This window comes from Paenibacillus sp. FSL H8-0175 (assembly GCF_045040615.1).
GTDB lineage: Bacteria > Bacillota > Bacilli > Paenibacillales > Paenibacillaceae > Paenibacillus_AQ > Paenibacillus_AQ odorifer.
In genome coordinates this window covers 6,976,025-7,033,695 of record NZ_CP150299.1, presented here as the reverse complement: position 1 = coordinate 7,033,695, position 57,671 = coordinate 6,976,025, and the positions used below count along the sequence as shown (strand labels likewise).

At 42.7% G+C, this 57,671-nt stretch carries 53 protein-coding genes and 1 riboswitch (2 of these 54 running past the window's edge); of the genes, 38 read left to right on the top strand and 15 right to left on the bottom strand.

All coding sequences use genetic code 11. The features are described 5' to 3' along the window. Positions 1-261 carry the 3' portion of an SMI1/KNR4 family protein gene (locus MHH46_RS31215; protein ID WP_076124209.1) on the top strand. Its footprint begins 621 nt before the window's first position, so only the last 261 of its 882 coding nucleotides appear in the window; its start codon lies beyond the left edge, outside the window; it ends in the stop codon at positions 259-261. 448 nt (positions 262-709) lie between these two features. Here MHH46_RS31215 and MHH46_RS31210 read toward each other — a convergent pair whose 3' ends face one another. Further along, a complete protein-coding gene (locus MHH46_RS31210; protein WP_076124207.1) occupies positions 710-1,147 on the bottom strand; it encodes a MarR family winged helix-turn-helix transcriptional regulator in 438 nt (145 codons plus the stop codon). A 121-nt stretch (positions 1,148-1,268) separates the two neighbouring features. Here MHH46_RS31210 and MHH46_RS31205 point away from each other — a divergent pair, with 121 nt between their 5' ends. Further along, positions 1,269-1,856, top strand: coding sequence for an NAD(P)H-dependent oxidoreductase (locus MHH46_RS31205; RefSeq protein WP_076124205.1), 588 nt, complete (start codon positions 1,269-1,271; stop codon positions 1,854-1,856). Here the strand turns inward: MHH46_RS31205 and MHH46_RS31200 are convergent. Next, entirely contained in the window at positions 1,853-2,155 is a 303-nt protein-coding gene (locus tag MHH46_RS31200) for a hypothetical protein (RefSeq protein WP_076124203.1), read from the bottom strand. The two genes, MHH46_RS31205 and MHH46_RS31200, sit on opposite strands and share 4 nt — an antisense overlap. Positions 2,156-2,385: 230 nt before the next feature. Here MHH46_RS31200 and MHH46_RS31195 point away from each other — a divergent pair, with 230 nt between their 5' ends. Further along, positions 2,386-3,798 (top strand): sodium:alanine symporter family protein, encoded by a 1,413-nt coding sequence (locus tag MHH46_RS31195; protein ID WP_036682317.1) that lies wholly within the window; start codon positions 2,386-2,388, stop codon positions 3,796-3,798. 67 nt (positions 3,799-3,865) lie between these two features. Here MHH46_RS31195 and MHH46_RS31190 read toward each other — a convergent pair whose 3' ends face one another. After that, positions 3,866-4,264 (bottom strand): hypothetical protein, encoded by a 399-nt coding sequence (locus MHH46_RS31190; RefSeq protein WP_076124201.1) that lies wholly within the window; start codon positions 4,262-4,264, stop codon positions 3,866-3,868. Between the two features lie 212 nt (positions 4,265-4,476). Here MHH46_RS31190 and MHH46_RS31185 point away from each other — a divergent pair, with 212 nt between their 5' ends. From MHH46_RS31185 to MHH46_RS31175, 3 genes are all read left to right on the top strand, one after another. Then, positions 4,477-5,043 (top strand): TetR/AcrR family transcriptional regulator, encoded by a 567-nt coding sequence (locus MHH46_RS31185; RefSeq protein WP_076124199.1) that lies wholly within the window; start codon positions 4,477-4,479, stop codon positions 5,041-5,043. Continuing rightward, on the top strand, positions 5,040-5,576 hold the full coding sequence (locus tag MHH46_RS31180; RefSeq protein ID WP_076124197.1) for a DUF2798 domain-containing protein: 537 nt from the start codon (positions 5,040-5,042) through the stop codon (positions 5,574-5,576). The genes MHH46_RS31185 and MHH46_RS31180 overlap by 4 nt, the downstream gene beginning before the upstream one ends. A 272-nt stretch (positions 5,577-5,848) precedes the next feature. Next, positions 5,849-7,030 carry a multidrug effflux MFS transporter gene (locus MHH46_RS31175; RefSeq protein WP_076124195.1) on the top strand — a complete coding sequence of 394 codons (1,182 nt, stop codon included), beginning with the start codon at positions 5,849-5,851 and terminating at the stop codon, positions 7,028-7,030. A gap of 103 nt (positions 7,031-7,133) precedes the next feature. Here the strand turns inward: MHH46_RS31175 and MHH46_RS31170 are convergent, their stop codons facing one another. From MHH46_RS31170 to MHH46_RS31160, 3 genes are all read right to left on the bottom strand, one after another. Continuing rightward, positions 7,134-8,024: a diacylglycerol kinase family protein gene (locus MHH46_RS31170; protein WP_076124193.1), complete on the bottom strand. Its 891-nt coding sequence runs from the start codon at positions 8,022-8,024 to the stop codon at positions 7,134-7,136. Positions 8,025-8,159: 135 nt separating this feature from the next. Next, on the bottom strand, positions 8,160-9,143 hold the full coding sequence (gene guaC / locus MHH46_RS31165) for a GMP reductase (RefSeq protein WP_036682307.1): 984 nt from the start codon (positions 9,141-9,143) through the stop codon (positions 8,160-8,162). A gap of 166 nt (positions 9,144-9,309) precedes the next feature. Continuing rightward, positions 9,310-9,918: a LysE/ArgO family amino acid transporter gene (locus tag MHH46_RS31160; protein ID WP_076124191.1), complete on the bottom strand. Its 609-nt coding sequence runs from the start codon at positions 9,916-9,918 to the stop codon at positions 9,310-9,312. Positions 9,919-10,199: 281 nt separating this feature from the next. Here MHH46_RS31160 and MHH46_RS31155 point away from each other — a divergent pair, with 281 nt between their 5' ends. The 6 genes from MHH46_RS31155 to MHH46_RS31130 all read left to right on the top strand — a co-directional run bounded on the left by MHH46_RS31155 (position 10,200) and on the right by MHH46_RS31130 (position 16,259). Beyond that, complete coding sequence (locus MHH46_RS31155; RefSeq protein WP_076191568.1) at positions 10,200-11,990, top strand: hybrid sensor histidine kinase/response regulator transcription factor; 1,791 nt, start codon at positions 10,200-10,202, stop codon at positions 11,988-11,990. A 182-nt stretch (positions 11,991-12,172) separates the two neighbouring features. Then, positions 12,173-12,769 carry a sensor domain-containing protein gene (locus MHH46_RS31150; protein ID WP_076124185.1) on the top strand — a complete coding sequence of 199 codons (597 nt, stop codon included), beginning with the start codon at positions 12,173-12,175 and terminating at the stop codon, positions 12,767-12,769. Positions 12,770-12,792: 23 nt separating this feature from the next. Continuing rightward, positions 12,793-13,398, top strand: coding sequence for a YkoP family protein (locus MHH46_RS31145; protein ID WP_254847726.1), 606 nt, complete (start codon positions 12,793-12,795; stop codon positions 13,396-13,398). Next, positions 13,398-14,162: a polysaccharide deacetylase family protein gene (locus MHH46_RS31140; protein WP_076132805.1), complete on the top strand. Its 765-nt coding sequence runs from the start codon at positions 13,398-13,400 to the stop codon at positions 14,160-14,162. The genes MHH46_RS31145 and MHH46_RS31140 overlap by 1 nt, the downstream gene beginning before the upstream one ends. Positions 14,163-14,266: 104 nt before the next feature. Continuing rightward, positions 14,267-15,505, top strand: a complete 1,239-nt coding sequence (locus tag MHH46_RS31135) for an amidohydrolase (protein WP_076191571.1) — start codon at positions 14,267-14,269, stop codon at positions 15,503-15,505. Between the two features lie 73 nt (positions 15,506-15,578). Then, complete coding sequence (locus tag MHH46_RS31130) at positions 15,579-16,259, top strand: uracil-DNA glycosylase family protein (RefSeq protein ID WP_256717190.1); 681 nt, start codon at positions 15,579-15,581, stop codon at positions 16,257-16,259. Positions 16,260-16,281: 22 nt separating this feature from the next. Here MHH46_RS31130 and MHH46_RS31125 read toward each other — a convergent pair whose 3' ends face one another. Further along, positions 16,282-17,196 (bottom strand): phosphatidate cytidylyltransferase, encoded by a 915-nt coding sequence (locus MHH46_RS31125; protein ID WP_076132799.1) that lies wholly within the window; start codon positions 17,194-17,196, stop codon positions 16,282-16,284. A 95-nt stretch (positions 17,197-17,291) separates the two neighbouring features. Here MHH46_RS31125 and MHH46_RS31120 point away from each other — a divergent pair, with 95 nt between their 5' ends. Both MHH46_RS31120 and MHH46_RS31115 read left to right on the top strand, forming a co-directional pair. Beyond that, a complete protein-coding gene (locus tag MHH46_RS31120) occupies positions 17,292-17,852 on the top strand; it encodes a hypothetical protein (protein ID WP_036682293.1) in 561 nt (186 codons plus the stop codon). Continuing rightward, positions 17,849-18,604, top strand: coding sequence for a class I SAM-dependent methyltransferase (locus MHH46_RS31115; RefSeq protein ID WP_076191575.1), 756 nt, complete (start codon positions 17,849-17,851; stop codon positions 18,602-18,604). Before MHH46_RS31120 ends, MHH46_RS31115 begins: the two co-directional genes overlap by 4 nt. A 60-nt stretch (positions 18,605-18,664) precedes the next feature. Here the strand turns inward: MHH46_RS31115 and MHH46_RS31110 are convergent, their stop codons facing one another. Both MHH46_RS31110 and MHH46_RS31105 read right to left on the bottom strand, forming a co-directional pair. Continuing rightward, complete coding sequence (locus MHH46_RS31110; RefSeq protein WP_076124170.1) at positions 18,665-19,939, bottom strand: cell wall metabolism sensor histidine kinase WalK; 1,275 nt, start codon at positions 19,937-19,939, stop codon at positions 18,665-18,667. Continuing rightward, positions 19,939-20,616, bottom strand: coding sequence for a response regulator transcription factor (locus MHH46_RS31105; protein WP_076099753.1), 678 nt, complete (start codon positions 20,614-20,616; stop codon positions 19,939-19,941). The genes MHH46_RS31110 and MHH46_RS31105 overlap by 1 nt, the downstream gene beginning before the upstream one ends. 76 nt (positions 20,617-20,692) lie before the next feature. Between MHH46_RS31105 and MHH46_RS31100 the strand changes: the two genes are divergently transcribed. From MHH46_RS31100 to MHH46_RS31085, 4 genes are all read left to right on the top strand, one after another. Next, the gene (locus MHH46_RS31100; RefSeq protein ID WP_256716462.1) at positions 20,693-20,815 is read left to right on the top strand and encodes a hypothetical protein; all 123 of its coding nucleotides are present in this window, start codon (positions 20,693-20,695) and stop codon (positions 20,813-20,815) included. A 108-nt stretch (positions 20,816-20,923) separates the two neighbouring features. Beyond that, positions 20,924-21,667, top strand: coding sequence for a polyphosphate polymerase domain-containing protein (locus MHH46_RS31095; protein WP_076105108.1), 744 nt, complete (start codon positions 20,924-20,926; stop codon positions 21,665-21,667). Continuing rightward, entirely contained in the window at positions 21,660-22,340 is a 681-nt protein-coding gene (locus MHH46_RS31090; protein WP_076124168.1) for a DUF4956 domain-containing protein, read from the top strand. The genes MHH46_RS31095 and MHH46_RS31090 overlap by 8 nt, the downstream gene beginning before the upstream one ends. 23 nt (positions 22,341-22,363) lie before the next feature. Next, the gene (locus tag MHH46_RS31085) at positions 22,364-24,457 is read left to right on the top strand and encodes a carbohydrate-binding domain-containing protein (RefSeq protein ID WP_076191577.1); all 2,094 of its coding nucleotides are present in this window, start codon (positions 22,364-22,366) and stop codon (positions 24,455-24,457) included. Between the two features lie 64 nt (positions 24,458-24,521). Here the strand turns inward: MHH46_RS31085 and MHH46_RS31080 are convergent, their stop codons facing one another. Continuing rightward, complete coding sequence (locus MHH46_RS31080) at positions 24,522-25,088, bottom strand: TetR/AcrR family transcriptional regulator (protein WP_063829811.1); 567 nt, start codon at positions 25,086-25,088, stop codon at positions 24,522-24,524. Positions 25,089-25,357: 269 nt separating this feature from the next. Here MHH46_RS31080 and MHH46_RS31075 point away from each other — a divergent pair, with 269 nt between their 5' ends. From MHH46_RS31075 to MHH46_RS31030, 10 genes are all read left to right on the top strand, one after another. Continuing rightward, entirely contained in the window at positions 25,358-26,119 is a 762-nt protein-coding gene (locus MHH46_RS31075) for an SDR family oxidoreductase (protein WP_076124164.1), read from the top strand. A 427-nt stretch (positions 26,120-26,546) separates the two neighbouring features. Further along, complete coding sequence (locus tag MHH46_RS31070) at positions 26,547-27,341, top strand: alpha/beta fold hydrolase (protein ID WP_076181841.1); 795 nt, start codon at positions 26,547-26,549, stop codon at positions 27,339-27,341. Between the two features lie 38 nt (positions 27,342-27,379). Then, a complete protein-coding gene (locus tag MHH46_RS31065) occupies positions 27,380-28,369 on the top strand; it encodes a sensor domain-containing diguanylate cyclase (RefSeq protein ID WP_076124160.1) in 990 nt (329 codons plus the stop codon). A 192-nt stretch (positions 28,370-28,561) separates the two neighbouring features. After that, positions 28,562-28,975, top strand: coding sequence for a Crp/Fnr family transcriptional regulator (locus MHH46_RS31060; RefSeq protein ID WP_076191580.1), 414 nt, complete (start codon positions 28,562-28,564; stop codon positions 28,973-28,975). A 190-nt stretch (positions 28,976-29,165) separates the two neighbouring features. Continuing rightward, positions 29,166-30,014: an EAL domain-containing protein gene (locus tag MHH46_RS31055; protein ID WP_305953541.1), complete on the top strand. Its 849-nt coding sequence runs from the start codon at positions 29,166-29,168 to the stop codon at positions 30,012-30,014. Positions 30,015-30,130: 116 nt separating this feature from the next. Then, positions 30,131-30,697, top strand: a complete 567-nt coding sequence (locus tag MHH46_RS31050; RefSeq protein ID WP_076191584.1) for a hypothetical protein — start codon at positions 30,131-30,133, stop codon at positions 30,695-30,697. A 157-nt stretch (positions 30,698-30,854) separates the two neighbouring features. Next, positions 30,855-30,941: riboswitch (cyclic di-GMP riboswitch) on the top strand. 258 nt (positions 30,942-31,199) lie between these two features. After that, positions 31,200-37,013, top strand: coding sequence for an NPCBM/NEW2 domain-containing protein (locus MHH46_RS31045; RefSeq protein WP_076191586.1), 5,814 nt, complete (start codon positions 31,200-31,202; stop codon positions 37,011-37,013). 244 nt (positions 37,014-37,257) lie between these two features. Next, positions 37,258-37,893, top strand: a complete 636-nt coding sequence (locus MHH46_RS31040) for a response regulator transcription factor (protein ID WP_076124152.1) — start codon at positions 37,258-37,260, stop codon at positions 37,891-37,893. Between the two features lie 84 nt (positions 37,894-37,977). Next, a complete protein-coding gene (locus MHH46_RS31035) occupies positions 37,978-43,059 on the top strand; it encodes an AAA family ATPase (RefSeq protein ID WP_076191588.1) in 5,082 nt (1,693 codons plus the stop codon). After that, positions 43,056-43,709, top strand: a complete 654-nt coding sequence (locus MHH46_RS31030) for a response regulator transcription factor (protein ID WP_076191591.1) — start codon at positions 43,056-43,058, stop codon at positions 43,707-43,709. Before MHH46_RS31035 ends, MHH46_RS31030 begins: the two co-directional genes overlap by 4 nt. Positions 43,710-43,721: 12 nt before the next feature. On the opposite strand, the gene MHH46_RS31025 is transcribed toward MHH46_RS31030, so the two are convergent. Next, positions 43,722-44,132 carry a DUF2752 domain-containing protein gene (locus MHH46_RS31025; protein ID WP_076124149.1) on the bottom strand — a complete coding sequence of 137 codons (411 nt, stop codon included), beginning with the start codon at positions 44,130-44,132 and terminating at the stop codon, positions 43,722-43,724. After that, the gene (locus tag MHH46_RS31020; RefSeq protein ID WP_051491231.1) at positions 44,113-44,451 is read right to left on the bottom strand and encodes a DUF4234 domain-containing protein; all 339 of its coding nucleotides are present in this window, start codon (positions 44,449-44,451) and stop codon (positions 44,113-44,115) included. Before MHH46_RS31020 ends, MHH46_RS31025 begins: the two co-directional genes overlap by 20 nt. 221 nt (positions 44,452-44,672) lie before the next feature. On the opposite strand from MHH46_RS31020, the gene MHH46_RS31015 reads away from it, so the two are divergent. Then, positions 44,673-45,014 carry a zinc ribbon domain-containing protein YjdM gene (locus MHH46_RS31015; RefSeq protein ID WP_036682263.1) on the top strand — a complete coding sequence of 114 codons (342 nt, stop codon included), beginning with the start codon at positions 44,673-44,675 and terminating at the stop codon, positions 45,012-45,014. Between the two features lie 55 nt (positions 45,015-45,069). On the opposite strand, the gene MHH46_RS31010 is transcribed toward MHH46_RS31015, so the two are convergent. Then, positions 45,070-46,734, bottom strand: coding sequence for a diguanylate cyclase (locus MHH46_RS31010; RefSeq protein ID WP_076191593.1), 1,665 nt, complete (start codon positions 46,732-46,734; stop codon positions 45,070-45,072). A gap of 284 nt (positions 46,735-47,018) precedes the next feature. Here MHH46_RS31010 and MHH46_RS31005 point away from each other — a divergent pair, with 284 nt between their 5' ends. The 9 genes from MHH46_RS31005 (at position 47,019) to hmpA (ending at position 55,536) form a co-directional block, all read left to right on the top strand. Next, positions 47,019-48,077 carry an LLM class flavin-dependent oxidoreductase gene (locus tag MHH46_RS31005; protein ID WP_076191595.1) on the top strand — a complete coding sequence of 353 codons (1,059 nt, stop codon included), beginning with the start codon at positions 47,019-47,021 and terminating at the stop codon, positions 48,075-48,077. 55 nt (positions 48,078-48,132) lie between these two features. Then, positions 48,133-48,597 (top strand): RidA family protein, encoded by a 465-nt coding sequence (locus MHH46_RS31000; protein ID WP_076191597.1) that lies wholly within the window; start codon positions 48,133-48,135, stop codon positions 48,595-48,597. A 177-nt stretch (positions 48,598-48,774) separates the two neighbouring features. Next, complete coding sequence (locus tag MHH46_RS30995; protein ID WP_076191599.1) at positions 48,775-49,809, top strand: stalk domain-containing protein; 1,035 nt, start codon at positions 48,775-48,777, stop codon at positions 49,807-49,809. Positions 49,810-49,950: 141 nt separating this feature from the next. Then, positions 49,951-50,958 (top strand): sigma-70 family RNA polymerase sigma factor, encoded by a 1,008-nt coding sequence (locus MHH46_RS30990; RefSeq protein ID WP_076191601.1) that lies wholly within the window; start codon positions 49,951-49,953, stop codon positions 50,956-50,958. Positions 50,959-51,070: 112 nt separating this feature from the next. Next, positions 51,071-51,766 carry a response regulator transcription factor gene (locus MHH46_RS30985; protein WP_076191603.1) on the top strand — a complete coding sequence of 232 codons (696 nt, stop codon included), beginning with the start codon at positions 51,071-51,073 and terminating at the stop codon, positions 51,764-51,766. 108 nt (positions 51,767-51,874) lie between these two features. Further along, entirely contained in the window at positions 51,875-52,726 is an 852-nt protein-coding gene (locus MHH46_RS30980; protein WP_076124134.1) for a D-alanyl-D-alanine carboxypeptidase family protein, read from the top strand. Further along, positions 52,726-53,247: a VanZ family protein gene (locus MHH46_RS30975; RefSeq protein ID WP_076191606.1), complete on the top strand. Its 522-nt coding sequence runs from the start codon at positions 52,726-52,728 to the stop codon at positions 53,245-53,247. The genes MHH46_RS30980 and MHH46_RS30975 overlap by 1 nt, the downstream gene beginning before the upstream one ends. Positions 53,248-53,285: 38 nt before the next feature. Next, entirely contained in the window at positions 53,286-54,122 is an 837-nt protein-coding gene (locus tag MHH46_RS30970) for a YitT family protein (protein WP_036682251.1), read from the top strand. A gap of 208 nt (positions 54,123-54,330) precedes the next feature. Then, complete coding sequence (hmpA, locus tag MHH46_RS30965) at positions 54,331-55,536, top strand: NO-inducible flavohemoprotein (RefSeq protein ID WP_076191609.1); 1,206 nt, start codon at positions 54,331-54,333, stop codon at positions 55,534-55,536. A gap of 63 nt (positions 55,537-55,599) precedes the next feature. Here hmpA and MHH46_RS30960 read toward each other — a convergent pair whose 3' ends face one another. Both MHH46_RS30960 and MHH46_RS30955 read right to left on the bottom strand, forming a co-directional pair. Then, positions 55,600-56,706 (bottom strand): PdaC/SigV domain-containing protein, encoded by a 1,107-nt coding sequence (locus MHH46_RS30960; RefSeq protein ID WP_076191612.1) that lies wholly within the window; start codon positions 56,704-56,706, stop codon positions 55,600-55,602. A gap of 185 nt (positions 56,707-56,891) precedes the next feature. Next, a protein-coding gene (locus MHH46_RS30955; RefSeq protein ID WP_076191614.1) for a metallophosphoesterase crosses the window boundary here: on the bottom strand, positions 56,892-57,671 show its 3' portion. Its footprint extends 69 nt past the window's final position; the window shows 780 of its 849 coding nt (coding positions 70-849); the start codon falls outside the window, past its right edge; its stop codon occupies positions 56,892-56,894.

Genomic DNA, 57,671 nt, shown 5'->3' with positions numbered 1-57,671 from the left:
ATCCTCGGAATTGGACGAGATAAGAATAAGTCGCTGTGTGGAGCTTCAGGAAGCCGGACTGTGATTGAAAATGGACGTTATCCTGAAGTTGGTGTGGTGATCTGTGATTGTCCTTCTGAGAATGAAGTGGTGATGCTGGATTACCGCGAGTTCGGGAATGATGGCGAACCTGAGGTTATTCATGTAGATCGGGATAACAAATACAAAATCACACGTTTGGCTGACAATTTTGAGACCTTTATCAGCGGACTGGTGAAATAGTCTATTTCGCTGGCTAAGAATACTTATAATCAAATCAAGGCATTCCTTAAGAGGAGTGCCTATTTCTATTAGGTGATTATTAGGGAAGCGTCTTTCGGACTCAGCTGACCTTAAATGTAGCTTTTTCGCATATTTGGAATGCCAACGGACCGCATAGCAGCTATTGGCATAAAAAACACCCAATATGAACTCGATTCATAGGAATAGCGTCGCTGGAGTCCGAAACTACGCACAAAAGGCTAAAAACATGCCAATAACGTCATCTGGGTCCGAAAGCCTCAGTGGACGAATACGATTCGGTGATTTAGCTGAAGGTGAGGCTGATTCGATTTCGTTAGGCTTTAACTAGCCAATAATCGGTCTTGAGTCAGCTAATCATCGACCCAAAACACAGAGCAGCGGTGCTCCCATTAATGGGGAACCGCTGCTCTGCTGTCTTTTTCTCGGATCATTGCTGGGTGTTAAACACCTTAGATTGCAGGATATCGAGGGCATGGTTAATCTCGGCTAATTCCTCTGGGGGAACCTCTTTAATCCGGTTCAGAAAACGTTCACCGATCCGTTCAAAAGCTTCGTTCATCATCGCTTGTCCAGCATCAGACAGCCGAATCATTTGCTTACGCCGGTCCTCGGCGACATCAAGCTTCTCACACAGGTTTTTTTCTGTTAATTTCTTCAGCTCACGGCTGGTATTCGGCATAGAGATATTCTTACAATCGCTGATTTGGCTGAGGGTAACAGGCTGGCTAACCGCAATATATTCCAGAATACTATATTGAACGGGCGTAATGCCTTCCGGTCTAACATCTTTGGTAAAGTCAAATGTTACTTCATGGACTGCTGTCGTAAAGGTAACAATTTTCTGAAAAAACGCTTGTTTGTCCATAAGGATCACCTCTTATTGTAAACCTTAACAAAATAATTATCATAATACAATTATCATTTGACAACTAAATAACGGTTGTGATACCATTTTGTTATCAAATGATAATTAAAGAGGTGGAGCAATGAACGTTTTAGTCATCTATACACATCCGAATCATAAAAGTTTAAGTTATGCTTTTTTCAATAAAGTCATTCAGGGAAGTAATGAGAATCAAAAGATCACGAAGATAGAGGTCCTTGATCTTTACGAAGAGCAATTTGATCCTGTGCTGGTCTTTAATGAGAATAAACGTAGAAGAGACATGCATATCGATCCCAAGCTCGAGAAGTATCGGGAGCAGATTCGTCAGGCCGATAAAATTGTGTTTGTGTATCCAATCTGGTGGGGACGTCCTCCCGCGATGTTGCTCGGTTATATTGACCAAATGTTTGCTTCTAATTTCGCTTACAGAGAAAAGGGTGGCCTCATCCCCGAAGGGCTGCTGAAAGGAAAGTCTGTGGTTTGCATTTCCAGCATGAAGGGGCCGACCCTTTATCCTTTATATTGGCTGAATAATTCCCATAAAGTGCTGATGAGAAAAGCATTATTTCAATTTTGTGGCATCAAGAAAGTGAAGTTTTTCGAGTTTGGGAATATGGAGAGTCCGAAAGGGAAACATGATAAGAAGTTAAATCAGGTTTACCAATATTTTAAAGCTGTGGCTAATTAATACCTCGAAAATATCTGCCTATGATTATTCGAGATAACCCGGGGAATGGATGTCTCAAGCGATCCCATAGTTGGATGGTCCAAAACAACGGTGGGATCCTTATCTATTTGACTAGCCAGAACGATTTTATTTTTGCTGGCTAGCTCATGATAGAGGACAGCCATTTCTTCAATATCTTTTGCGGCTAATAAGGGCACTAGTTGTGCTGCTGATGTTATAGCTTCGTTCCTCGTTCGTCCTGAAATCAAATCAAACCAAATGTTCTCCACGATATAAATACGCGCATACATTGTTGTCATACATTTCTTCCACCGGATGCTTTTTCATTTTTTTATAATACCTAGATTAATCTAAAGGAGCTTGTGAGCTCAGATGAAGATGGGCAAATAGCTATCACACCGGTGTAAGGTATGGTGTTGCTGGCTAATTTTTTTTGTTGGCTTTTGAAATAAGGGCTGTTATATTTGAAAATACTATGTAACTTAAGGTTCAGCAACTGGGTATCGACACAATGGAGAGGCGGATTTACATGCAACAAATGTTAGACAGTATGATTAGTGCAACAAATGACTTTCTTTGGTCGAAAATTTTGGTGGTTCTGCTTATTGTTTGTGGAATTTATTTCACCATTCGATCGAAGTTTGTTCAGTTTGGCATGTTTAAAGAAATGTTTAGGGTTCTTAAAGAGTCCAATGAAAGGTCAAAAGATTCCATTTCGTCATTTCAGGCTTTCTGTATCAGTATGGCAGCAAGGGTTGGGACAGGGAATATTACAGGGATCGCAATTGCTATCGCAATAGGTGGACCAGGGGCTGTTTTTTGGATGTGGGTCATAGCTATTATTGGATCAGCGTCCGGATTTATTGAAAGTACTCTGGCACAGGTGTATAAAGTGAAGGACAAGACTGGATTTCGTGGGGGTCCCGCCTATTATATGGAGCAAGGCCTGAAAAAACGTTGGATGGGCGCGGTATTTGCGGTTCTGATCACGTTATCCTTTGGTCTTGTATTTAATGCAGTTCAATCCAATACGATTACAGTGGCCTTTGAGAATTCATTTGGCACTAATCGGGTGATTCTTGGACTTGTAGTCGCTGCTGCTTTTGCGGCTGTTATCTTTGGTGGGGTTAAACGTATTGCTAGAATGTCCGAGTATATTGTTGTGGTTATGGCAGGGATCTATATTGGGGCTGCTGTTATTATTATGTTAATTAATATTACGGAAATACCGGCGATTCTGGCGCTTATTGTGAAAAGTGCTTTCGGATTTGAACAAATCGCGGGGGGATCTTTTGGGGCAGTTATTCTGCAAGGGGTGAAACGGGGACTATTCTCCAATGAAGCGGGAATGGGTAGTGCTCCGAATGCTGCGGCAACTGCAACAACTAGTCATCCGGTGAAACAAGGGCTGATGCAAGCGCTGGGTGTACTTACAGACACGTTACTTATTTGTTCGAGTACTGCTTTTATTATCTTGTTATCCGATGCGTATAAACAGCCAGGGCTGGATGGAATTAAGCTGACACAAGCGGCATTAAGCGAACATATTGGTTCGTGGGCTTCTGGATCCCTAGCGATCATGATTTTGTTGTTTGCTTTCAGTACGTTAATCGGAAATTATTATTATGGTGAGACCAATATAGAATTCTTGAACTCCAATAAAAAAGTATTACTATTCTATAGATACAGCGTCTTGGCGATGATTATTTTTGGCTCCGTAGCTAAGGTTCAATTGGTATGGGACTTGGCTGATTTATTTATGGGCTTCATGGTCATCGTGAATTTGATCGCTATCCTTTTGTTATCTAAAGTGGCCTTTGCCGCCTTGCAGGATTATAAGCGCCAGAAGCGGGCAGGGAAGGACCCTGTCTTTTATAAAGATAGCATAGAGGGTCTGGAAAACGTGGAGTGTTGGGACAATTCTTCAGACATAAAAACATAGTAGGGTAAGTATTTGCGGGCTCAGGAAACTGAGCCCTTTTTGCTGTAGGCACTTAAATATCTATGCATTATTTGTTGAGAATTTCTTCTATGATTTGTTTTGACTCTGTTTTAAACTGCTCAATATTTTCGCTTATAAGCAGCACTTTTTTATTGTCCAATAGGATATATGAAGGGTAAGTGTTGATCTTCAAATCCTCTTTTAAGCGGTCGCCCTCTTTCGAATCTTTTTTGATAACACCTGCTTTGCTGATACAAGTCATATTTTCCTTGTAAATATCCTCAAGCTCTTTAGTTTGCTCAAAAAAACGATCGTTCTCCGATAAAATTAGGATTGAAAAAGATTTATTTTCTTGAGTAAGGTATGGCGTCAAAAAGTCATCTTTTTTCTGATTACCATTACAAGCTGCGATAAAGATTAAAGTAATCAAGCTTATCAGCATAATTACTAAGGCGTTTTTTTTCATATATACACCCTATTCTTTTGTATTCATAACGACAATTATGTTTTGAACTCCACATTAACTTCTAGACTTACTAGATCATATCCTGTTTTCAGTTATAAATGAAAATAATGAAATATTTTTTGAAAAAAAGCAAAAAAAGACTTACATTAATCATTTTTATATTGCTATAATAACAAACAGACCGGTTGGTATGTTAGGGGGAGTACGTTACTGTGGATACAAAATCGCTAATGATTGAGACGGCGACACTTCTTTTTCAGCAAAAAGGATATAAAAATGTAGGCGTGAATGAAATTTTAAAAGCCTGTAATGTGACCAAAGGAGCGCTTTATCATCATTTTCCAAATGGAAAAGAAGAACTATTAATTGCTTGTTTAAAGGGCTTAAATGAAGCAATTACGATAGATATTGAGGATATTTTTAAAAAGCATCCATCGACGTTAGAAGCTATACAATCCATGATCGACAAGTTGATTCACAACTTAGAAACCGAGGGCACGATTACCGGATATACCTTTAGCAGTATTGTCAGTGAAATGGCTACGGTGAGTGAACCTGTTCGCCAGGCATGTAGCTTGCTCTATGAGAACATGGAACGAATTTACTGCGATAAGCTTGTAACTGAAGGTTATTCGCAGGAATCAGCCTCCGAGATGGCATTGTGGATGACGGCTTCGATCGAAGGCGCGATGATGTTGTGCCTAACGCAAAAATCTACAACTCCCTTAAAAACTATCGCCAAACTATTACCGACAATATTGAAAGGAAGAACATCATGAATCAAGAAGCAAGATTACCAAGAAACGCTAAGGAGGGGGCATTATATGGTGCAATCATTTCTACACTGACGGTACTGTTTATGTCCTCAATAAATATCATTTTAGGGGTTGGAGAATTTAATGGTGAGGTTGCCTTAACGATTCTTAAGGTGTTTCCGATCATTTGGGTAATTGTCATGATTATTGAGCCTGTTGTTATTGGCCGTATTGCCGAAAAGCTGACAGCTATATTCACACAACCTACAGATAGCTTCAACGCCAAAATCCTATTCCGTATCTTATTCACCGTACTAGGAATGTCATTTTGTATGACGTTTATTGGAGACATTATCGGAAACGGGTTGAGTTCTCAAACGTTTAATCACTTCTTAGCCAATTGGCCAAGAAATTTCCTAATTGCACTGTTCGCTGAAAGTATATTGATACAGCCGTTTGCAAGATTTGTGATGGTAAAGCTACATGCTTCTCAGGACAAAAAGAAATCCAGCGCTGTTGGCGTAACTATACATGGATTATCAGAACAAAATTCCTAACCTAAATAAGCTCTCAGGCGAAGCGATTCGTTTGAGAGCTTTTCTATTACCGTGTATAATGATGTTTTGGTTGAATAATTGAAACTCAAATCTTTGCCCGATATCTTTCGGGTAAGCCCTCCTATAAAAAAATGAAAGCATAACAATGAAAGGTGATTTTCTAACATGATGATCTATAGTCGTCTTGCCATAATGATGCCCCCATTTCCCTAGCTAGGCTCATATTCTTGTAGTTGTTCGAGGATATAAGCTTGTAGGAGGGCGAAAATAAGATGAAAAAATATGCAGCACCATCGTTACTTTTAATGATTGTTCTTGTGGCTTTTCCGCAAATTAGTGAGACGATTTACACTCCATCTTTACCGGATATCGCAGTAGCACTTGGGGCCACCAATAGTTCTGTACAGTTAACGTTAAGTATATATTTTATTGGATTTGCTTTAGGAGTTTTTAGCTGGGGTTGGTTGTCTGACTTCATCGGGCGGAGATCTTCCATGCTGGCTGGACTTCTTGTATACGGTATGGGAAGCTTGATGTGTTTTTACTCAGAATCCATTCATCTGCTGTTAGTCAGCCGGTTTATACAAGCGTTTGGAGCAGCAACAGGTTCGATTATTACCCAAACCATTCTTCGTGAGAGTGTCTCCGGGAATAAACGGCATGTTATGTTTGCCCAAATCTCGGCGGTCATTGCTTTTACTCCCGCAGTAGGTCCGTTAATTGGCGGATGGGTGGATCAAGCTTTTGGTTTTCGAGCGGTTTTCTTTACATTAGTAATGATGAGTGTGTTGTTATTTATGTATGCTTTTTGGAAGCTGCCAGAAACCACTGATGTTTCCATGAGAAAAAAGGTGGCTATTCTGCCTATAGTCAAAAAAATGCTCGCATTGCCACGTGTATTGGTGTTTGGATTACTAATTGGAGGCATTAACGGAATCTTGTTCAGCTATTATGCTGAAGCTCCTTTTATATTTATTGAACACTTTCAGATTTCACCAGGAGTCTATGGTTTTCTCGGCATTATTGTGGCTTTGGCGTCGATTGTAGGCGCAATGATCTCCAAAAGATTATTAACCCTCTATGCCCCAGAAAAAATAATCCATATCGGCTGTCTAGTAATGGCGAGCGGAGCCTTGCTATTAACAATCGCAAGCAGTCTTGACTCGCTGCCGGATATGATAGTGATCGTATGTATTCTAATAACGCTGTTTGTCCTATTAATGGGTGCAGGGATTGCTTTACCTAATTGTCTAAGTCTTGCTCTTGTTCAATTTCAGGATGTTGTAGGAACAGCAGGTGCGATATTCAGCTTGGGCTATTATTTGCTTGTTAGCTTGGCGACGTGGGGAATGAGCGCTCTTCATAATGGTTCATTACTGACGATGCCTATTTATTTCTTAGGGATTAGCGGCGGAATGTGGTTATTAGGCAAAAAATTTATTGTAGTGGAATAGAAATAACTTCTTAGTCATTGGATTAGTAGGAAGATATGGATCGGGGCATCCATAAATTAAGGGCAGTCTGGAACTTTTTGAGTTCCGGACTGCTTTTTGTTTGTTAGTCCACTTCTGGCACAATGACTTGGATATGACGAGGGAGAACACTTAGCGTAATAGGCAAAGTTGGACCTTCTTCGCCATCTACATTGGTTCTTACGGTTTCTGGAGAGCTTACACTTACATTGTGGGCTGTGAAATAGACAACGTCTTTATGATCCTTAAGGGTACCCAGCAGTAAAGATATACTGGCTGTAATGGTATTGAATATACTGAGGTCCAAAATAATAAAACAATGAAGCAGACCGTCGTCAACCGCAGCATCCGGTATTAGATTCTCGAACCCGCCGACTGAGTTGGTTAATACGGCGAGAAAGAGTAAGGAGTCTCCTTGCCATATTTGTTCATCATGGTCAATGACAAGGGGGTGGGCTGTAGGGCTTGTAAGTTGTTTAAGACCTTCTTTCAAGTATGCCAATGAGCCGAGTTTGGTTTTATCTTCGGAGGATACAGAGGATAATGCTCCGGCAATTGAACCTACAGCAACCACGTTGCCGAACAGGCGGTCATTTAAGCGACCGATATCTACTGTTTTTAAATTTGAGGAGGCAAGGGTTTGAATGGCTATTTCGGGATTCAGTGGAATTTGTAATGCACGGGCGAAATCATTAGCCGTTCCTAAAGGAACCACACCTAACTTTGGGTGGTGTTCCTGATCGATAAGACCATTAATGGTCTCGTGAAGCGTGCCATCCCCGCCGATGGAGATCACCAGATCATAACCTTCCTCACAAGCAGCGATGGAATAACGAGTGGCGTCTAGTTCTTTTGCCGTCTCCTTGATCGTAACGGAGTAGTCTTTATCACTTAGAACTCTTGTTGCATATCTGACATATTGGCTGGCTTCTTCTTTGCCGGAGGAGGGGTTAATAATAATCATAGCTTGCCGCATAAGGATAATCCTCTCTATTGTGATCTAGTAGGAGTTTATTCTTACCATTACCCCAAAGTAGACCGGCAGAACTCGTTCTCATAAAAAAAGATGAGCAAGAATGACCTAAGTCATCCTGCTCACCTGTTTGTTCAATTAATAGACTTTATCTCCATTAAAAATAGAGTTCTTAACGATAACGTAATCCACATTACGGATAGCCTCTAACTTATTGCCTCCTGCATAAGAGATGGAGGATTGAAGATCCTGCTCCATTTCTCTTAGGGTTTCTGCTAAAGCCCCTTTATGCTCAACCGCAATTTTTTTACCTTCGACGTTCTTCTTTTCACCTTTTTGGTATTCTGAAGCGGAGCCAAAGTATTCTTTATAGAGCTTCCCAGCGATTTCAATGGTTTCACCCGGAGATTCCTCATGACCGGCAAATAGTGAACCAATCATGACCATTGAAGCGCCAAATCGTACGGATTTAGCAATATCACCGTGTGTGCGAATACCTCCATCGGCAATAATTGGTTTGCTTGCAGCTTTGGCACACAAGCGTAGTGCAGCTAACTGCCAGCCGCCTGTACCGAATCCAGTTTTGATCTTAGTGATACATACTTTCCCTGGTCCAATCCCAACTTTAGTAGCATCAGCTCCAGCGTTTTCTAATTCTCTAACGCCTTCAGGTGTTCCTACATTTCCTGCAATAACAAAACTGGCAGGCAGGTATTGTTTAATATGTTTGATCATCCGAATAACTGCTTCGGAGTGGCCGTGTGCAATATCAATTGTAATGAATTCCGGAACCAGCTGTTCTTTGGATAATTGTTCGACGAAATCATACTCTTCTTCTTTAACTCCGACGCTGATGGATGCGATTAATTCACGGGAGTGCATGTCTTTGATGAAAGACGTACGTTTCTCCGGTTCAAAACGATGCATAATGTAGAAATAGCCATTTTGCGCCAAGGAGATAGCGATCTTCTCATCAATGATGGTTTGCATGTTGGCAGGTACCACCGGCAATCTAAATTTATGCCCACCGAGGGTGACTGATGTATCACACTCCGAACGGCTGTTTACGATACATTTTGCAGGAATTAATTGAATATCTTCATAATCGAATACTTCTTTCATAATTTACACCTCTAAATGCGAACATTATAGTATTTTGGTTTGTTAATTGTTCGTCCAAATTGTAATGTACCTCATTCTGCGCCGTAAGTCAAAATTCTAGTACATTATGGTGTGAATTGGACATAATTATACGGCAAATTGGTGTACAGCATTCTTTTTCCTCCACTTAAAAAAGCTTGAAGGCAATATAAGCAGCAACAATCCAAATAATGATCGCGGAGATCTTATTAATAATCCGCATGATTTTGCCGCTGGAGTCGATTTGTCCTACGGTTTTTCCGGCTACAGCCAGCCCAAAGAACCAAATCCATGACACTAGGATAGTCGCGCCAGCAAATACAACTTTGTCTACGCCTGTGTAACTAAGTGAGCTAGTGCCGATGACGCCAATAGTATCCAAAATCGCATGTGGATTTAATAAAGAAACGGACAGCGCGAACAGGATTTGTTTTTTGGAGGATAGAGGCGTTGCGTCTTGCGCTGACGATGTAGGTGTACTTTTCCAGATAGACCATCCCATATACAAAAGAAATAAAAGTCCTACAGCAAATAAAGCGGTCTGCAGAACGGGGATGGCAAACACAAGGACTGAAACACCTAATACGGCTAATAGAATAAGCAGGGTATCGCATAAAGCGGCTGTAACAATAACGGGAATGGCTTTTTTAAAATGTGGCTGCGAGGCCCCTTGGTTAAATACAAAGACATTTTGTGCGCCAAGTGGAAGAATTAATCCAAAGGCCAGTGCAATGCCATGAAGTAGTGCGGCTAACATAGTTTATTATTCCTCCGATAGTGTTCATACTTTATAGAATTGGCTGTCCTATTGGTTCAATTGGTTTACTACAATTTTATGGACAAATAATATGTACTATCATACAGTCTGTGTTTTGATTTAAAAAGCTGCTTATTCAGAGGGCATTGAATGATTAATTACACTAATTACACCATTAGTAAAAATGTCATCTCAACTCATGACTTTTTGTAACTAGTGAGCCCTTAAGGGGTTACACTATAATAAAGATTAAGTCAGCAGAGTATATAGGGGGAAATGCCTTGTTTAATCTGGTCAAACAGTGGTTCTGGTACGATTGGCTCGTCCTCCTGTTTCGGATTTGTTTTTCTACTTCTTTTTTGGTCACCATGTGTTATCTTTCGGAGGATTTTACGATTCCTTTCTGGATCGCGTTTGTTTGGGGCGTGGTCTCTTTTTCTGTGCCTTGGTTTTGTTTGCAGCTGCATTACAAGTATTATCTGATAGCGGAGATCCTTTTTTCGGGTGGGCTTTGTTTATATTTGGCTGCTTTGTTTCCTGAATCGTACGTAACTTTTCTGCCTATCGCTTTTATGATCGCCAGCAATAGTGCACAGAAGTCCTATCGTTGGACAGCTCCGATCACGGTCATTTTGATTCCAATTATGTTATCTAGATTGTCACAACAAATGGATGCTGTATCGATGATTGTTAACATGGGTTTGGTGTATACGCTTGGGTTCGCTTTTCATTTACTGGTGGTGAATCACAAGCAGGGCAGAATTATTAAGGAGCAAAATGCTGTTTTAGAGCAGTACATCTCGCAAGTTGAACGTATGACACTTCTGGAAGAACGAGATCGTTTATCCAAAGATCTGCATGATACGGTGGGGCATTCTTATACTTCAATTATTATGGGGCTAGAGACTTTACGTTCGGAGGTGAATACTTCTGAAGGGGAGCACAAAATAGATGCCTTGTTAAAGTTAACCCGCAATGGCTTGGATGATGTTCGGCGATATTTGCACCATGTGGGCGCTTCGGAGGATTCATTGACGCTAATGCAGTCCCTACAGAAATTAGTGGATGATTTCCAGACCTTCTCCAAGGTTAAGATTCGCTTAAGAACATTCGGAGAGCCGTATACAGTATCTAAGCAGGCCCAAATGACATTATACAGATGTTTGCAGGAGTCGATAACCAACGCTGTACGTCATGGTCAAGCCAGTGAAATTGTCATCAGCTTACATTATGAAGAGAAGCTGATTCGGCTGGATGTGCAGGATAATGGATTAGGCACTGAAGATTTAAAAGCAGGATTTGGTGTGAATGCGATGAAGGAGCGTGCCTCCAACTTGCAAGGACAAGTGTATTTCTACTCTAAGCCAGGGGAAGGGACCTTAGTGACCTGCAGTTTACCAAGGCTTGAAGAGATACAGGAGGAAACGATTCGTTTATTGCTGGTAGATGATCAACCCTATATCCGGGATAGTCTGCGAATTATTCTAGAGCAGGAGCCGGATTTTGTGATCAATGGGTTAGCTGAGAATGGTGAACAAGCGATAAGCTTCTGCGAGCAGGAACAACCTCACGTGGTGCTGATGGACTTAAATATGCCGGGCATGGACGGTGCGGAAGCGACCAAGCTTATTAAGCAAAAGTGGCCAGGGGTACGAGTGTTGATCCTGACTACTTTTCAAGAAGCAGATATGGCAGTCGAAGCACTGCAAAACGGGGCAGATGGCTACTTGTTAAAGTCTACCGAGCCGCAGGAGCTGTTCGAAGGAATACGTCTCGTACATCGGGGCGTAAAGATGATTACACCCGATATTACGAATGTATTAATTGATCACTATGAGATGCATCCAGCTTCAGAGGCGCCACCGACAGAGAAGAGTAATGAATATGGACTGACTCCGCGTGAGCTGGAGATTCTAGAATGCCTCTCGAAGGGAATGCGTTATAAAACTATTGCCGCTAAACTATATCTGTCCGATGGAACGGTGAGGAATTACGCGTCCACCATCTATGCCAAGCTCGGGGTACGAAACCGTGAGGAGGCAGTCGAGAAGGCTTTTGGCATTTCGGATTAATCCTGACCGAAGTATTTGAAATTGATGAGCACCTTATTGTTTGCTTTCCCTTGTGGGAGTAGGCAGTAGGGTGTTTTTTTTGTCATATGACATTATGGCACTGGTCGATTTTACACCAAAAGCACTAGCATAGGAGTTACTTAGAAATGAACAATTTTTATTGCAGAGAGGGAGAGAAAAACATGAATCAAATAATCCGGAAACATGTGAGGAATTTTTGTTTCTTATTAATTACTTTTGCCACAGGGCTATTTTACTTTTGTTTTTATTTGGTGGGCATTACCTTTGGAGTTTCGATGTCCTTCACCTTAGTGGGGATCCCGATCCTTTATTATGTTTTGCGTTCTACCGAGACTTTTTTACAGCATGAGCGAATTCGAACTAAAGTCTATACGGATATCTCGGTTCGCACGCTTCCAACCCGATCTCAAGAAGAAGGCAGCTTGTGGGAAAGGGTTAAGGCAGAGTTTCTGGATGAACATAACTGGAGAGCGATTTTAGGGTTGATGTTGCAGTTTGGAATCGGCATGGTCAGTCTCATTTGTGCCACTCTTTTTTACTTGACCCCTATTATTCTCTTGTTGTCACCTGTCCTGTATTTATTAGATGTGTCCTCTATATCGCTATTTGGGATTGAAAATAAAACATTCAACATCTCACTTTTCTTCATGTTGTTAGGTGCAGTGTCTCTATGGATAGGTGCTTATCTCGGAAACAGTCTGGTAAAGATGATCGGCAGGTATACGCGGCGTTTAGTGAAGGATTTTGCTAGAAGATAAATTTAAACAGGAAAGAAGGAAAAATGATGGTAACCTCAGTTCCATTTATAAAATTATTCTCACAATCCCTTTGGATGATGTGGGAGAACATATTTGCTGTCATCACCAAATTTCGTAGTCAGTCCGTGCGTAGATATGGGATATGTAAGTTGGTAGTGTTGAAATATCACGGAGAAAGTTTGGTCTGCCAAGATGGGCAACGGATACTTCCGGGAGATTGGGTGGGTGAGCTTCATTTGGACAATCGCCAGATTGTGCAGCTGACACGTACGCTTGGCGCAGATCGGGCCGGAATTCGTACGGCACGCATGCTTCGCGAGGCTATGAAGGAGATCAGTCGTGATCTAGACAGCAATCCGGAACTAAGCAAAGTAAACGCGCTAACCGGGATTACACTGCTTCACCGGGGGATTATTCATGGAATAGGGTTTGAGCAGCGTCCTATCAAGTCCAAATGGCAGCGGCACTGGTTCGGGATATACCTTCGTTTTTTACTTCGCATGCTGCATCCGGAAGGGAAACATCGTGTAGAGGACAGCACAGAGAAGTTATCTCCCATGATGCTTGTGCTTAGCAAGCAGTCCTTGAAAGCGCGGTTTGCCCCGCGTAAGACAGAGGCGGCTTCCTAATGTGGGCCTTCATAATTTTAGCAGTGGATGTGATTGTTCTTTATATGATCGTTCCTTTTGCGCTTACCCGAATATTGGGATGGGGGGTTCACTCGGAGGTAGGTGCAGAGAAAGAAATTGCGTTTACGTTCGATGACGGTCCGGATCCTTGTTATACACCTGAACTTCTAGATCTATTAAAAGAGCATGGCATAAAGGCGACCTTCTTCGTATTGGGCAAAAAAGCGCAGAAATATCCGGAACTGATCGAGCGTATGCACAGAGAAGGGCACCAAATCGGCATTCATAATTATACTCATACACCCAACTGGATCCAGTTCCCCTGGACCAATAGACGGAAGCAAGTAGATCGCACAGCAGACATTGTTGAGCGAATTACAGGAGAGCGGCCTATCTTTTACCGCCCACCTTGGGGGCTTCTCAATCTAGGGGATTTCTTTTTGCTAAGAGAATCTTATCGAATCGTATTGTGGTCTGTTATGGTCGGAGATTGGAAAGCGTCACTGAGTGCAGAACAATTAAAGGATGCCTTAATAAAAAAAATAAAACCAGGCTCAATCATTGTTCTACACGACAGCGGAGATACACCGTGGGCAGATGAAGAAGCGCCCTTGAATATGATCACTGGATTAGAAGAAGTCTTAAAAGAAATGGATAAAAAGGGTCTGAAGTGTCTGCGGATGGATGAACTGCTGAACAAGGAAGTTAGTTATAGTAGAGAAGCTAGATCCAGAGTCAAACATAGGGGTCAGATTGATCTGTAGCTATTGAAATTTCTCAATCATTTTTTATATGGCAAGGGCTATGGTAACATTTAGAGTAAAGCGGTCCGTACCTATATAAATTGTTGAGAAAAGGATGGGGTAGCATGTTGAATGCTTCTTATTGGTTAACCAATATAAGATTAGAACAAGGTTATGTTATTGAGGATGGGCAAGTAGCGGGTACGAATACGAAGGTTTGTCATCTCCGCATTGACGGGGATAAGATTTCAGAAGTTGTTGGAGCAGACATCGAGCTTCAGAGCCAGCTCCCGAAATACGACTGTAAAGAGTTGTTGATGCTGCCTTCTTTCGAAGAAGCACATATCCATTTAGATAAAACATATTTCGATGGACCTTGGAGAGCGGTAAAGCCTGCGTCCAGTGTTTTCGAACGGATTGAGGAAGAGAAGGTATTATTGCCTAAGCTGCTGCCCATGGCGAGACAACAAGCAGAGAGCATCCTGACGCTTATTCAGGGGTTTGGTGCCACACATGTGCGCAGCCATTGCAATATTGAGCCTGTCAGCGGCTTGCAACGATTAGAAGCGACTGTACAAGCATTAAATGCATTCGCGGGTAAAATTTCATCTGAAATTGTGGCGTTTCCGCAACATGGCCTGCTGCGCTCGGATTCTGTACAGCTGGTAAAACAGTCTCTGGCAGAGGGAGCAACCTTTGTAGGCGGAGTAGATCCTTATACGGTGGATGGAGATATCGAGAAGTCACTTCAGACGATGGTGGAATTAGCAGTGATGAGTAATGCCGGCATTGATATTCATTTACATGATGGAAAAGAAGCGGGAAAGAAAACACTGACGCGGTTAGCTGATCTGACGGAAGAAGCTGGCTTGCAAGGAAAGGTCACGGTCAGTCATGCGTTCTGGTTCGCAGGAGCTCAGCAGCAAGAGGCAGAAGAGGTAGCTAAACGGATGGCATCACTGGGTATGACTATTGCATCCACAGTGCCTATTGGAAGAATGATGATGCCACTTCCGATGCTGCACAGCCAAGGGGTAAAAGTGAAGCTGGCAACAGATAGCCTTACCGATCACTGGTCCCCTTTTGGAAATGGAGATCAACTGGAGAAGGCAGGGCGTTACGCGGAGTTGTACGGCTGCAATGATGAATTGGCATTATCTCAATCTCTCAGATTTATAACAGGAGGATTAACACCCCTTGATCCAAAAGGCGAGCAGGTATGGCCAAAGGTTGGCGACACTGCTAGCTTTGTGCTGCTGCATGCCAGCTGTTCGGCTGAAGCAGTAGCCCGAAGAGCGCAGCGCCAAGCCGTCTGGTACGAAGGCCGACTGGTGAGTGGTTCGATAACAAATAGAGACCTGTGAGGCAGATGATATGCTCCTCTCTACCTATCTGCAACAGTATAAATCTGCGATCCTCTCACTCCCGAAGGGTACAGTGCTAACTAAACAGGATCTGCAGGTGGATAAGCTTCTAATGGAGCGTAATGGCAAGGTGGAAATGTATTATGCCCCCCATAATGAGTACATTAATCCTTCTGCTAAGGTGATCATTATAGGGTTAACGCCCGGGTTCACACAAATGGGCATAGCGATACAAGAAGCGATCATAAGTCTGGAAGCTGGTTTGTCAGATGAAGAGGTATGTAGGACAGCGAAGGAAGCGGCCAGATTCGCAGGCTCCATGCGGAACACGTTAATTCATATGTTAGATACACTTAAACTGCATCAACACTTGAACCTAACCTCTTGTGAAGAACTATTTCAGCAGCAGACGATCCTGCACACTAGCTCTTTATTGCGTTTTCCCGTGTTCGTGGATAAGAAAAATTATAGTGGGGCCCAGCCCAAGCTACTTTCAAATTCACTCCTCAGGGCGCAGGCATTATCTTCCTTGCGTGAGGAGCTGAACATACTGAGCCGGGCCTTAATTATTCCCTTAGGAAAAACAGTGGAAAGTATACTTCAACTCCTTGTGTCCGCAGGTGAGCTTGATAAACAACGCTGCTTATGGGGATTTCCCCACCCCTCGGGCGCCAACGGACATCGATATAAGCAGTTCGCCAGCCAGCAAGAACAAATGGTGAAGATACTGCATAATCATTCATGGAGGGGCTGATTCAAGCTTCCCATCAGATGATCTACATGAAGTCGAAAAAATAACGAATGACATGAAAAAAGACCGGTGAAGTGTAGGTCAAGCTATCGATCCGGCTTAAATGGCTTTGCTTCAATGCCACGAATTTATCGCCATCGCCGATTAGCAGATCCCGCTTTAACACGGAAACCGTTAAACTGCCAAAGAAGCCGCTCAAGCTGATCAACATGCCTGACAGTAACCCGAAGATTGGGTTGAGCGGCGTCAGGTAGGGATAGATTAGATAGGAAACTCCTGTTGTGATGACAAATGCGAAAGCGAAACCCTCCCAAGTCAAATACGGATTGGCGGTGGGAACTATTTTCCGCTTCCCTACATAAAGTGATGCGAGATAGTGGACCACATCATTGAGCTGCGTTAGCACTACTAGAAAAAGCACAAGCCCCGCTCCATACTCCGGTGTAGCAAATTGAAAGTAGGCCAAGTGGCTAAGTCCGAATACCATCAGCATAAGCCCCCATTGGGTGGAGCTGACACTACGCATAAAACCAACCGTGCCCTTATTAATCATTCTGGGCAGCGGTAGGAGCAAGAATACATAAACCGGGATGAAGACAATAAACATTCCGTACCACTCGATATAAATCCAGTAGAACTGCAACGGGATGGATAAGTAAGCCCACAGAAATAGCCTGCGGTCCGATTTTCGTGATTTCATCATAGAGAAATACTCTTTCAGTGCAAAGAAGCAGAGCACCATGAGAGACAGCAGAGAGACGACGGGATTAAATAGGGTAGCTAGGCAAAAGATAAAAAGCATTCCCCACCACGTCTTGATACGAAAGCCAATGCCCGTATAATCCTTATTTGGCTGTAGCTTCCCTATAACTACATACATCAAGTGAATGGCCGATAAGGCCGCAAAGATAAGAATTATAGTTAATAAAGAGCGGTCGATAATTGATCACCAACTTGTCCTAGAGTAGATTCCATTAATGGGTTCATATGTTATTATGAAGGAAACGCTCAAACTTGATAAGGGGAAAATTGTAAATGGCAGCAGATCCATCGGTCTTTATATTACTGACGAATACCGGGACGCTTTTTACGAAGCTCATTCAAGGCTATACAAAAGCACCCTATAATCATGCCTCGATCTCCTTTAATCGGGAGCTTTCCGAGCTGTATAGCTTTGGCAGAAAGCATCCGAGCAACCCCCTGAATGGAGGGTTTGTGAAGGAGGATATTAAGACAGGTACGTTTAGCAAATATCCAAATACAACATGTGTCCTATATGAACTTCAAGTTACAGCCCGCGAAGTGGAGAAAATGGAGCGGGTCTTGCAAGTCTTTATCCGAAGCCGTCAAAAGTATCTCTATAATATTCTCGGCGTAATTGGCATTGCCCTGAAGGAGCCTGTCGAATTCAGCAACTCTTATTTTTGTTCGCAATTTGTAGCGGAAATTCTAGAGCGGTCGGGCATTAAGTTATGGAATAAGCTGCCCGCACTCGTTACTCCGGATGATTTTCGCCAAAGTGATCGGCTGCGATTGGTTTACCAAGGTAAATTAAGTGAATATGAACCTGAGCGCCTAGGAGGAGACGAAGGATGAATAGCAAAGAAATATTTTCTAATCGGGTGGATTCGTATGTAAAATATCGGCCGAGCTATCCTGGAGAAGCCATTGATTATTTGTACAATACTATTGGGCTCCAACCAAATTGTGATATTGCTGATATTGGTGCAGGAACAGGAATATTCTCAGCATTACTTCTGGAGCGCGGGAGTCGTGTGACTGCCGTTGAACCCAATCCGGAAATGCGTAGAGCTGCGGAAGAGAATTTCGCAAAGGATAACCATTTCTCTGTATCGCCGGGGTCTGCTGAACATACAGAATTATCCGACCAGTCCATGGACTTTATCGTATGCGCCCAAGCGTTTCACTGGTTTGATAGGGACGCAACGCAATTGGAATTCAAGCGGATTCTAAAACCGGGTGGAAAAGTTATTCTGATATGGAATTCCCGGCTTACTTACGGTACCCCATTTCTGGAGGAATATGAGCAGCTGCTGCAGACCTTCGGGACGAACTACACTCAAGTTAATCATAAGAACATTACCCCTGAGATCCTTAGTTCCTTTTTCAAGAAAGGACAGATGCAAGTAGCGCATTTTAGCAATCAGCAGGTATTTGATTTGGAGGGCTTAAGCGGTCGTCTTCGATCGTCTTCCTACACTCCGGTCCCCGGAGATCCAAGCTATGAGAATATGATGGCTGAGCTGCGGAATATTTTTGAACGAAATAATCGGGGTGGGCAAGTGTTTTTTGATTATAATACCGAAATTTATTGGGGCGAAGTGTAAAGTAAATAAAAAGACTCAAACCTTTGAGATAACAGGGTCTGAGTCTTTTTTACTTGGTAGTTATGAAAGATGTACGTAAAACGTGGTGGACTCGCCGACAAAACTTTTGGCATAAATTTTTCCCTTATGCTGTTCAATAATCGATTTGGCAATCGCCAGCCCTAGGCCATATCCCCCTTGTTTACGCGCCCGGGAAGCATTTGTACGGTAGAATCGGTCAAAGATGCTCGCTAAGTGCTCCGGCGCAATGCCCTCCCCCGTATTGGTGACCGCTAACACCATGTCATTATGTTGTTTTTTAAGGGATAAGGTGACTGAACCTTTAGGGTTCGAATATTTTACAGCATTGTCCAAGAGGATCATAATCACTTGTTTGATCTGTTCACTATTGCCTAGCACTGTCAGATCAGGCTCGATGTCATATTCAAGGGAGATATGCTTCTCAAAGATTACAGCTTCCATCGTTAAAATGATATTTTCAACCACGTCGCTCAGATTGAATTTCGAATAAATCATTCTCGATCTGGAATCGTCCATCTCGGTCAGGTACAACAGATCATTGGTCAGGCTGGTCATTCTTTCTGTTTCCGACTTGATATAGTGCAGCCACTTGGACTGATTGTGAATGGTGTCATCACTGTTGGACAGGAGAACATCCGCATTGGTGTTAATAATAGTCAACGGCGTCTTTAACTCATGGGAAGCATCCGCAATAAATTGTTTCTGTTTCTCAAAAGCCTCCTTTACCGGCGCAATTGAACGATTAGCAAAAAAGCGGCTAGCGAAGTACAAGATAATCAGCATCACTGAGCCAACTACAGAGAAGGTATAGATTAGATTGGTGAGGATTTTTTGCTCTGCAGTGATGTCCAGAAATACAAGCATCGCCCCATCATTCGTATGCTGGATGTTGAAGATCCATTTGCTGCTATCCAAGGTGAACCTTCCGGTATCTTTACCGGCGCTTAGTGCTTCTTGCAGAGCCGTATTATAAAATTCATCGTCCATAGTAAATTTGGAATCTTTCCCCGTAAGGTTGGACGCTGTATCTATTTTCAGCATAAATGAGATTGAGCGTTCTGGAGGAGGTGTTCCGTTATCCGTACGTTTATTATCCACACGTGGTAACGTGGCTCCCCCTTTGGTATTGCCTAATCGTCCTGTGTCACCACCGGGAGACTTGTAGTTTTCCATGATTCTGTGAAGATCCATCTGAATATCGTTTTGGACATCCCGGTACGTAATTACATATATGGAGATGAAGGCCACAAGCATGATCACCGAGATGGTGACTAAGTTAACAATAAGAAACCGATTTCTGAGCTTCGTGAACATCAGGTCGTCACCTCTAATACATACCCTACGTTTCTGATCGTACTAATGCGTACGGTCGAATTTAAGAAGGTCAGTTTTTTTCTCAAAAAAGAAATATACACCTCTACATTATTGTGCTCAGCATCTGAATCAAAGCCCCACAGCTTCTCAATAATTTGTTCTTTGGAGGTTACAGCTTGTTTCCTCAAGATCAGAAGCTCCAATAGCTCACATTCCTTTAGATTGAGCTTGATCTCTTTGCCACCCACGGTAAGTTTCAGATTGGATGTATTCAGTTCAATATCCCCGAACTTTAAAGCATCATCTGGTATCACCTCGCCTTTACGTCTTAGTACAGCCCTTATTCTTGCCAATAAGATCTCCGAGGAAAAAGGTTTGGCGATATAATCGTCAGCTCCATAGTCCAGCCCAGTGACCATATCTGTAATTTCACCCTTTGCGGTAAGCAGGATAACGGGAGTGGGTATCCCCTTTTTCCGCAGCGTCTTGAGGACGCTGACCCCATCCATCTCAGGCAGCATGATGTCGAGCAGCAGCAAATCATAGATTCCACTCAGTGCGTAATCCAGACCCGACCTGCCGTCATGGACTGCATCCACCGAATAATTATGTTTTTTTAATATTTGAGTTAAGGCTTCAGCGAGATGAAGCTCGTCTTCTACTATTAATATTCTCATGGTTTTGCCATCCCCTACATAGAACCAGTATTTGTTATTGAGGTCATTATATCAGGATTACCTTTATTGAACCTTAATGAAGGTTGAGATAGAAGTGACTGCGAACAGCAGTTTGAAATCAAGAAATCTGCAGACAACAGCGGCCGGAAGAACAACATTCACCGCAGTTACGACTTACACCTGTGTTAAGGGAATGTAAAAGATAATCAATAATTTGTAAAACCATTTAAGATTCATTAAAGGTTTGGGATCTAAGATACATTCATAAGCACACGAGACAACGATAAACAGAAAGGATTGATCACATATGGCGATTGAGGTATTCAACCGTTATGAGAACAAATATTTGTTGGACAACGAAGCCTACTATAAATTTTATAACCAATTGCTTGAATACATGGAACTAGACGATTTCAACAAGCAACATGAGTTTTACTCCATAACCAACTTATATTATGACACGGAGCACAACACCCTGATTCGTAACAGTCTTGCGAAGCCCAAGTACAAAGAGAAGCTTCGTTTAAGAGCTTACGGTGTTCCAAATCAAGATACGAAGGTGTATCTGGAAATCAAGAAGAAGGTATTTGGTCTTGTTAATAAAAGAAGAACGTCGCTCAAATTAAACGAGGCTTATGATTTTGTCGCCACCGGCATGGAACCGGAATTCAAGGATTACATGAATAAACAGGTGATTGAAGAGATCAAATATTTTCTGACACGCTATGATTTGCAGCCCAAGGTGTATCTGTCTTATGACCGAAAAGCGTTGTTCTGTAAAAACAATCGCGATCTAAGAATTACATTCGATACAAATATTCGCAGCCGCCGGTACGATCTGAAGATGGAGCACGGTGTTCATGGCGAACCCTTGCTGGAGCCGGGGCAGTGGCTCATGGAAGTAAAAGCTGAGAACACGATTCCGGTCTGGCTGGCCAAAATGCTCTCAGAGCATCAAATGTACCGTACAAGCTTCTCCAAGTACGGCAACGAATATAAAAAAATGCTGAAGAACAGTAAAACAGAACGGGAGAGTGCCCTCTATGCTTGATTCATTATTTACCGTAGCAACTAGTACAGAGTTAACGTTTACCAACGCACTGCTAACTATTTTTATAGCTATTGCTCTTGGCGGGATCATTAGCTACACCTATATGAAGACCAATGCAAGCGGCTATTCGCAAAGCTTCACACTAACTATGGTACTGCTGCCCGTAATTGTGGCCATCATCATTTTGCTTATCGGAAGTAATGTTGCCAGAGCTTTCAGTCTTGCCGGGGCGTTCTCCATCATTCGGTTTAGAAGTGCGCCGGGCGATCCGAAGGATATCACATTTGTTCTGTTCACCATGGCTTCTGGACTTGCCTGTGGAGTGGGTTCCTTTGGATATGCAGTTTTTTTCACCCTTATCCTATGCGCCCTTATGTTTATCCTTAACCGGACTAACTTTGGTGTAAGAACAACGTCGCAAAAAACATTAAAGGTAACCATCCCGGAGAGTCTGGGATATGAGGAAGCCTTCGCTGAAGTATTCAATAAATATAACGTTGGGTATGAGCTTAAAAAGATTAGAACGACTGAGCTTGGCAGTTTATATGAACTGGTCTACGCTGTAACGCTGGGTGAGGCTGTAAACCAGAAGGAATTTTTGGATGCGATTCGTACCCGGAACGGTAATTTAGACCTGTCTCTGACCATGACTCCAACTGCTAATGACTATTAAGATAACGAAAGGATGGATGAAAAATGGATAAATATATAACCGGAAGTAAAGTAGGAATCTTGCTATTGTGTGCATTACTTATGTCGGCTTGCAGTACCAATGCCACAACAACACAGTCTGAAGCGGCGGCGGGTACAGTAGCAGCCTCGGGAACAACGATAACTCAGAATGGGGCTGCTACGGGAGTACAACTGGCAAGCGCCAAATTGTCCGATCTGGTGACGTTCGATGAAGAGGATTCTAATACAACTTGGACGGCTGACCAATCGACGGAAATTGCTTTGGCTGGAACAAGTGCGCTTGTTGACGGCACCGGGGCTGAGTCCAAGGATGGCTCAGTGACAATTACTGCAGCAGGAACTTATGTGCTGTCTGGTAAGTTGAGTGATGGACAGATTGTAGTTAATAATCAGGATGAAGGTACTGTGCACTTGGTACTGAACGGTGTGAACATCACGAACAGCGATAGTGCAGCAATTGATATTAAAGAAGCGGGGAAAGTGATCATTACCTTGGAAGACGGGACGGAGAACTCCGTATCTGATGGAGCAACTTACGTGTATGCCGATGAAACTACAGATGAACCGAGTGCGGCTATCTTCAGTAAAGCGGATTTAACGATTAATGGGACCGGGAAGCTGTCTGTTTCCGCTAACTATAATGACGGAATTACGAGCAAGGACGATCTGAAAATTATGGGTGGCACTATTGAAATTAAGGCTGCCGATGACGGGATTGTAGGTAAAGATCTTGTCGCTGTACAAGACGGAAATATCAGCATAACGGCAGAAGGCGATGGAATGAAATCAACCAACGATACTGAGACGGACAAAGGCTTCATAGCAATAGCAGCAGGAACATTTGATATTACGGCTGGTAATGATGGAATTCAAGCTGAGACTTCACTTGTAATAGATGGCGGAACATACACCTTAGTTACGGGTGGGGGCAACGAGAAGGGTGAAGTGAAAACAGGTGATCAAGGGCAAGGTATGGGCATGAGAGGTGGCCGAGGTCAGGGAACAGGGGATCAAGCACCAGGAACAACAGGAACAACAGGAACAACAGGAACCTCAACATCTGAAACCAAACCAGAGACGATGCCAGAAACAAAACCGAAGATACCAACAACGGAAGCATCAACAACGACAACAACGGCAACAACTACAGAATCGGAAATACCAAGTACTAAAGGTTTGAAGGCTGGAGGAGATATTAGCGTAAACAACGGAACCTTTACCATCGATTCTGCTGATGATGCAGTGCACAGCAACAGTAACATTGCTATAGCTGATGGAGAATTCAACATCAAAACTGGCGACGATGGAATCCATGCGGATGCTTTGGTGGCGATATCTGGTGGTAAAATTGATATTACGAAGAGCTACGAAGGGATTGAAGGAGCAAACATCGAGATTTCCGGTGGCGAAGCTCATGTGGTTGCTTCTGATGATGGAGTGAATGTAGCAGGAGGTAACGATGAGGCGACTGTAGGCGGCGGCCCTCAGGAGCAGGATCAATTCAGCGATTCTGCTAGCAATATGCTAACGATTAGTGGAGGAACACTAACGGTCGATGCTTCAGGTGACGGGCTGGATTCGAACGGCTCCATCACAATGTCGGGTGGCACGGTTATTGTTAATGGACCTACCAATAGCGGTAACGGTGCACTTGATTTCGACGGTAGCTTTGAACAGAGTGGAGGAACTTTGGTGGCTGCGGGAAGTTCGGGCATGGCACAAGCACCGTCTGACACCTCTAGCCAACATGCAGTCAGCATGACTTTCCCTCAGACCCAGGAGGCTGGAACATTGGTTCATCTAGAGGACAGCGAAGGTAACTCGATCCTGACCTTTGCTCCTTCGAAGAGCTATCAAACGGTGGTGATTAGTTCACCGGATCTGAAGGACGGCGGTTCTTACACCCTCTACTCGGGAGGTACCTCGACTGGTAGTGAAGCGAACGGACTGTATACGGATGGTGAATATACAGGAGGAACAAAAGTAGTAGCGTTCGAAATTACAAGCAGCGTAACTTGGCTAAATGAATCCGGAGTAACAACCGCAAACACTAATCAAGGTCCAGGTGGCGGTGGTGGTGGAAACAGAAGACCTTAGGTTATAAATTGCATTCAAAAGCCACTCCAGCATTTTGGAGTGGCTTTTTTTAGTTTGAGATAAATTAGTCGCCGTTAACAGGGATGGAATTCTGTTTAATCGGTTGATTTGAAGTGTTGATGATCACATTATGTGAATTAAAAGACAGAATTTCAATCAGCTGCTCTGCCATATGGTTAGCTGTATATTTAAATCCGCCTTTTACCCACTCTATGATTAATCCAAATAGAGCATAGGCGGTATAACTGGAAAACAATTCGATATTTACATTGGTATTAGTGTTATTAACTGCGACTAAGTCCCGCTTGGTGAGCTCCTTTAAGAGGTCGCAAATCCTATTTTGGAACCCTGGCAGAACATTGGAATTTATAATGATGGTATAAAAATTAGAGTAAGAGACCACATGTTCAAAAATCTTGATGCTCGAGGTGGTCAGCTCACTAACTATAAATTTATCGGTATGAAGATAGGGTTCTTTATAAGCCTTAATTAAATCCTCCAACACATCATCAATTAGCTCATTTAGAAGTTCTTCTTTGGTTTGATAATGTTTATAGAAGGTTCCGCGGTTTAAATCGGCAAGGGTAACGATATCGGTTATCGTAATGGTGCGGAAATTCTTTTTTTCCATGAGTAATATCAATGCGTTTTTAAGCTCTTTACGCGATTTGCTAGTTCTCCGATTATTTTTAAGCAACAGAAGACCACCTAACTGTCTATTTTCTAATCCTATTTGAACAGAATCCCACGTTATATATATTTATGAACATTTGGTGTCTCATTTGTATATTGATAGTTAAATTTTAGAGGATTAAACTTGAGTAGTATAAATTTTAAGCGTTAAAGAGATTTTATATATTGATATTTACATTATAGATAAACGTAAAGGAGACTTCCAACATGAAACTTCAAGACAGAGTTGCAGTGGTTACTGGGGCGGCATCGGGTATGGGGAAATCTATCGCAGAGTTGTACGCTAAAGAAGGGGCAAAAGTGATTGTAGCCGATCTGAACCTAGAAGGTGCTGAACAAGTAGCCGCAGGGATCAATAGTAACGGTGGAGTAGCTAAGGCACTGAAAGTAAATGTTGCCCTGGTTGGAGATATTGATAGCATGATTGATACCGCTGTAAAAGAATATGGCACGCTAGATATTTTAGTGAATAACGCAGGGATTATGGATGGCTTTGAGCCAGTTGGTGATATTACAGATGAACGATGGGATCTTATCTTTGATATCAATACCAAAAGTGTAATGCGGTCCACTCGTAAAGCACTGCCTATTTTTTTGGAAAAGGGAAAAGGGGTTATCGTTAATACCGCTTCTACAGGTGGCGTAAGTGGTGCCCATGCGGGAGCAACTTATACTGCCTCTAAACATGCTGTAGTAGGCTTGACGAAAAATACAGCTTTTATGTATGCCAACAAAGGGATTCGTTGTAATGCTATCGCACCAGGAGCTACTGCCACAAACATCAGTGCTTCAATGAAAAATATAAATGAATTCGGCGTGAGCCGTACGCAATTAACACAGGCTGTGATCCCTCGTGTAGGTACACCTGAAGAAATCGCACAAGTTGCGTTATTCCTGGCTTCGGATGATTCCAGTTTTGTAAACGGAGCTATCATCGCTGCTGATGCGGGTTGGACTTCCGCATTCTAAATGTTGGTTGTCTACCTCTGCCTCAACAGTTTATCCACGGAGTCTTACGGACCCAGATGATGTTATTCGCAAATTTTCAGCCTTTTGAGAAGGAATTCGGACTCCAGAGACGCTATTTCATATAAATCGGCCCATATTTTGTGTTTTCGCGCCAATAGCTGCAGTGGAGTCCGATAGCAATTCAAATGTGGAATAATGGCGCATTTAAGGTCTACTCGGTCCGCTAACCAATTTTTTCGGACAAAATGTGATCGGATTAAACGCAGAGGTACCCCAGCACGCTACCATTTTGCCAAATGATGACCCAAACGGGAGGCTACATAAAACTCCGCTAGAGATTAATCTAGCGGAGTTTTTTCTACGCTTGATATTTCCAGGGGAACCCTGCAAAATAGAGAGAATGCTAACTATAGAGGAGTTATATGAAATGAACGATGTTATGGTGCGGAATCATGTAAAAGTCATTGGAGCAGGAGAAAAAACTATCCTTTTTGCGCATGGATTTGGGTGTGATCAAAGCATGTGGCAGTTTATCACGCCATCATTTGAGAAAAAGTATCGAATCGTTCTATTTGATTATGTAGGCTCAGGCCATTCAGATTTAAGCGCATATACATCGGATAAATATCATACTCTCCATGGTTATGTACAGGATGTACTAGATGTTATCGAAACATTTGAACTCAAGGATCTTATTTTTATAGGCCATTCTATTAGCTCTATGATCGGTTTGCTTGCTTCAATCGAGCGGCCGGATTATTTTAATAAAATGATTATGATCGGACCTTCCCCACGTTATTTAAATGAGGGAGATGCTTATTTCGGGGGCTTCGAAAAAAGTGATATTACTGAGCTTCTGGATATGATGGAGATGAATTTCGCGGGCTGGGCTAGCTTTATGGCTCCACTTGCGATGAATAATCCTGACCCAATGTTGACTAAACAGCTGGAACGAAGCTTTATTTCGGCCGACCCTATTATCGCTAGAGAATTTGCGGAAGTTACATTTTTTTCGGATCATCGAGAAGATCTGCCTAAAGCGACAGTGCCTACACTCATATTGCAATGCTCGGATGATAGTATCGTTCCTATAGAAGTAGGAGAATATTTACATAGACATATGAATAATAGTACGTTCCGGTTAATGGAGGCCAAGGGCCATTATCCACATATTAGCCATCCCCAGGAGACCATTACTTTGATTAATGAGTATCTTGGGTGAGATGGAGAAGATTATGGTGTTGAAAGGATATTTAGACAATGGATGACCGGTTAAAATATGCGCCATGCGGATATGTTTCCATTACCCATGAAGGAATGATCCTCGATGTGAATCAAACCTTTTTGGATGGGATGGGATATCAACAGGTTGATTTGGTAAATAAACACTTTGAATCTATCATGTCTACAGCCAACAAGCTTATTTTTCATTCATACTTCTATCCTTTTATCAATCTGAATGGACATGTAGAAGAGCTATTTATCAATTTGAAGGACAGCAAGGGGCAAGCCGTGCCTTACTTGTTAAATGGTAGACGCCTTGAATGTGAAGGTGTAGAGGTCATTGATTGTATTCTCGTACAGATGGGCAAACGTATTGATTATGAGCTAGAGTTACGATCTGCGAAGAAGCAAATAGAAGAGGCATATTGGGAAAAAGATCAGGCGCTGGCAAAGCTCAAACAAATCCACCTGGAAATCGAGCAAAAGCAAGCTGAATTACTGGAGATGAATGCCGTTTTAGTAGAGCTATCTACTACAGACAAGCTTACTGGATTAAAGAATAGAAGGTTCCTGCAAGAAAAGCTGGAAGAACAGATTGCAGCGTATCACCGTGATCAGGCGCCTTTTTCGTTATGTATTCTAGATATTGATCACTTTAAAAATGTGAATGACACCTACGGTCATCAGATGGGTGATTATGTCCTGGAGAAATTGGCGAGTATCCTGAAGTCCCAATCTCGTAAAGAAGATATCGTAGCTAGGTATGGTGGTGAGGAGTTTATCCTTCTGCTGCCTAATACAGATTCATCGGATGCCACGGCTATAGCTGAGAGTCTACGACAATTCATAGCCAGCTCCACTTGGGAGATTGGCAGCATTACGGTAAGCATTGGCATAGCTACCTTTGAAGCAACCGATACAGACATCACTCTTCTGGAAAAAGCTGATCAAGCGCTTTACGTTTCTAAAGAACAGGGGAGAAATCGCGTTACGCATATTATGGATTTGAGTGAAAAGCTTCTTTAATTGGAGGCTTTTTTTGTTATTTATAAACGATACATCCTCTTTGCTATAATTGCTCTAAAATGTCTGTTCCCTTCAAGCTGTAAAAGGGAATTCGGAATTTCTTGAATGGATCTCTTATGTAAATCGTATTGGCATCAAGCCTATGTGACAACGTTACGATAGAATATAACAGGATGATGATTTATTATCAGTATGTTGGCATACAAAACTATGGAATGTGGATCATGCCTACATTATCTATTCGGGGATTATGGCGATCTGGAAGTGATCCATCCCTCCAATATAAGAGTGCTGTCTGCGGTGGCTATGAATGATACTGTATTATTTGAGATTAAACATGAGCCTTTTAAGCAGATGGTTGCCGATTACCCGTTGATTAAGGATCAATTGATGCTGCTGCAAATGGAGCGTTTATTTTTATCGAATCGGTTATTATATGAAATGAAATTTCATGATGCGAGAGCGCGTGATATGATCGGAACGTTAAGGGAGACGGCTACCCTTGTGCTAAAAGATCTGCAAGAACAAAAGATTATTGAGATTCAACATCAGCAGATCACCGTGTTAGACCCGGCGTATTTACTGGAGTATACGGATTTCGATTGAGAAGAGCCGTTCCGGGATCTTTTTCAGAGAATCGATTATTAAAGGGGTTATGAATGTGGCTTGTAATCATTGTGTAGTAAGAGAGCTGAATTTTCAAATCAAGGCTCATGGTGAGCTTAATCTTAGGGTTTTACCTGAGGTTATTCATCACTTGAGTAGAAGTAATACGATACATAAGGTGGAAGAAAATGTGATTACAATTAAGGAGGCTGGGGTGCGGGATTTTCTGGATTTCTGTAATGACCATATGGAGTCGGAGCAGGTTGAATTCCGTATAGATGACCAAACATGGAGACCTCTATCCGAATTACCCACTGTACTTGATATGGAGTGGATTGATGAGGTTATCACTAAGGGTCTTGTTACTTGCTACTTCCAACCGATTGTGAACGTAAGGGAAGAGATTTTTGCATACGAGCTCCTATCCAGATTTAAAAAAGAAGACGGATCTCTTATCTATCCTAATGAGATTTTTGCGGCGGCACGGAATCGTGGGCGTTTATATGCTTTAGACCGGTTATGTAGAATGACGGCTGTAAAATATGCTGCACCCTTAAATAAAAAAACGTTTATTAATTTTATCCCAACGTCGATCTACGCTCCAGAGTTCTGCTTAAGATCAACCGTTGAACTGGCCAATCAATTAGGCGTCGATCCTTCTCTTTTTGTCTTTGAAGTTGTTGAGACGGAGAAAGTGGATGATCTCGCTCATTTGAAAGCTATTTTGACATATTACAAGGATCGGGGATTTGAATACGCTTTAGATGATGTTGGTGAGGGCTTCAGCACGATCGAGATGTTATTGGAGCTTAAACCCCATTACATGAAGCTGGATATGAAATATGTTCAGGGTGTGTCCAGCGATCTGAACAAACAGAAAATAGCAAAGCAATTTTTAGAAAAAGCTTTAGAAATCCAATCCGTTCCTTTAGCAGAAGGTGTGGAGTTTAGAGAGGACTTTGAATGGCTTAAGCAGAGTGGTTATCAGTTGTTTCAGGGCTATTTATTTGGAAAGCCTGATCCTATTCCCAAACAGTAATCCTAATGAGTATATATCCGTCCAGAGGATGAGATGAATTTCAGGTCAGAGTCTGAGTACAGCCAACCCCCGGGGTTGTATAATTTAGGTAATTTGAAAAGGGGGACGGGATAGATATGAAATGGCATCAATTTGTAACGCGCTGGGCGGATTCTAGGGGCTTTGATGGACGAGAGATTGATTATCAATGGCCTTCTCCCTCATTTCCGGTCATCAGTATTCGCAGTAATCTAGGGCGATACTCAGGTCAAGCGTATGGCCGTGGAGGTAAACCCCGTGTGAAGACAGCCGTTGGATTAATCGCTATTGGAGATGTAGCTGTTGGCTTGATTTCCATAGGTGCGATAAGCGTGGGCGTATTATCCTTAGGAGCAATATCACTGGGAATGTGGTTAGCGATCGGAGCAATAGCACTTAGCTGGCTTGGCTTCGCAGTGGGAGCGATTGCGATTGCAGGCGTGGCTGTAGGAGCGATCGCAATCGCGGAAAAAGCGTTGGGGGCCATCGCCATAGGGGATACGGCGTTTGGTGCGATAGCGATAGGCAGGATCGCTGGGGGTGCCATAGCTATCGGACAATGGGCATATGGTGTAATCGTAGTTGGCGAACATGGTTTCGGATTAATTCCCGTCACGGGCGATGTGTGGAATTGGTTCCGGGGTTTGTTTGGATCGGAGAGTTAAGTAGACCTACAGTCCTAAAGGATGTCCTTCTCTTCCGGGATAGTCGATAAATAATATCTATCACATAAGAAAAACTAATTGCAATTACCTATACTCATTTCATACCAATTAATCATGCGATCAGATCTAGGCTTATGTTACTCTTTGAATGTATTCGAAACTTCATAGGCAAACCTATGGAAATGTAGGGACGCAAAGCTATAGGGACTAAGGTTATCATAACTATTGTCAGCCAGCTGCCAAAGAGTGCGTAACGCTTTTTGTTAAAATATAAGAAAGTATAAGTTATAAAACTATACTTAATATCTTATATTTCTCGCTTAAACGCTTACCGTCCTTATAAGGACGCCGAAGGCGTTTATGCTTGTTAAGGTTTAATAAAAATTAAGTCTTAATTTTTAGGCGACTTTATACGCAATCAAGCTACTCTTTTGGGGTAGTTTTTTTTGTGCCCATTTTTGGGCACTGGAGAGATTCATATGACATCTGGGGGTAAGAAGAGATGAAGAAAATGATTGCGATCGCTACATCGGCGGCCATGTTGGCCAGTTTTTCGAGTGAGGCAGGTTATGCTTTAGCAAGTGAGGCAAGCAAGGTAAATGTAACAAAAACAGTGGCGCAAAGTAAGGTTAACTTATTAAGCAACGCCTCGGTTATTCCGTTTGAGCTGTACGGCAAGGATGCTCTAAATGCCTATAATGAGGTTTTTAGAATGAATCCAGCAAATATTAAATCCATCACAAATAACGGTGGCAACTACTCAGGCTCGCCTATAGCTAAGGCTATGGATGGGGATATGAGCACGCATTGGGAGACTGGCAAACCGAATAGTTCAACGTTTACGAATGAGGTTGTGTTTGTTTTCAATGAGTCCACTGAATTAAATAGAATGGTATACGCGGCTAGGCAATCCGGTGCGAAAGGTAAAGGTTTTGCTCAAGAATTTGATATCTACGGCTCCACTACCGATGCGGGTGATTTTACGCTCGTGTCTTCTGGAGAATATACAGGCTCAACCGGTGATGTAGTGGAGATTCAGTTCGCACCTACGGCTTTTAAGAGACTTAAATTTGTCTTCAAAAAAGCGAACCAAGATTGGGCGAGTGCGGCTGAGTTTTCTTTTTATAAAGAGGATAGTGTCTCTGCTAAAATGAAAAAATTATTTACAGATGATACCTTGAGCCAAGTTAGTGCTGCCTTTAATACGACAGAGAAATTAACAGCTTTAGAGAATGAAGTGCAGGCACATCCACTGTATGCGCAGTTTAAAGAAGAGATAGAGAATGCAAAGATCCTTTTGAAGAACCATCAGGTAGAGGCAACGGCAGCCAAGGTTTCGAAGCTAAAAGGGTATGGAACAGCCTATGAAAATGCCTATAGCCAAGCTTATAGAATGCCGAATGCAAACGTATCAAAAGTAACGGTGAACGGTGGAAGCTACCCAGGTACGAAGCCTGAATATATGCTGGATGACCAGCCCACTACGCATTGGGAAACGAACAAAAACAATGATGCAAGCTTCACGAATGAAGTCGTGTTTGAACTAGCGCAAGCGGAAGTGCTGGACAGAGTGGCTTTTTTGGCTAGAGATAACCGCAAAGGATTCCCAGAGGCTTTTGAAATCTATGCATCAGAGACGAGTAAAGGAGAGACCTTCCAACTTGTATCTAGCGGAACCGCGATTAGTACCAATGACTTTCTGGAATTTAAATTCGAACCGACGAAGTTTAAAAGATTAAAATTTAAGTTCACAAAAGCTAATATCAACAGACCTTTTGCGGCTGAATTTAGATTTTATACAGAAGATAAAGTAAGCGAAGCTGTAAATGGTATTTTCACAGATGGAACGATGAGTGCGGTTGTGCCTGCTTATAATAGCGTCGAAGCAATCAACGAATTAGAAGAAGCGGCAAAAGTACATCCGCTCTATCCAATCCTGAAAGATTCTTTGGATTTAGCTAAGAGGCTAGTGAATGGTGAAGTTCAAACCGAAGGCACCATCATTGAGGCGGAACAACGTGGAGATATGAAAAAGCATGCGCAGGAAAACCTGAGAATTGGTTTTGGTACGAACAACCAGCCTACAGGTCTCGTTGCAATGCCTGGAGATACGATCAACGTTTATGTGGATGCAGCTTCTAACGATAAGCTACCTTCTTTAGTCTTTTCTCAACAAGAGGCCGCTTGGAATGTTTGGGCTAGAGGTGTGCAATTGCGTCCAGGTAAGAACATTATAACCGTTCCTGAATTTGCTATGAATAGTTATTATGCACATGAAGTGACTAAGGGCGGCACCGTTTATATCGTAAATCCCTATACAGCAGAGGAACAAGGGAAAGCGCCATTGATCCGCTTCGAAGGTTTAGAAAAGATTCCTTTTATGACCAAGACCACGGATCCAGAACAATTCAAAACCTTCTTAATCACATACAAACAAAGACTGGACGAAGATAAAGCGGCTCATCCAAATGTTCAAGATCGTAAACTCATAGATGTGGTAGAACTGGCCAGCGATCATGTTATTTTCACAGGAACGGCGACGGAGGCGTACAACAAATATATTACGCAAGGAAATAACCCGCTGGACACCGTAACTGGGTATGACACCTGGATGAAGAGTATTTTTGCCTTCTATGGCCTGGATGGCAGTAGCGAGATTCATGATGCCAAGCTAATTCGTGAGAATATTCGCTTGATGCAGCCTTATGGTGCGATGTATGCAGCGGGAGATCATACAGGGATCCAACTTGGAACAGTAGGAACCATGTTAGGTGATTTTAACAAAGCTTATCCGGGCTGGGGACTGAATCACGAAATCGGGCATCGCTTGGCTATGGGTGAACGGGAATATGGCGAAGTAACTAATAATATGGTGTCTATGTTTATGTCTGTCGCGGCGAATTCGATAGATAATCGTATACCGTATGAATCAGATATCTATAAATATGTCCTCGAAGAAAACAAAGTGGTTATGAATCAGCAGGGCTTATTTGCACAACTCGGAGCCTATTGGCAGCTGGAGCTGGCACATCCCGGATACTGGACAGAGCTGACCAAGCTATATCGGGAGCGGAAGGTCATCCTTACCAACGGTGACAATTCTAAGCAGCAGTATTTGGTGGAGTTCTCCTCCGAAGTACTGGGATTAGATTTAAGCAGCTATTTTGCCAGACATGGCTTCACTGTGAATCCTGAGACAAAAGCGAAAGTAGCCAAGTATCCGGCACCGCAAAAGTTATGGTATTTAAATAACTCGGTGATTAATTATGAGGGAACTGGAATAGCGGATAAAAATCTGGCCATTAAGGTTAATATCACACCTAACACCACGGCTAGAACGAACACGTTAAGTTTCAGTATAGATAAAGAGCTTAAGCAAGACTTTTTAGGATATGAAGTGTATAGAAATGATGTGTTAGTTGGTTTTACAGGAACTGAGCAATTTGTGGATCAGAATGTAGATGCGAGTATCAACTATACGTACAAGATCGTCGGTTATGATAAAAAGCTGAACCCACTGAAGCCCGTACAGGTTAAAGCCTTTAAGCCAGCCTTGTCTGTTGAAGATCAGCTCACTTTAAAGCTTAATCAAACCTTTGATCCGATGAGCTATGTAAAAGCGGCTAACTATCTAGGAAACGATATTACTGCAGATGTCTCTCTGAAAGCCAATAACGTTGATGTAACGCAAAAAGGCAACTACGAAATTGTATATGAAGTGAAAAGCGAAGGGGTTACGGAAACGAAAACCACACAGGTTACGGTAACGAGCGACTACGCCTATATTTCCGATCTCAATGCCAAGTCAGTCGTTGTAGGCTGGGGTGAATTAAAGAAAGATAAAGCCGTTTCCGGGGGAATCATAACCCTTGTTCGCCAAGGGTTGGCTGCGACGTACGCGAAAGGGATTGGTGTTCATGCCAACTCTGAGGTAGTTTACGATATTGAAGGTAAGGGTTACGACTTCTTTGAAAGCTACATTGGGATTGATCAAGCCATGAAAGGGAAACCTTCCTCGGCTACTTTTGCAGTGTATGTGGATGGAGAACAGAAATTTGAGAGTGATGTTTTCCGGGCAGGAACAGAACATCAATTTGTGAAAATCCCTGTGACTGGCGCAAGAGAGGTGAAGCTGGTTACAACAGATGCTAAGGATGGCAATGCTTCAGACCATACGGTATGGGCGGATGCGAAGTTCTCGAATAATTCAAGCAAACCTACCATTACAGTACCGGAAGAGACAACCTTCGTTAAGCTGAACAGCGAATTTGATGTGTTGAGCGATGTAACAGCTTTTGATACGGAAGATGGTAACTTAATTGGAGCCGTTGAAGTGCATTCAAATGGATTCACATCAAGCAAAACAGGGACTTACAACGTCGAGTTTTCAGTTACAGACTCAGATGGGAACTCCGCTGTGCAGGCCAGAAAGATTGTTGTATACAGCGCTAGTAAATACCTGAGTGATATAGATTGGCAATCGGCAAAAACGGATTATAATGTGGTTCGAAAAGATAAGGCTAGCTCTAACAATCCGATTAAGCTGCTGGTAAATGGCGAGGTCAAAGAGTTCGCTAAGGGCTTAGGAACCCATGCCAGCTCTGAAATCGTGTATAATCTGGCAGGTGCAAACTATGAATATTTTGAAACGTATGTAGGGGTTGATAGAAATATCCCTGAGCAAAGCAACTCCAGTGTAATTTTCAAAATTTTTGCCGATGGGGCAGAGGTTTATAACAGCGGACTGATGAAATTTGGTACAGAAGCCAAGCTTGCGCGGATACCTGTTAAGGATGTAAGTGAATTGAAGCTGGTGTTAGATAATGCAGGTAACGGAAATGCTTCAGATCACGGTGATTTTGCTGATGCGAAGTTTATGATCTTGAACAATACACCAGAGCTTACCATACCTAAATCTGTCTCAACCAAAGTGGGCCAAGCGATTGATATCAGTGAAAGCTATTCGGCAATGGATTCGGAAGACGGTGACTTGACGGCTCAAGTGAAGGTCACAGGCCAAGAGCAAGTTAAATTCAACCGGGCCGGAAAGTATCCAATCACTTACACAGTAACAGATAGTGATGGAAATACGACCACGAAGATTAGAACTATAGCCGTAGTAGACATGACGGACTTTACGTACCTGACGGATTACGACTGGAATTCTACTCAGAACAGCTATACTGCACCTTTGAAGGATAAATCTATTAGTGCAAATACGCTGAGATTAACAGATGAGAACAATCAGGTAGTGTCCTATGAAAGAGGAATTGGAGCGCACTCTAATTCGACGATTGTATACAATCTAAGCGACAAAAACGCGGACTATTTCACTTCCTATGTAGGTGTAGATAGACAAATGTACGGTTCTGTTGGTTCGGTGAGCTTTGAGGTGTTTGTCGATGGAGAGAAGAAATTCGATAGTGGGGTCATGGGTTCGAGAGATCCGCAGAAATTCATCGAATTGGATATTAATGAAGCAAAAGAACTGAAATTAGTCGTCACAGACGGGGGAAATGGCAACGGATCTGACCATGCTGCATGGGGTGGAGCCAAACTACATTTCGCGAATGGAGATCACTTATTCACTAGAGATCTCGAACAGGCGATTGCAGCGGCTAAAGCAATTTCTCTAGAAGGCTTCACACCTGAGAGCATCGCGGCATTTACGTCCAGCCTCTCGATAGCAGAGACAGTGTTGGCTAACTCTTCTGTTACGCAAAGTGAAGTAGACGAAGCTGTAGCAGCGTTGCAACAAGCAACCGAAGGTTTGGTCCAAATAGATCTTACGCAAGTAATTACTGTGGCGGACCCGTATTTAAGTGCTTCGATCAAGACTACATTGGGCGTAACTGGAGAATTAACATTAGGTGATATGTATAACCTTACAACGTTAACTAGCGAAACCAGAAGAGCCGGATCCTTGGAAGGTTTGCAGTACGCGAAGAACCTAGAGACACTTGATATTACTGGAAATGAAATTACAGATTTCTCCCCATTACAAGGATTAACTAAACTAACGAGCTTATTGGCCGACCCACAAATGGTAGAGGTAGGAGAATTTAAGGGACCTGTAGTTGAAGTGGCCAATCTGGTGAAAGGGCTCGATGGCAGCAAAGTGATCCCTAATTCGGCTGGAGTAAGAAACACTAGAACATCTAAAGAAATTGTGTTTGATATGAAGGAATGGGCTGCTAATCCGGATGTGTTCACTATTGACCTATCAAACGAGGAGAAAGGAACTTACATGCTGGGGTTAACTTACCAAGTCGCAGGTAATCTCGTGCAAATCATTTCTTTTATTGATAATAATTAAATTCCCAAGAAAGCAGGCGGATTGTGGTCTCTATAACCATGGTTCGCCAGTTTTTAAATGAGGGGTTTTTATGTAAAAATATCCATTTTGTCATATGACAAAAGAAATGACAACGCTCACTATAAGCGGTGTAGTCTTTTAACTATACTTAATCAGAAATGCGCCAAATTTAAATGAATACTCCAATTGAAGCTTTTTATACAAAGAAGTAAATAATGTATGCGGTTTAGAGGGAGGTGTTTCTGTGAAAATCATCATTGTAGATGATCATCCTTTAGTTAGAAGAGGGCTGGCATCTGTCATTGCAATGCAATCGGATATGCAATTTGCCGGTGAAGCTACGAATGGTCCGGAAGCACTTGATGTGATTGAAGAGACAAAGCCAGACATTGTCCTCATTGATCTTAAACTTGCTGATGAATCAGGACTGGATGTCATTAAGATAGCACGTACCCGCGGCATTGTTAGTAAATTCATACTGTTGACTTCCTCTGCGAGCAGAGAGGATTTTTTGAGGGCTGAAGAAGTATTGGTAGACGGATATGTTCTGAAAGAGGCACTGCCGGAGGAATTACTGTTTGCTATCCAGTTGGTGTACAAAGGGAGAAAATATTATGATCCTGGTCTAATGGAAGAAAAGATGCGAATGAGCGCCAGCAGTCCAACAGATGAATTGACACCAAAAGAGAAGGAAGTCCTGATTCAGCTTGGACAAGGTGCTTGCAATAGAGTGATTGCCACACGTCTTTTTATCAGTGAATTTACGGTGAAGAAGCATGTCAGTCAGATTTTAGCGAAGCTGCAGGTTACTGACCGGACACAGGCGGCATTGTGCGCAAACGCGATAGGATTAACGAAATATGAAATGTCTTATGAGTAGAACGGCAAGATCAGATGTTATAATGGCTTTAACTACTTTGCGAGATTGAGTATTCTGTCTAATTGTAATTAGGGAGTGCTGTTGATGTTTGAATTGCCAGGATACCAAACCTTAGATCTGATAGATAATACCGCAGATATCAGGTTATACAGACTCCTACGTCAAGAGGACGGCCTGAGGGTTATCGCTAAGACAACAATAGGAGAATACCCGGGAGCTGCCATGGTCGATGCTTTTCGTCATGAGTATGACATGCTTAAGCGACTTTGCGGTCGTGGTGCAATAGAGCCGTACAGTTTGGAAATTATGGCGGACCGACCAGTCCTTCTCTTAAAAGATATAGAGGGGAGTACCCTTGGGCAGATCCTGCGTATGCCTGTTAATTCACTGGGTCTTCCAGCGCTGCTTCGAATCGCTACAGCTATTGCTGATTGTCTTATGCAAATTCATCGTGAAAAAATAACACTAAATGAACTAACCCCCGCTCATCTAATCGTAAATCCCATTACTTTTGAAGTGAAATTTATTGATATAAGAATGTGTTCTACCGAAAACACCACGAGTCCTTTGTCACCGTTAAGCGGTCGGCCCGATGTTCTGCTTCCTTATATAGCTCCAGAACAAACGGGACGAACTGGAGTCAAACCGGATTACCGTTCTGACTTTTATTCGCTGGGGATCATCCTGTATGAATGTCTCTCGGGCAGCCGCCCCTTTGAGCTGCATGATGTTGTTGATATTGTATATCGTCATCTTGCAGATACACCTGAGCCTCTGCACCGCAGGTTCCCCACTATCCCTCTATCGGTCTCTGATATTGTTGGTAAATGCATGGAGAAAATGCCTGAAGCGAGGTATGCCAGCGCGTTCGGCATTAAATCGGATCTTGAGGAATGTCTATCCCGTCTAGAAGAATCCGGGCATATTGAGCCTTTTCCACTAGGAAGCTGGGATATCCCAGAGCGCTGGATGGTATCAGGACGCTTCTATGGAAGACATCTTGAGCAACAAAGCTTAAGAGAAGCACTGCAACGAGCATCACAAGGTGCCGTAGAGACGGTTTGGATTAGCGGGGAGAGTGGTATCGGCAAAACAACCTTTCTGAAGGAGACCCTTACAAATACAGTCTCTTTGGATGGTTTCTTCGCCAGAGGCAAATTCGAATCCCGACATACCTCACTCCCTTATGGCATCTGGCATCAAGTCATAGAAGAGTTGGTTAGTCAGCTGCTGATGGAAACAAAGTTGCAGGTGGAGGTTTGGAGGCTGCGTATTCTACAAGCAGTGGACAATTACGGTCAGTTGCTGATCGATTTTGTTCCTAAGCTTGAACTCTTGATTGGCCTTCAACCCTCCGTGCCTCCACTGCCACCGCTGGAAGCTCAGCATCGCTTTCAATTAATCATGAGCCGATTTATTCAACTCTTTCCTCATGAGGATCATCCTTTGATCTTGGTATTGGATAATTTGCAATGGGCTGATGATACGTCGCTGCAATATCTCACTTCGCTTATAGAGGATACAGCAACGACTCATCTGCTAATCGTGCTTTCCTATCGCAATCGGGAGATTACAAGGCTGCACCCGCTCAGTAGGCTGGAAAAACATCTGATTGACCGCAACGTAGCGATGAGCAGAATTTCTTTACAAGCGCTTGAACTCACCGATTTAAAACAACTGCTACTTGATGTTATGCGTTACGAGGCAGCTGACTTGGACGAGCTGGCGCGCGTGCTGCTTCATAAGACAGATGGAAACCCGTTATTTATTAAGCAATTCCTTCAAGATTTGATAGATGATCAGCGAGTGGAATTTGATGAGAATATTCGAAGCTGGAAATGGGATCTCCAGCGTATTACTGAATTGAATGTACCCGATAACGTAGCTTCATACCTTTCAAGTAAATTGCAGCAATTTCCTGAACAGACGGTATATGCACTTAGCAGAGCCGCATTTATAGGCAGCCTATTTGATTTACGTACACTTGCTGATATTACGGAGACACCGATAGAGACATTGAACGATGCGTTGGCGGTTGCTGTACATGGGCGCTTGTTGCAGCCCGTTAACGGGGAGGAATATCCGCATTATAAGTTCCAGCACAACCGCATTCATCAGGCAGCATATACTTTTATTTCCGAAGAGGAGCGTTCCGAGCTGCATTGGAGGATTGGTCTGTTATTGCTAGGCCGAGGCCCGCTTAGTGAAGGAACGACTCTATTCGAAGCTGTCCATCATTTGAATCAGGCACTTACATGGTTAGACCGCCCTGAAGAGAGGCTTCAACTAGTAGAGCTGAACTTACAGGCAGGGATAAAAGCGAAGCAAACAACCGCACATGAGACAGCCTTGCAATATATGCTTCAGGCAACGTCATTATTAGAGGAGCAGAGCTGGGAGGCGCATTATGGGCTGACCTTCCGGGTATTCCGTGAGAGGGCGGAGCTCGAATATTTATGTTCCCATTTTGATACGGCTAATGAATTATTCCATCTGTTAATTGATAAAGCTACGACAAATATGGATAAGGCTTACGTCTACGTAATGAAGGTGCAGTTGGAAGCAAGTAATGATAACCATGAAGAGGTGATCTCCTTAGGCCAGCATACCTTATCGTTACTGAAAGTGAAGCATCAATTTGATCCTGGTTATGCTCAATTGACGCTTCAATGGTTACGATTGCGGCATAGACTCAAGAAGGTCTCACTCGAATCGCTTACTCTTTTACCTCCAATGACTGATGAAGCACGTAGAATCGCAATGTCTACTTTAGATCATTCAAGCAATGCTTGCTTTTACGTCAATCGAGAAGGGTGGCTTGCTTCTTCCTTCACCATGATTGAATTAACGCTTGATTATGGGATGACTCCGGAGGCTTCCATTGGATTCATAGGTTATGCAATGTTTCAATATTATTACTTCCGTAATGATGAAGAGACATTCAAATGGGCCATGCTGGCGTTCAGCTTATCCGAACCCTATCCGAAACAGCACATGACAACCTTAGCCGCGTTCGCCATGTGCTACGATAGCTGGCGGCATTATGATCCTGCTATGCTCCATACGTTTACCGAGAAAGCTGGTAAAGTAGGACTGGAATCAGGTGACTTATGGAAGGGCAACCAGAATGTGTTGATCAACTGTGCCTCCCTTTTGCAATTTGGTCATCCTCTCGGCGATATCTATGAGCGATTAATTACTCATTCCGGTGATTTGCTGCGCCATAACAACAGTCTTCATTGTAAGCAGGCTATTGTAGCAGCGGCCATTCTTGTTCGCTTGACAGGTTATCGCTCTATAGATGATCCCTTTCCCATCGCGGAGATTAGCGAGCCTGCTTTTGCACAGTCGGTTCATGGGGACACCTTTGATTTTATACAAGAAATGGTCTGGATCTATCAATATTTGACGGGCTATGTATTTGGGGAATACCGAGAAGCCAGTGAGGCATTAGCCAAATCAGCGGCCATTATAAAATCACGCGAAGATGGCCTAGACAGTCCCATGCAGATCATGTATGAATGTTTAGTCTGGGCTCAGTTGTATGAGGAATATAACGCTGAAGAGCAACGTACATATCGGGCAAAAATGCGTAAATGCTTGAAGAAAATGAAAAAGCTTGCCAGGCGTTGTCCGGGGAATTATCAGCATAAATATCTGTTAATGAAGGCTGAGTTAACTCGTCTATCGCGAGATCCCCGCCAAGCTGAAGCATTGTATGAGCAATCCATTGAGAACGCTCGGATCCACGGTCATATTCACGATTTAGCGATGGCAGCGGAATGTTATGGTAAATACGGGCTTCGTCATGGCAAAATGCATCTGGCAAGAATCTATATGACTGAGGCCTATGAGGCTTATCTGCAATGGGGCGCAAAGGCTAAAGCGGCTGACCTGGAGCAGCAGCATCGCCATTTGCTGCATATTAAACGAGAGCCCGGGCTCGATCGTGTGGATTCCCTTTCTGTGGTAATGTCTGCCCAAGCATTATCCGGCGAAATGGAGATGAGCCGATTATTGGCCACGCTGATGCGAATCATGCTCCACAATGCTGGGGCAGAATATGGGGCTGTTATTTTTGATCATGACGGCAAATGGATGGTGGAAGCTTATGGGACCTCAGAAGCCCAGCATATCGAATCTGTTCCACTTGGGGAAGAATCGGGGTTGGTCCCGGCAGCGATTATAGCTTACGCGGCAAGAACACAAGAACAGGTTGTATTACATGATGCACTCAGTGAAGGAATATTTACACGTAATACTTACGTTAGGAATAATAGACTGAAATCGGTTCTATGTCTCCCCATCATGAATCAGAATAAATTGGTTTGCCTGCTCTATTTAGAGAATAATCTATCGCCGGGTGTATTTACTCCAAGCAGACTCGATGTGCTCAAGCTGCTTGGTTCACAATGCGCAATCTCAATCGCTAATGCCAAGCTGTATTCGGGAATCCAATATCTCAAAAAAAATCTGGAGGATCAGGTGGTAGAAAGAACTCGTAGCCTGGAGCGTTCGATGCGTGAAACATCTGCGGCGTTGGCCGAAGCTACTGTTTTTGAGGAACGCAATCGTATTGCCCAAGAGATTCATGATATTGTCGGGCATACCCTGACATCGACGATTCTGCAGATTGAAGCTGGCAAGCGGCTGCTTCAGAAGAAGGAGATAGACAGCGGCTTTCAGCGTCTGGCTGAGGCCCAGGATCTTGTGCGGCATAGCTTGAATGAAATCCGCGGCTCTGTCCATATGCTGAAAGAGGACAGGTATTCTGATCTAACCGTGATGCTGAAGCAGTTGATTCGAGATACAGAACGCAATGCAGGCGTTGTTGTTCATGCAGTTATTTATGATCTGCCGGAAGCCATGTCAACAGCCTATAAAAAGGCAATCTATCATGCTTTGCAGGAGGGCTTAACTAATGGGATCAGACATGGGAAGAGTGTGGAGTTCCATTTTAGTCTGGAGTCTGTTGGAGCGAACTTGCAGTTTAGACTCAAGGATTGTGGGCTAGGGATGAGTCCAATCGTGATGGGATTTGGACTTAGGACGATGAAGGAACGGGTTGAGCAGCTGGGAGGCAGCTTATCCATCGATTCAGAAATGGATGAAGGCTGTTTACTGGAGATTGATCTGCCCATGCGAAGGGTTGTGGATAGAACATGAGTAAAATAAAAATTGTAATTGCCGATGATCAATTGTTGACGCGGGAAGGACTTCGCACCATTTTGGATCTGGAAGATGATATGGAAGTGGTTGGTGCTGCCAAGAATGGAGAAGAAGCTTGCGAGATGGTTGAGGCATTCCAGCCTGATCTGGTGCTGCTCGATATTCAAATGCCAGTTATGGATGGCCTTAGCGCCTTGAAACGAATAAAGCAGATTCGCCCGAACATCTTCATTCTGATTCTGACTACTTTTATAGAGACTGATTATATTGTAGAGGGAATGGCCTACGGAGCAAGCGGTTATATGCTGAAGGACATGGATGCAGATAAAATGATCGCTTCGATTCATGATACGTTATCCGGGCAATTTATTCTGCCAGCTCCGGTAGCAGCCAAACTGGCATCGAGGATGAACAGGTTAACAGAGGACTATGAACACTGGCAAAGATCGGGTCTGGATCGTATCAGTCTGACAGAACGGGAAGAGGAGCTGGCACAGCTCATTATCCGGGGACTGAACAACCGTGAAATCGCCGATACATTACATATTGCGGAAGGTACGGCGCGCAATTATATTAGCAATCTTTACAGCAAATTAGAAGTGGTTGATCGGGCCCAAGCAATTGTGCGACTGCAGGCTATTTTGTAATAATTGTTGCTGTTAACGAATTACTGTCGGGGCCAAATATTCAAACAGCGGGAGATTCCTCAGTATTCCAAATGTAACGGTCAGAATCAACATTATAGCCATAATTGCCTGGCTAAGAGGCCGGATTTGCTTCTTATTAGTAATCCAATACAACATATACAGAGGTGCTAAAATAAACAGCAACGGGTTAAATCTAAACGCTTGAATAACGTCGAACTTCAGCAAGGAAAGAATAACTCTTGTGACTCCACATCCGGGGCAATACAATCCAGTCCATTCATGAAATGGACAAGGGATACTAATATTGGTTAAGGGTATCCATGCTTTGAGATATACTACGCCGACGAGACTTAAGGACACACCCCAAAATAGTTTAGGATGTGTCCTTTTATAAATCGTAAACTTATACCAGTTTATTAACATCGGATTGTACCAAGGCATACGTGACAATACCCAGGCCAAAGAGTGTCAGGATCACATAAAGCACTGAATTATCTGACGGGTATTGGCCGCGCTGTCTTTGAGCTTCAGCAATATGTTTACCTACCTGATAGGCCCAAATGAAGCTCCAGATCCCGCACGTAACCAACGTTAGAAGGAAATGTTTTCCTCCTGTAAATGTATAGTCTCCACTCAGTTCGCCTACCTCATTGGTTAGAACAATAAACCAATAGATTGTATAGAGCCCACATGTAATTAATGACAAAATAATGGCGAATGCAACACTTCTGCGACTAATCATTACTCACTCTCCTATGTATTTACATAAAAATTCGACATTTCCATCTTATTGAATTAGGAAAAAATATACAAGACAATATTTGAGAATTACTGTCCGCTGTCGAAATCTAGACAAACTTACTGCTGATATCTAGTGGAAACCTTACCAAATATGAAATATACTTTTGAGGCTATGCACTGGAACCACAACTAGATTTACATTAACGAATGGAGGACACTTTGATGTCAACTTTGCCAAATTGCCCGAAATGTAATTCAGAATACACTTATGAAGATGGTAGTTTGCTCGTCTGCCCGGAATGTGCGCATGAGTGGAGCCTCGACACAGAGGCTGAAAGCAGTGAAGAGAACAAGGTTGTCAGAGATGCCAACGGAAATATTTTAAATGATGGAGATGCTATAACTATTATTAAAGACCTTAAAGTAAAAGGAAGCTCATCCGTTCTGAAGATAGGAACAAAGGTGAAAAACATCCGTTTAGTGGACGGAGATCATGATATTGATTGCAAAATCGATGGTTTTGGAGCTATGAAATTAAAGTCCGAGTTTGTTAAAAAGATCTAAAAAATAAAAATCAGCTTAACTTCAACAGAAGTAGGCTGATTCTTTATTTTAAACGTTATCTATTAATCTCAACAATCTGATTTCGTCCGGCATTTTTTGCTTGATATAAGGCTTTGTCCACTGATTCGAATAAATCATTTAGTTGATTGGTCAGGCTTTCTGTATATTGTGCTGCAAAATTACTAATGGACAGCAGTCCCATACTAACAGTAATCGAGAGGGAATGAGCAACATCCTCTACATGTACTTTATTAGCTTCTATTATAGATTTGATATGTTTTGCTAAGTGGTTTGCTTGTGTTTGATCTGTATTTGGTAAGTAAATGATAAATTCTTCTCCGCCATAACGCGCCAGAACATCCGTCTCCCTCAACGTTTTCTTAATTACCTCTACCGTGCTGCAAATGACGACATCACCGATTAAATGGCCGTAATTATCATTCACTGTTTTGAAAAAGTCGATATCCAGAAGGATGATAGCAAAAGGCTGCTTGAGTTTCATATTTTCTATGATCTCATGCTCTAAGTGCAACGTTAAGTAATGACGATTATAACAACCGGTTAGGCTGTCCGTTATGGCCATCTGCTTAAGTTTTTGGTTAGTCTGCGATAATTCATCCTGGATTTCAGTTAATGTAGCATTACGCTCTTGCAGGGTCTCGTTCTGGTGATTGGTCTCGGCTATGAGGCGATGCAGCTCGCTTCTGTCCTGAAAAGTGAGAATGCGTCCAACCCTGATTCCACCTACCACAATCGGCGCCGCAGTAATGTTAATGTATGCATCGAGTGAGGTGTAGAATAGTTCAACCTCAGTCCTCTCCATGGGCTGGTTCAAGTATGTATGAAGGAATAAATCGAAAGCTCCGGAAGTTTGCTCTATGGGTGCGATGGTCGACACGTCAAAGTGAGCACCGATTTGCAGATGGATTTTTGGAAAAAGCGAGCGATTGATTTCTACTACAGTCTCACTATCATCCAGTACAAGAATTCCTTCTGTAATGGTGTCAATGATATCCTGATGGGCGATGGTTACGAGATCAAATATTTTATCCCGATGGATAGCAATTACGAAAAAGATTGCCGAGATTAAGATCCCCAGAGAGGTCAGCCCTGGAATAACTGGATCAGATTTAAGCAATACCACATTAAGAAAAACATCCAATAAAATAAATACCGTTAGCACCAGCACCCCTTTGAGCACATGAGCAACCTGTTTTTTGATCCGCTGTGTAGTGTTTGAGACTAGCGCTGAATAGATGATATACAGAGAAATCATTACGCTGGTGGTTAAGAAGATAATAAGCAGCCAAAAAATCGGACCATAATATCTTTCGATATATCCGCCGTTCATAGGGAGAACAAAACTTCCGTTTGGATTGGCGATCACCCCTACTAAGATCAAAGCTGCGAGAATGTATAGGATCAATGTGTTCTTTTTTCGAAGAAGATGTGAATTCCCGGTGAGTAGTACCGTGAACAGAAGCCAGCCAATCGTTAACAGAACCGAGTCGATAAAAGCGATCTTTACATAAAACAATTGAAACTTGGGATCGTCGGTCGTTTTGATAGCGAATTGGCAGAAGGGCCATAACATCATAGTAAAATGAAAAACTAAGTATGCTTTATGTAGGTTAGTGATAGTTACAGACGCAAATATGTAGATGAACAAAGCGAACAAAACAAAAAATAATAACAAATCAATCCATGTCATGATATTCATTTCAGTGACACCTTCTCCCACCCGGTTAACAGTTCTTTCATGTTACCTTGAATTTTATTCGTTTGCCATATGATTATTTGTTCTACGACAACCGCTATTTGTTTAAGAGTCTTTCAACATATTCCTTCAAAATCCTCTATTTGTAAGCGTGGTTTTGCAAATTTTAAGGATGAGTTTCCCGGGAAACTGGGGTTGGACAGAATGACTAGCTTTTTTAACCTTAACTTGTGTTATAATCAAACAAACAATTTAAAGAGGAAATTATAGTTAAGGGGGATTTGTAAGTGGAAATAGGAATAAGCACGTTCGTAGAAACAACACCGGATGTTCAGACGGGTGAAGTGATAAGTCATGCGCAGCGATTGCGCGAGGTTGTAGAGGAGATTGTGCTTGCAGATCAGGTGGGTTTAGATATATTTGGCGTGGGCGAACATCATCGCAAAGATTATGCGGCGTCTTCTCCAGCAGTTTTACTGGCTGCGGCGGCCTCACAGACGACACAGATTCGGCTAACCAGTGCGGTTACAGTACTTTCCTCTGATGACCCCGTACGTGTGTTTCAGGATTTCGCTACCCTGGATGGAATCTCGAATGGACGCGCAGAGATCATGGCAGGCCGGGGTTCTTTTATTGAATCGTTCCCGCTGTTTGGGTATGATTTGAATCATTATGATGAGCTGTTCGATGAGAAGCTGGACTTGCTGCTCAAAATACGGGAATCCGAAAAAATAACCTGGAGCGGCGTGCACCGTCCTGCCATTAATAATCTGGGGATTTATCCGCGTCCCGTGCAGAATCCATTGCCAGTATGGATTGGCAGCGGAGGAAATACAGAATCCGTAATTCGTGCAGGTCTACTAGGGTTACCGCTTGTGCTGGCTATCATTGGCGGCAGTCCGCTACAGTTTGCTCCGCTCGTGAAGCTCTATAAGAAGGCTGCAGCGCAAGCGGGACATGATGTATCGAAGCTGCCCGTTGCTTCGCACTCGCACGGCTTCATTGCAGAGGACAATCAGCAGGCTGCCGATATGTTCTTCCCTTCTACACAAGCTAGTATGAATGTTATTGGCCGGGAACGCGGATGGGGTCAATACACCCGTGCAAGCTATGATGCGGCGCGTAGATTTGAAGGTGCCTTGTATGTAGGTGACCCAGAGACCGTTGCTGAGAAAATCATTCACCTGCGCAAGCAAGTAGGCATCACACGTTTTATGCTGCATGTGCCGCTTGGCACAATGCCTCATAAGGATGTAATGAGAGCCATTGAGCTATTGGGTACCCAAGTAGCACCCATTGTTCGCGCTGAGATATCGAGATGGGAAGCAGAGGTTGAAGCTAAGTAGTAACTATGATCTTACTTAATTATTGAAGCTGTTGATAATGGAGGGGGAGATGGATATGACAGAGCACACTATAGCGAGCAGACTCGAAGCATTAGGAGTTGTCCTGCCCGAGGCTAGTGAACCGGCGGCAAAATACGCTAACTACGTAATTGTTAATGGTTTATGTTTTGTGTCGGGAAAAGGACCAGCGGGCCATCCCAAAGGGAAGCTGGGACAAGATTACACTACCAAGGAAGGCTACCATTTTGCACGTTTAACGGGTATAGAAATCCTTGCCGTCCTGAAGACAGCTTTAGGTTCTTTGGACAAAGTGAAAAGAGTAGTCAAAATTCAAGGCTTCGTTAATGCAGATCCCCTTTTTGAAGAACATCATAAAGTGCTTAATGGTTGTTCAGATTTAATGCTTGAGGTGTTCGGAGACAAGGGTGTTCATGCTCGTTCTGTATTGGGTGCTGTTTCTGTAAGGGATAATCTTCCGATCATTATTGATTCCATTTTTGAAGTTGAGGAACCTGTCTAGCCGGCTCCATGAGGCATATTTAAAAAGAGGACTATGATACCGAAAGGTGATCGTAGTCCTCTTTTTTTTAGGTGCTTATGCCGTAGGTAGATGCTTACCCCAAAATTTGTAACAAAACTAATCATCCTTTTTTTAGTAACAATAGGTGTATATATCAATCAACGAGGTGATGACATCATGAAATTTCAAAAGAAAGCTATGTTACTTTTACTACTTACATCTATGCTCTATACTGCTCCGGCCTATGCGGCGACAACGCCTCAGACTCCGGTTACAGCCGTTTATCTGGATGATCAACAGCTACAATTGGGGGCTCAGCCCTTGTTAGTAAACGATACAGTACTAGTTCCTATGCGTAAGTTATTTGAAGCTCAGGGGGCAAAGATTACTTGGAATAATGATACCAAGACCGTTAAGGCAACCAAGGGCGACCTGGTGCTGACCTATCATATTGGTGATCAGGCAGCGAATAAAAATGGCCAGTCCTTAAGTGTAACGGTTCCCGGCCAGATTACCGGCGGTTATACGATGATGCCACTGCGTTTTGTCAGCGAAGCTTTGGGCAGCACTGTGAAGTGGGATACCACTACTCGTGCCGTTCGTATCTACTCGGCAGTGGATTACGATACGACAATTCTGTATGGGGTTAACCTGCGAACTTTGCCAGACTCGTCAGCCCAATCAACGGTGCAGCAAATGTTGTCAGCAGGAGATAAGGTACATGTGGTTAGAGAAGTAGATGCTTTATGGTTAGAAGTGCGAACACAAGATAACAAGAGTGGCTATATATCTGCTAAACCCAAATATAGCAATTATACTAGTACGGCTCTTGTAGAGCGGCAGGGAAGCGAGCTGCTTGCTTACGGAGAAAAATATCTGGGAACACCTTATGAATTTGGTGCTGCTACTGACCAGACGTCTACCTTTGACTGTTCTTCCTTTGTAGGACATGTATTTAAGGATGTGTTGGCAATTGACCTGCCACGTGTCTCTTACAATCAGGCCAAAGAGGGCAAAGAGGTTGGAATTAACGAGCTGCGCAAAGGGGATCTGTTATTCTTCAGTGCACGTGGACTTGATATTGGGCATGTGGCGATTTACGCGGGAAATAATCAGATCCTACATACGTACTCCAAGGAGCTTGGCGTTCATTATGAAGCCTTAAGTGACAAGTGGAAGAAACGTTTGGTGACGGCTCGCAGATTGTTTTAGCTAGGTAATAATTAGGCTATAATTATCACGGTGAAGAAAAGTTGAAATCCCCTCTCCATTAAAATTTATTTGCAGGCATAAAGACGGTTTTTGAGTCTCTTTTCCGTCTATGTTATGAGCTTGATGTTAAGGAGGAAAATAGTGACTTGTACGGACGCAGAACTGGTAGATAAGGTGTGTAAAGGTGACATGGATGCATTCAGTGTACTTATCGGCAAATATTCCAATGCAGTATACGGGGTTGCTTATGGTAAATTGGGTGATTTTCATACCGCACAAGACATTGCCCAAGAGGTTTTTGTTAAAACCTATCGCAAATTACCCAACTTAAAGGAGCCTGAGAAACTCGCCAGTTGGTTATATGCGGTTACTGCACGGGAATGCATGGATTGGTTTAGGTCAAATAAAAAGAAAACTGCTTACGAATTCATGCAAAAAATGGAGGTTCCGCAGCCAGAATCTACCGAAGATCAGCTGCTCAGAAAAGAACTCCAGCAAGATGTGTGGAAAGCCTTAAACACCCTATCAGAAGCTAACCGTATAGTCACAATTCTCTACTATATCGACAATTACAAGGTTAGGGAAATCGCCGATTTCCTTGATTTATCCAGCGAAGCTGTTGAGAGTAGACTCCGCAGATCAAGAACGATCTTAAAAAGGGAGATGTTGAGTACCGTGAATAATAATCTTAATGAAAACAAATTACAGGACGAATTTAAGAAGAGAGTCTTTCAGGATGAAAGAATGACTGAAACGAATTTTCGTCGTGTGGCTATGGGCCAGAGTGAATTTGATGATATTGATATGCATAAAACAAACTTCTCCAATGTAAATATGGAGGGGACCGGATTCGATAATATTAATATGAGCAGTACTACCTTTAATGACATCAATATGCATTCTGTTAAGTTTAATGAAGTGGGGCTGTGGGAAATAGAGGTTAGTAATAGTGAACTAGGGGAGGCTTATTTCCACGATATTCATTTGTACGGTAAAGGCAATAAGTTTGAGCGATGCCAGCTGAACGGGACATCCTTTGTAGATTGTGATCTTTCGAATGTAGATATAAGAGACTGCAATCTTTCAGGCGTCACAGTAAATGGGATTTCATTAGAGCTATTGTTAGACAGCTATAATAAAAGGAAATAGACTATATAAATCATAGATTTAATCGGAAACCACTTCTTTCTAGGAGTGGTTTTTGAGTTTAGGGTATAATGGATGAAGAGTGTACAGCACAACCTATAGGAGTGAAAAATAGATGAAGCGCATCACCATTTTAATTGCGGATGATGAGGCGGAAATTGCCGACTTGGTGGCCTTGCATTTGCAAAAAGAGGGGTATCATATCCTCAAAGTGTCCGATGGAAGGGCAGCGGTACAAGCCATTGAGTCGCAAACGATAGATTTGGCGATTCTGGATATCATGATGCCGGGGCTGGATGGTTACGAGGTCACCCGCCATATTCGGGAGCATCATCATCTGCCGATTATTTTTCTGAGTGCTAAAACTTCCGATCTTGATAAAATCACCGGACTGGTTATGGGCGCAGATGATTATATGACCAAACCGTTTAACCCAATGGAGCTGGTCGCCCGGGTCAATTCCCAGTTGCGGCGCTCCATACAATTCAGTCAGCCCGCTGCCATACCTAAATCGGTGCTAGAGGTTCGGGGATTGATGATTTCACCGGATGAGCATACGGTTACTCTTTATGGTGAGGTTATTGAGCTAACTCCAAAAGAGTTTGATATTTTGCATTTATTGGTCAGTCATTCCAAGCAGGTGTTTAGTGCGGAGAACATTTTTCAACAGGTATGGGGCGATGCTTATTATGAGAGTGGGAACACGGTCATGGTTCATATCCGTACCTTGCGCAAAAAGCTCGGTGAAGACATCAATAAGAATAAATTCATTAAGACGATCTGGGGCGTTGGATATACTTTTAATGGGTAAAGCCAGTGAGATTTATTTATTTTAAGAAAAACTTTATATTTGTCCTGCTTTTTCTTTAAAGTGTCTTCGTTATTCTATTCCTATCAAGGAAATGGGAGGACATTGCTGATGAAGAAGTGGGGCTTTTTGGCGTTGGTTGTGTTGTTGCTTGGGTATGCAGCGGCTCGTTATTTACCGAATACGGGTAATTTAGGATACGATGATAAGATTCGCAAAGAATCTATTAGAAATAACAATAGTTTAGAGGTAGTAACACAAGATCAAGTGTATCAAGGGGATTTGTTGCTGGTGAACAAACAATACCCGGTACATGAGGATAGTGTGAAGTCTGATATCGTGACCTTATATGAGCAGGCGGATCTGGTGCAGGGTTATGGGCTGCTGGATACCTCGATTCGTTTGTCTGAAAGTGTAGCGCATAAATTCAATAAGATGGTCAAAGCTGCCGAAAAAGAGGGTGTGAATCACTTTTTAATTAGCAGCGGGTACAGGGACTTTGAAGAGCAAGAGAAATTATATCAGGAAAAAGGTTCCGACTATGCTTTACCGGCGCAATATAGTGAACATAATTTAGGATTATCTCTGGATATCGGGTCGTCCCAATCAGAAATGAGTAAAGCGCCTGAAGGAAAATGGCTGCAAAAAAATGCCTGGAAATACGGCTTTATTCTCCGCTATCCGAAAGACAAAACCGAGATTACGGGGATAAAATATGAACCCTGGCATTTCCGTTATGTAGGGTTGCCGCACAGCGCCATTATTCATGAGAAAGGGCTTGTGCTAGAACAATATTTGGATTTCTTGAAAGAGAACAAAGAGATTTCAACAACAGTAGACGGCAAGGCTTATACAGTAAGTTATTTTCCGGTATCCAAATACACTACGATCAAAATTCCACAGGAAGGGCAATATATGACGTCAGGCGATAACATGGATGGCATAATTGTTACTACATATTAATGACTAAAGAGCCGAAAAAAAAGTCTGCTATAAACCTTTTGCTGGCAGCTATATTTATCGTCTATATGTATTTTTTAATCCGAATTATTTTATTTAAAGGTGCACCGGTGAACTTATTATCGCTTTGGGAGCAAGCGGGACGTATGTTTGAACATCCAGACCGGATTTTTAATCGGCGAGGCAACTATATTCCTTTTAAGGAGATCTCCCGGGGGATGGACGATCTGTCGCTTTCAGATCCTTTTTCATCGATTAATTTAGTAGGGAATTTGTTGGCCTTTATTCCGTTTGGGATCTTGGTGCCCATGCTGTTATCGCATAAAGTAAGGCTGTTTCGAAGAGTTTTCTTCCTCTCGCTGGCGCTGAGCTTCTGTTTTGAATTCACACAATTAGTATTGTATATCGGCACCTTTGATGTGGATGATCTTATTTTGAACACTGGCGGCGGGGTGGCTGGTTACTGTATCTATAGACTGTTGACTTCTTTCGGATGGATTGCATCTATATCAAAGCGGTGTTAGTATTTGTGGATATAGATCTAGGGTAGAAGGGGCATGGTATGAAAAAGCGTATTTCGGATATTGTTTCCATCATTGTAGGAGCTTTGTTATTCTCCTTGGCCGTTAATTTGTTTGTGATTCCGAACGAGTTCGGTGAAGGCGGGGTCACGGGACTGACTATGATTACTTACTATTTGTATCAGTGGTCACCCGGTATTGTTAGTTTGATTCTTAACGCTTTATTATTAATTGTGGGGTACAAATTTCTAGACAAAACTACGACGGTATACACGATTATTGCGGTGTTTTTCAATTCGTTATTCCTGATTCTTACGAAAAATTGGAATATTGGCAGCGATGAGTTGATAATTAATGCAATATTCGGGGGTATCTTCTCAGGTGTGGGTATCGGGCTAATTATACGAGTGGGTGGAACGACTGCAGGGTCAACCATCATCGCCAGAATCCTACATAAATATTTGGACTGGAATGTTAGTTACGCGCTACTGCTCGTCGATTTAATTGTGGTGTTCGCTTCGTATTTCATCATTGGAGTACAAAGTCTGATGTTTACGATCGTGATGCTCTATGTAGCCACTAAGATAATGGACTTTATTATTGAGGGAGTGAACCCTAAGAAGGCTGTTACGATTGTATCCCAAGAGCAGGACAAAATTGCTGAACAGGTTAATGGAATTATGGATAGAGGCGTCACAGTAATATATGGCCGTGGGTACTATACCAAGACACCTAAAGAGCTGCTGTATATTGTGATTAGCAAGCAGGAAGTGACTATGCTTAAGAAAATCGTCAAATCCATTGATAAAGAGGCGTTTATTACCATCCACGATGTACGAGATGTATTCGGAGAAGGTTTTGTGGAGCTGTCAAAATAATAAGATAAAAAGCTATCCCGGAAGCTATAATGGCTGCTTGGATAGTTTTTTTGATTTTGGGCACGTTATTGTGATGGATATCATTGCAATTATTGGATCGTTCACATTTTTTCAATTTCCCGTGTGATTGAACGCACACTATGGGATGTGCAGCTTCTATATGCTTTTTATAGAGGAATTAATTTATTGCAGGAAAGAGGGTATTTAGATGTTAGATCAACAAACCATTGAAATCATAAAATCAACGGTGCCCGTATTGCAGGTTCATGGGAAGACCATCACAACTACTTTCTATGGCATGTTATTTGAAAATCATCCGGAGTTACTAAATATATTTAATCATGCCAACCAACGGGAAGGTAAACAGCAGACTGCACTTGCTAACGCCGTACTCGCGGCGGCAATGAATATTGATCAGCTGGGAAATATTTTGCCTGTGGTAAAACAGATTGCGGAGAAACATCGGGCATTGGGAGTATTACCTGAACATTATCCCATCGTAGGTGAGACTTTGTTAGCTGCTATTGGGCAAGTACTTGGCGATGCGGCGACGCCGGAAATTATTGATGCTTGGGCAAAGGCGTATGGCGTGATCGCAGATGCCTTTATTGGTGTCGAAGCAGAGAAGTATCGTGAAGCTGCCGAAATTCCCGGGGGTTGGAGTGGATTTAGAAACTTTGTGGTTACTAAGAAGGTTAAAGAAAGTGAACTTATTACTTCCTTCTACCTTTCTCCTGAGGATGGAGGGGCTATAGCTTCTTACTTGCCGGGTCAATACATCACGGTTCGTGTTCAGCCTGAGGGAGAGGAATACACCCATGTTCGCCACTATAGTTTGTCCAGTGCGCCGGGACAGTCGTATTACCGCATCACAGTTAAACGGGAAGGTGAAGGGCCGGATAAACCGGCTGGAGTCGTATCTACTTTCCTTCATGATGTCGTACAAGTGGGAGCTATATTGGAAGTAAGCTCGCCAGCAGGTGATTTCGTACTAAATAAAGATAGTGATCGTCCAGTGGTTCTTATCAGTGGTGGGGTTGGACTAACCCCTATGGTAAGTATGCTGGAGACATTAATTGCTATGCAGCCAGAACGAGAGGTAACGTACATTCATGCAGCCATCAATGGAAGCTTGCATGCTATGAAAGAAATGGTGGCGGATTTGGAGCAGTCCCATCCTACCCTACGATCCTATGTATGTTATGAAACTCCAAGTGAAGGAGATACGTTCCATAAAACAGGTTATATTGATCTAGCTTGGCTGCAAGAAGTAACAGACGTAAACTCTGAATTCTATTTCTGCGGACCGACTCCTTTTATGAAGGCGATATATAAGGCTCTTAAGGAATGGAAGGTGGCTGAAGACAGAATTCATTATGAATTCTTCGGCCCGGCTGGAAGTTTGGAAGCCTAAGCTGTAAAACCAAAAGAGCGTCCCAGTCCTAATGACTGTGACGCTCTTTTTTACAATAGAAGTTTATTTGAAGGCAGCGAATGGGTTAGTTCCCTTTGGTAATATTGAACTGAAATTAAAGGTGTACGTAGGAATTCCAGCCGCATAAGGGGCAATTTCGTACTGTTGGTAGAAGATTGCAAGGCCACTCTCGGAAACGTAGAAGTTTGGTTTTTCTGTTAGTCCGCCAGGTGTATCTGGAAAAGCTAGCTCCTTGGTGCTTTCCTTCAACATTTTATCTAATTTTTGTTTGTAGTTTGGCTCTGCCTTCAGCAGGTCCTTAAGTTCAATTGGTTTGCCGTCTTTCAGCGAGAAGGTAAATCCTTCACGAAGGGCTCCACCATGTGCTCCACCAGTATAGCCATATTGATCAGTCACGATGCTCAGAACCCCTTCACGGTTAAAGGAGACAACAAAAGTTTGAGAGAAGTCATATTTATTCTCTATAGTACCATCTCTACGGCTAGCCTGTTCTTCACTCTCTGCGACGAATTGTTCAGCTTGCTTTTTGAAGATCGCATTAATCTTAGTCTGCACTTCATCCGTTAAGCCACTGATTTTTGGATACTGTACTTTGATACTAGCATTTTTATTGCTCTTATCTAAGGTTTCAGAGGTAATTTTGATGTCATTCATTACTTTTTTACTTAGATCAAGTGATTTCAATGAAGGATTATAAACGCCTTGCACTCCTAAATAGTCAGACAAGAGTTTGAACGGAACATAAATCCGGTCGTTGATGACCTTCACATCATGACTGCCGGTCATGCTATAAATGTAATAGCCATTCAGGGTTGTACTAACACCGTAATCTGAGACCTCCATGTCCAGCTTCATGGAATCGCTGCCTACACTATAAGTTTTGGTGCTTGCATTATAGTTAATGGAGAGGCCAAAAGCATCCCGTAGTACAGTTAAAGGGATCATGGTGTTACCGTTTACTATTTTCGCTTGCTGCGATAAGGTCTGGCCTTTATATTTAAGCACTACAGAGGGTTGCTGTGCGGCTTGTTTTACCGTATTTCCTCCGGTAGTTGCGGCTTGAACTGAAGTTCCTCCTACTAGTCCCGACCCTCCAAGCAATACTCCAGCAGCCAAGATGGCTGAGGTCCATTTCATACTTTTATTCATAACTTAATCTCTCCTTCCCAAGGATGGGCTTATGTAGTTGCAATATGATATTTTTTCCTCTATCACTCCTACAATTATACCTAGGTCCCAAATAGATTTGATTACAAAGACGGTTACAGTGTTGTTGCATAGATATGCAAAAGGTATATACTTTTTAACCATTTTGTACGATTAAGACACTAGCATTAAGAATGTAAAGTAATTACGGTGAGCTCGGGGCGACAATTAAAACGAACAGGCATACGAGTTACTCCTATCCCGCGAGTGGTATAGACCTGAAGTTGGCTGTTGGGCAGTTGATATAACCCACTTGAATATTTACTTCCGTGAGGCGGGGTATATAAAGCTCCGACAAATGGAAACCGCACTTGGCCTCCGTGGCTATGGCCAGACAATTGCAGATCTATAGGCAGCTTACAAAAGTCATCGGCGAAATCAGGTTCATGGGCCAGGAGAATTGTGCAAGCCTCTTCCGGGATATGAAGCAGCGCTTGGGCGATGTCTGCTTTTCCGACCCAAGGATCATCTATTCCGGCAATATAGAGCTTGTCCGTACCTTGGGTTAGGACGATATGTTCATTATGGAGCACGTGGAAGTCCGATTGTGTTAGCCCTTTCGTTACAACCTTTCTGGTCCCAAAAGCATCATGATTGCCTAATACTGCAAATTGTCCAAAAGGAGCCCGCAACTGAGAGCACAAGGCTACGGCTTCTGAAATATAATCGGCTGAATGATCTAATAAATCGCCGGTGAAGCAGATCAGATCTGGCTTTACATGTTGAATTTGCTGCGCTAACTCCGTTAAAGCTTGCGGCTTGGAATATACCCCCTGATGTAAATCACTAAAATGAACGATACGAAATCTATCGAAGGCTGGAGAAAGTCTAGGGAGTGTAATATCTACATGTTTGATTTCCAGCCAGTAGGGTTCGATCCAATGTGAATAGATGCCGGATGCACCAGC

What these genes read in the sequence shown, in the direction of transcription:
- MHH46_RS31120 (WP_036682293.1), top strand. Translation starts at nt 17,292, where the DNA reads ATGGCAGCAGATCCATCGGTCTTTATATTACTGACGAATACCGGGACG.
- MHH46_RS31050 (WP_076191584.1), top strand. Translation starts at nt 30,131, where the DNA reads ATGAAATGGCATCAATTTGTAACGCGCTGGGCGGATTCTAGGGGCTTT.
- MHH46_RS31170 (WP_076124193.1), bottom strand. Translation starts at nt 8,024, where the DNA reads ATGCGGCAAGCTATGATTATTATTAACCCCTCCTCCGGCAAAGAAGAA.
- MHH46_RS31010 (WP_076191593.1), bottom strand. Translation starts at nt 46,734, where the DNA reads ATGAATATCATGACATGGATTGATTTGTTATTATTTTTTGTTTTGTTC.
- MHH46_RS31035 (WP_076191588.1), top strand. Translation starts at nt 37,978, where the DNA reads ATGTTTGAATTGCCAGGATACCAAACCTTAGATCTGATAGATAATACC.
- hmpA (WP_076191609.1), top strand. Translation starts at nt 54,331, where the DNA reads ATGTTAGATCAACAAACCATTGAAATCATAAAATCAACGGTGCCCGTA.
- MHH46_RS31090 (WP_076124168.1), top strand. Translation starts at nt 21,660, where the DNA reads ATGCTTGATTCATTATTTACCGTAGCAACTAGTACAGAGTTAACGTTT.
- MHH46_RS31095 (WP_076105108.1), top strand. Translation starts at nt 20,924, where the DNA reads ATGGCGATTGAGGTATTCAACCGTTATGAGAACAAATATTTGTTGGAC.
- MHH46_RS31080 (WP_063829811.1), bottom strand. Translation starts at nt 25,088, where the DNA reads ATGGAAAAAAAGAATTTCCGCACCATTACGATAACCGATATCGTTACC.
- MHH46_RS30995 (WP_076191599.1), top strand. Translation starts at nt 48,775, where the DNA reads ATGAAATTTCAAAAGAAAGCTATGTTACTTTTACTACTTACATCTATG.
- MHH46_RS31200 (WP_076124203.1), bottom strand. Translation starts at nt 2,155, where the DNA reads ATGACAACAATGTATGCGCGTATTTATATCGTGGAGAACATTTGGTTT.
- MHH46_RS30960 (WP_076191612.1), bottom strand. Translation starts at nt 56,706, where the DNA reads ATGAATAAAAGTATGAAATGGACCTCAGCCATCTTGGCTGCTGGAGTA.
- MHH46_RS30970 (WP_036682251.1), top strand. Translation starts at nt 53,286, where the DNA reads ATGAAAAAGCGTATTTCGGATATTGTTTCCATCATTGTAGGAGCTTTG.
- MHH46_RS31110 (WP_076124170.1), bottom strand. Translation starts at nt 19,939, where the DNA reads ATGTTCACGAAGCTCAGAAATCGGTTTCTTATTGTTAACTTAGTCACC.
- MHH46_RS31015 (WP_036682263.1), top strand. Translation starts at nt 44,673, where the DNA reads ATGTCAACTTTGCCAAATTGCCCGAAATGTAATTCAGAATACACTTAT.
- MHH46_RS30975 (WP_076191606.1), top strand. Translation starts at nt 52,726, where the DNA reads ATGACTAAAGAGCCGAAAAAAAAGTCTGCTATAAACCTTTTGCTGGCA.
- MHH46_RS31150 (WP_076124185.1), top strand. Translation starts at nt 12,173, where the DNA reads ATGAATCAAATAATCCGGAAACATGTGAGGAATTTTTGTTTCTTATTA.
- MHH46_RS31190 (WP_076124201.1), bottom strand. Translation starts at nt 4,264, where the DNA reads ATGAAAAAAAACGCCTTAGTAATTATGCTGATAAGCTTGATTACTTTA.
- MHH46_RS31175 (WP_076124195.1), top strand. Translation starts at nt 5,849, where the DNA reads ATGAAAAAATATGCAGCACCATCGTTACTTTTAATGATTGTTCTTGTG.
- MHH46_RS31000 (WP_076191597.1), top strand. Translation starts at nt 48,133, where the DNA reads ATGACAGAGCACACTATAGCGAGCAGACTCGAAGCATTAGGAGTTGTC.
- MHH46_RS31030 (WP_076191591.1), top strand. Translation starts at nt 43,056, where the DNA reads ATGAGTAAAATAAAAATTGTAATTGCCGATGATCAATTGTTGACGCGG.
- MHH46_RS31045 (WP_076191586.1), top strand. Translation starts at nt 31,200, where the DNA reads ATGAAGAAAATGATTGCGATCGCTACATCGGCGGCCATGTTGGCCAGT.
- MHH46_RS31140 (WP_076132805.1), top strand. Translation starts at nt 13,398, where the DNA reads ATGTGGGCCTTCATAATTTTAGCAGTGGATGTGATTGTTCTTTATATG.
- MHH46_RS31060 (WP_076191580.1), top strand. Translation starts at nt 28,562, where the DNA reads ATGTTGGCATACAAAACTATGGAATGTGGATCATGCCTACATTATCTA.
- MHH46_RS31205 (WP_076124205.1), top strand. Translation starts at nt 1,269, where the DNA reads ATGAACGTTTTAGTCATCTATACACATCCGAATCATAAAAGTTTAAGT.
- MHH46_RS31195 (WP_036682317.1), top strand. Translation starts at nt 2,386, where the DNA reads ATGCAACAAATGTTAGACAGTATGATTAGTGCAACAAATGACTTTCTT.
- MHH46_RS31075 (WP_076124164.1), top strand. Translation starts at nt 25,358, where the DNA reads ATGAAACTTCAAGACAGAGTTGCAGTGGTTACTGGGGCGGCATCGGGT.
- MHH46_RS31065 (WP_076124160.1), top strand. Translation starts at nt 27,380, where the DNA reads ATGGATGACCGGTTAAAATATGCGCCATGCGGATATGTTTCCATTACC.
- MHH46_RS31180 (WP_076124197.1), top strand. Translation starts at nt 5,040, where the DNA reads ATGAATCAAGAAGCAAGATTACCAAGAAACGCTAAGGAGGGGGCATTA.
- MHH46_RS31135 (WP_076191571.1), top strand. Translation starts at nt 14,267, where the DNA reads ATGTTGAATGCTTCTTATTGGTTAACCAATATAAGATTAGAACAAGGT.
- MHH46_RS31105 (WP_076099753.1), bottom strand. Translation starts at nt 20,616, where the DNA reads ATGAGAATATTAATAGTAGAAGACGAGCTTCATCTCGCTGAAGCCTTA.
- MHH46_RS31020 (WP_051491231.1), bottom strand. Translation starts at nt 44,451, where the DNA reads ATGATTAGTCGCAGAAGTGTTGCATTCGCCATTATTTTGTCATTAATT.
- MHH46_RS31025 (WP_076124149.1), bottom strand. Translation starts at nt 44,132, where the DNA reads ATGTTAATAAACTGGTATAAGTTTACGATTTATAAAAGGACACATCCT.
- MHH46_RS30980 (WP_076124134.1), top strand. Translation starts at nt 51,875, where the DNA reads ATGAAGAAGTGGGGCTTTTTGGCGTTGGTTGTGTTGTTGCTTGGGTAT.
- guaC (WP_036682307.1), bottom strand. Translation starts at nt 9,143, where the DNA reads ATGAAAGAAGTATTCGATTATGAAGATATTCAATTAATTCCTGCAAAA.
- MHH46_RS30985 (WP_076191603.1), top strand. Translation starts at nt 51,071, where the DNA reads ATGAAGCGCATCACCATTTTAATTGCGGATGATGAGGCGGAAATTGCC.
- MHH46_RS31160 (WP_076124191.1), bottom strand. Translation starts at nt 9,918, where the DNA reads ATGTTAGCCGCACTACTTCATGGCATTGCACTGGCCTTTGGATTAATT.
- MHH46_RS31100 (WP_256716462.1), top strand. Translation starts at nt 20,693, where the DNA reads ATGAAGGTTGAGATAGAAGTGACTGCGAACAGCAGTTTGAAATCAAGA.
- MHH46_RS31115 (WP_076191575.1), top strand. Translation starts at nt 17,849, where the DNA reads ATGAATAGCAAAGAAATATTTTCTAATCGGGTGGATTCGTATGTAAAA.
- MHH46_RS31085 (WP_076191577.1), top strand. Translation starts at nt 22,364, where the DNA reads ATGGATAAATATATAACCGGAAGTAAAGTAGGAATCTTGCTATTGTGT.
- MHH46_RS31070 (WP_076181841.1), top strand. Translation starts at nt 26,547, where the DNA reads ATGAACGATGTTATGGTGCGGAATCATGTAAAAGTCATTGGAGCAGGA.
- MHH46_RS31210 (WP_076124207.1), bottom strand. Translation starts at nt 1,147, where the DNA reads ATGGACAAACAAGCGTTTTTTCAGAAAATTGTTACCTTTACGACAGCA.
- MHH46_RS31145 (WP_254847726.1), top strand. Translation starts at nt 12,793, where the DNA reads ATGATGGTAACCTCAGTTCCATTTATAAAATTATTCTCACAATCCCTT.